Here is a 57,671-nt window from a genome sequence, read left to right as displayed (position 1 = left end):
GGTATTGATACATTCTAAATTCTTCAAAAATTGGATGACTTATTGGGCAACGAGTTTTTGCTTTTTCTAAAGTACACTTTCCAACAGCTCCTTTTTGGGATTTTAAAGGTCTTTGAAAAAAAATAGCATCAAAGAAAACATCTGCTAATTCTTTACTGACATTTTGTGTTTTCATTAAGATATTAAATTCCTCTACATAGCTAATTCGAGAAGAATTTACTTCTTGGTCATCCGCACTAAATTTTGTCTTTCTAACTTTTATATCTTTTTGAAGCAAGTCAAAGTAATATTCTCCTAAAGTTTTAAAACCATTTTGTTTTAAAATTTCTTGCTCTTTTTTGTATTGTTCTAAATCTTTACCTGCATCAGCATCTTTTCGACCACTTTTAAAGCCTCGACGTTGACACATATGATATAAAGCTCTGCCTAACTCTAATTTTGATACCAATTGATTAGCACCTTTTGCTCTGACTTCATAAGGATTAATCATCAACCATTCTGAAAATTCATAATTGGTTGTTGGGTATTTCATATCTCGTCCTTTTTTGTATTCAGACCAGATTATTAATTCATCATTTGTTAAAGGACAAAAACCGTTTTTTATTAATAATTTCAATAAATCAGTTTTTCTCTTTTTCCTTCTTTTATATAATTTTCTTGATGCTCTATGTTTAGTTCTTTCTGACGCCAAAGAAAACTCAACACCTTTTTCCTCACCTACACCCTGTGGAAATACAATCACATTAGTTTCAGTAATTTGATTGCCTTTAATAGAGGTTTCTCTAATTGCCCACCCAATCGAGTTGGTACCCAAGTCTAGTCCTAGTATTTTTGTCATTTTGTTTAGTTTGCAATTTTGAACTAAATGTAAGAAAAAACTTTTTTATCTAAATACGGAAAACCGTAAAGAACTTACAGTTTTTTTATGTATGTTTGTATTAGATAATTTTATTCTAATCTTTAATCTTATCACAATAAGGCTATATGCCGTAGATGAAAGTCTTTAGTCCTGCTTCGGTGGGACTTTTATTTTTTAGACCGTTGCACTTCTAGCAAACTTATTTTATGCGTCAAAACTTCTAGTTCTAATTCCATTTTAGTTAGGCTTTTTAGGTTATAGTTTTTCAGTTGGTTACGCCCACGATGGGTTATACTATCAAGTAAGTAGGCTTGTGCGCTGAACTGATTCGATTGTATGAGGCATTGAACATGGAGTAGTATTTTATTTGCTTGTTCATGTTTGTTACGGAAATGTTTTATTTTTCTTTCTAGCTTTAGTTTTTCCAGTTGGGTTTTTTCTAATTCCTCCTGCCATAGTTTTTCTGTCTCTTGAGGTTGGCTTTCAATGCTTAGTGTCTGTTCAGGCTGGGACAGTATAGTCATCAACTGCGTAAGTCTAAGCAGTTCGTCTGTTTTTAAGCTTCGTCTTTGGATTTCATACATAGACCAAGTGGTGCGATTAATTCGTAGCAGTAGTGCTATTTCTTCTTGTGTAAATCCTATTTGTTGGGTCAGCGATGTTTTGTTTGTTTTCATTATGTTCTGGCTTTTTAGTTGTAGCAAAATTTTTAAAATCAAATTGCTTGCCACAAAGTAGTGGCAATATCATTTTTGGAATTTATGTTGCCACAAAGTGGTGGCAATTTTTATAGAAACAACCATTTTGCCACTACTAGCCATTTGATGGTACAAAAACTTAAAACATATTCGAGTTGACGGGGCTTGGTGCTATCGGGTTACTCGTCAGTTAGAGTGCTAAGCGTATCGAGAGCTGTTAAAGAGATAAGTTCTCGATATGTTTTTCTCCATTTCATTACAAAAAACTACTCGAACGGACGGGGCTTGGTACTATCGGAGTACTCGTCAGCTCGAGTGCAAAGCGTATCGAGAGCTAAAAAATATTCGATTTAATAGAGGAAATCTTTTAAAAGAAAATTCAATCATTAAATAGGGTCTGCTGAGTTTTTCAGCAGACCCTAAAATAGGAAATGTTTTCAAGATTCAGTCGATGTTTTTAAATTTTAGTGTAAAAAACAAAAACCACAACAGGAAAAATCCCATTGTGGCTTTCAACCAAACTAATTAAAATTTAAAGACTAATAGCAATAGCCGTTTTCTGCAATCATTTTAGCAGTGATAGTCTCGCGTAGCGCTACTACATTTGGCATATTGGTATATTTTGTAAAACGACGTAATCCCATTAACATCATGCGTTGCTCATCGCCATCAGCAAAAGAAACAATACCTTCTTTTCCTTTTTGAGAAACGATGTCTACCGCTTGGTATAAGTACAATTGCGCCATAGCAATTTGTTCTTTTACATTTTCAGATCCTTTAGCTTTCGCTAATTTTTCTGTACGTAAAATTCCTGATTCTGCCATGTAAATCTCGATTAACATATCAGAAGCACACATTAATAATTGTTGGTGTTGCTCTAAATCTGGACCAAATTTTTGAACTGCTGCACCCGCAACCATTAAGAACGCTTTTTTCAATTTGCCGATTAATTCTTTTTCTTCAGCAAATAATTCAGTATAATCAGGAATGTTGAAATCAGGAATACCCATCAATTCTTCAGCAACTGCCATCGCAGGACCTAATAAATCTACTTGACCTTTCATGGCTTTTTTCACTAACATACCTACTGATAACATACGGTTAATTTCGTTAGTTCCTTCATAGATACGAGCAATACGAGCATCTCTCCAAGCTGATTCCATTGGTGTTTCTTCTGAGAATCCCATACCTCCAAAAATTTGGATACCTTCGTCAGTACAGCTTTGAACGTCTTCTGAAACCGCTACTTTAAGGATAGAACATTCGATAGCAAATTCTTCCACTCCTTTTAATTCCGCTTCTTGGTGGGTGTTACCCGCTGCTTCACGTAATTCAATTCTTGTTTCGATATCTTTAGCGGCACGGTACGAAGCTGCTTCATCCACATAAGCGTTAGTAGCCATGTTAGCTAATTTAGCTTGAATAGCGCCAAAGTTTGCAATTGGGGTTTTAAATTGGATACGCTCGCTAGCATATTTTACAGCTTCTGTAATGGTACGACGTTGTGCATCTAAACAAGCAGCTGCCAATTTGATACGACCTACGTTCAACGCATTCATTGCAATTTTAAAACCTTCACCGCGTCCTGCTAACATGTTTTCTACAGGAACAATTGTATCGTTGAAGAATACTTGACGTGTAGAAGACGAACGAATACCTAATTTGTGTTCTTCTTCACCTAACGTAATTCCGTTTGAATTTGCAGGGTCATACTCTACGATGAAACCCGTGATGTTTTTGTCATCTTCAATACGAGCAAAAACAATCATTACGTTACAGAAACCAGCGTTAGAAATCCACATTTTCTGACCGTTGATTTTGTATGATTTACCATCTGCTGATAATTCTGCTTTTGTTTTACCAGAATTAGCGTCTGAACCTGCTCCAGGTTCTGTTAAACAGTAAGCACCAAACCATTCACCTGAAGCTAATTTTGGAACATATTTTAATCTTTGTTCTTCTGTACCGTATAAAGTGATTGGCATAGTACCAATACCTGTGTGCGCTCCGAAAGCTGTAGAGAATGAACCTGTAGCACCAGAAATATAGTCACAAGTTAACATCGTTGATACGAAGCCCATACCTAAACCACCGTAAGCTTCAGGAACCGCTACGCCTAAGAAACCAAGTTCACCTGCTTTACGCATACATTCTTCAGTGTAAGCGTAGTCTTTTTTCTCAAAACGAGGTTTTTCTGACCATAATTCTTTGTCTACGAATTCTTTGATAGAATCACGCATCATGATTTGTTCTTCTGAGAAATCCTCAGGAGTAAATATATTTTCGCATTTCGTTTCTTTAACTAAGAACTGTCCGCCTCTTGTAATATCTTCCATAGTTAGCCCCCTAACCCCCAAAGGGGGAATTCCTACTAGGGGTAAGTAGGGTTTTAAAAATGCTTTTAGATTATCAAATCGAAATTAAAAAGCTTATGTTATACAAATTTTAATGAACGTTTTTTTTTTGCTCCCAGTTGTTCCCCCTTTGGGGGTTAGGGGGCTACAATAGCTCAAATATCCCCGCTGTACCTTGTCCAGTACCCACACACATGGTTACCATACCGTATTTGTTACCGCGGCGTTTCATTTCGTCAAATAATTGAACTGATAATTTAGCTCCTGTACAACCTAGTGGGTGACCTAAAGCGATGGCACCCCCATTTACGTTGATGATTTCAGGGTTTAAGTCTAACTCACGGATTACCGCTAAGGATTGTGCTGCAAAAGCTTCGTTTAACTCGAATAATTCGATATCAGAGATTTTTAAACCTGCTTGTTGTACCGCTTTTGGAATGGCTTTTACAGGACCGATACCCATGATTCTTGGTTCAACACCCGAAGATGCAAAGTTTACCAAACGTGCAATAGGTTCTAAATTTAATTCTTTTACCATTTCTTCGCTCATAATCAGTACGAAAGCGGCACCGTCACTCATTTGTGATGAGTTACCTGCAGTTACTGAACCATCTGCAGCAAATACAGGCTTTAATCCTGAAAGCGCTTCAACAGAAGTACCCGCACGTGGTCCTTCGTCTTTAGTAACTACATACGATTTTGTTTCTTTTTTACCAGCTTCGTTGATAAACGTTTGTTCTACGGTGATAGGCGCGATTTGAGCATCAAATTTACCTTCTGCTTGTGCTTTCAACGCTTTCATGTGCGACTGATAAGCAAATTCATCTTGGTCTGCACGTGAAATATTAAATTGTTTTGCTACGGCTTCAGCAGTTAATCCCATACCCCAGTAGTAATCTTCGTTACCGGCAGCGGCAACTTTATAATCTGGGGTTGGTTTATAACCTCCCATTGGAATATAACTCATGCTCTCTGCACCACCGGCAATGATACAATGTGCCATTCCTGCTTGGATTTTGGCTGTAGCCATACCAATGGTTTCTAAACCAGAAGCACAGTAACGGTTCACTGTTACTCCAGGAACATCAGTCACTTTTAATCCCATTAAAGAGATTAAACGTCCCATATTTAATCCTTGTTCCGCCTCAGGCATCGCATTACCCACCATTACATCATCAATTCTTGACTTGTCGAAGTTGGGTAATTCAGCCATCATGTGCTCGATGGTTTCAGCGGCCAATTCATCTGGACGTTTAAAACGGAACAGTCCTTTCGGTGCTTTACCTACTGCTGTTCTATATCCTTTTACTATATATGCTGTTTTCATTTAAATCATTTTTTGGAGTATAGAAAATAGATAATAGAAAATAGACTTTATAATGGTCATTTATCTATGGTCTTTTCTCTATATTCTATTTTCTAATTACGCAACGGTTTTCCTTTAGTTAACATAAACTGGATACGCTCCAATGTTTTTCTTTCGGTACAAAGTGATAAGAAAGCTTCTCTTTCTAAATCTAACAAATATTGCTCCGTTACTAAAGTTGGTTCTGATAAATCCCCCCCCGCCATTACGTAAGCTAATTTGTTTGCGATTTTTTGGTCGTGTTCCGAAATGTATTGTCCCGCAACCATTTGGTCTGTACCCACAAGGAACATACCTAAAGCTTGTTTTCCTAATACTTTAATGTCTTTACGACGTACTGGTTGTGTGTATCCTGCTTCAGCCATTAACAAGGCATGTTTTTTAGCTTCGGCAATTTGACGGTCTTTGTTTACCACCACCACATCTTTACCTTTTTGTAAAATACCTAAGTCGTAAGCTTCATAAGCAGAAGTTGCCACTTTTGCCATACCTACAGTTAAGAAATATTCTTGTAAAACGTTTAATTCCACGTCGTTTTTACGGAAAGTATCCGCTGCGCGTAGTGCCATTTCTTTAGAACCACCACCACCTGGAATTACACCTACACCAAATTCAACTAAACCGATGTATGTTTCAGCCGCAGCAACAATTTTATCCGCGTGCATAGAAAGTTCACAACCACCACCTAAAGTCATTCCGTGTGGTGCAGCAATCACTGGAATAGAAGAGTAACGCGCGCGCATCATCGTGTCTTGGAACATTTTGATAGCCATATTTAACTCATCATATTCTTGCTCTACCGCCATCATGAAAATCATACCGATATTGGCTCCAACTGAGAAATTAGCGCCTTGATTTCCAATTACTAATCCGTTGTATTCTTTTTCAGCTAAATCAATAGCTTTGTTGATTCCTTGTAAAACACCACCACCAATAGAGTTCATTTTAGAGTGGAATTCTAAGTTTAGGATACCATCACCAATATTATGAACAGTACAATCAGCATTACCCCAAACTTTTTTAGATTGCTTCGCCAGTTCGCCATTTTGGCTCGTGTCTCTAATGTTGTTTAAGATGATAAAGGCGTCTTGACCAGGAACTTTAACTTGCGATTTTGATGCGGTATTGTAGTATTGCGTAGCTCCTTCTTTTACAGTATAGAAAGAAGTGTTTCCAGACGCAACCATGTCAGTTACCCAAGAAGCAGGCGTATAGCCTTCTGCTTGCATCATTTCGATACCTTTTTGAACGCCTATTGCGTCCCAAATTTCGAATGGTCCATTTTCCCAACCGAAACCTGCTTTCATAGCATCGTCAATTTTGTAGAAGTCGTCTGTAATTTCAGGAACACGGTTAGAAACATAAGCAAACATCGCTGAGAAGTTTTTACGGTAAAAATCACCTGCTTTGTCTTTTCCTTTAACTAATACTTTGAATCTATCGATAGGTTTTTCGATAGTTTTGGTCATTTCTAAAGTAGCAAATGACGCTTTTTTGTTGGCACGGTATTCTAATGTATCTAAATCTAAAGAAAGGATATCTTTACCTTCTTTTTTGTAGAATCCTTGTTTTGTTTTGCTACCTAACCATTTGTTTTCCATCATTTTGTTGATGAATTCAGGTAGTTTGAACAATTCGTGAGCTTCGTCGTTAGGACAGTTTTCGTAAATACCATTAGCTACGTGTACTAATGTATCTAAACCTACTACGTCTACCGTGCGGAAAGTAGCCGATTTTGGACGACCAATTACAGGGCCTGTTAATTTATCTACTTCTTCAATAGTAAGCCCTAATTCTTTCACTTGGTGGAATAAACTCATGATTCCGAAAATACCAATACGGTTTCCAATGAAAGCAGGGGTGTCTTTAGCAACTACCGAAGTTTTTCCTAAGAATTGTTCGCCATAATTATTCAAGAAATCCAAAACATCCGAAGAAGTTTGTGGACCTGGAATAATTTCAAATAATTTCAAATAACGAGCTGGATTAAAGAAGTGTGTACCGCAGAAATGTTTTTGGAAATCTTCGCTACGACCTTCGCTCATAAACTGAATAGGAATACCTGAAGTGTTAGAAGTTACTAACGTTCCAGGTTTTCTGTGTGTGTCAATTTGTTCAAAAACCGACTTTTTGATGTCTAATCTTTCAACAACAACCTCAATTACCCAATCACAATCTTTAATTTTTGCGATATCATCGGTTAAATTTCCTGTAGTAATTCTATCAGCAAATTTTTGATGATAAATAGGAGAGGGCTTCGATTTTAAAGCGGCAGTTAAACTGTCGTTTACGATTCGGTTTCTAACCGCTTTGTTTTCAAGGGTTAGTCCTTTTTTCTGTTCAGCGTCATTTAGTTCGCGGGGTACTATATCAAGGAGTAAAACTTCTACTCCGATATTAGCAAAATGGCAGGCAATCCCTGAACCCATAATCCCTGAACCAACTACAGCAACTTTTTTAATTGTTCTCTTCATTTTGTAATTACTCTGGTTGATTGAATATGTTTTTATCTTGAATTAATTCGTTAATGGTTTCTGTGACTTCTAAAAAATGTTGTAATTTTTCTTCCGAAACATATTGTTTAACGGTGTCATTAAACTTTAAAACGGTTTGTTTTGAAAGTTCTCTTTTAATTTTGCCTTCTTCCGTGAGATAAATAAGCACCCCTCTGCCATCATTTGGATTTGGTTTTCTAATAATCAAACCTTTTTCTTCTAATGATTTTAAAGTTCGGGTTAAACTGGTAGCTTCCATACCCATTCTTGCACTTATGCTGGTGGAAGGAGTACCATCTTCTTTATCAATACTTAAAAGAGCAAAACCGATAGCCATCGAACCTCCATATTTAGCTGCTTCCTCATTGTACATTCTGGAAACAGCTTGCCATGTAGTTCGTAGTAAATAATCTATTGTTTTATCTTTCATTGCTATACAACAGCTTTTATTATAGTGTCAGAACTAATGTTTTTAATTTCTGAAATTCAAATATAACAAAAAAATAGTATGCACGCATATAAAAATGAAATATTTTTATGCATGCATATAAAATTAAGAAAAAAGCCTTGCTTTTACAATGAATAAAAGGTTAAAATTTGTTCAAATTTACATCTTTCAGAAATTTGATTACTCCTGGGATATACGTGTTTTGGTCGTCGTATTGTGAGAGGTGACTGCCGTAAGGGCAGTATAAAAATCTTCCGTTTTGTACTTGTTTAGACATCCATTCCATGTGTTTGGGGTCCATGGTGTCGTGTTTAGCACCTATGACTAGTGTTGGTACTTTTATGTTTTTGAGTTGTTGACGGACATCCCAGTTTTTCAAAGTAGCATTACCTGTAATTCCGAACTCGCTCGGACCTTGCATATAAATATACACATTTGGGTTTAAATGCTTGAAACAACGATTTACGGCTTCTGGCCAATCTTTGATTGGTTTTCTTAAAATGTGCTCTGTGTAATAATAGTTGAATAGAAGTTCTTGGTATTTCGGGTTTTGGTAATCTTTGTTTTTCTCAAAGTTTTTGATTTGATTAAAAACGGTTGTAGGTAATTGTGGACCTAATACTTCTTCGGCATATTGGTTGTAAAGTTGTGCACTGGACATCATGTTAGAAATAATCAGTCCTTTTAAATTGTTTTGATGTTTAAAAGCGTATTCCATGGCTAGTATGCCTCCCCAAGATTGCCCTAATAAATAGAAATTGTCTTTGTTAAGTCCTAAGGCTTTACGTACTTGTTCAACTTCATCAACAAAACGGTCGTTAGTCCATAAGCGATTATCGTTAGGCTGGTCGCTATAATAAGAACCTAATTGGTCGTAATAAATGTACTCAATACCTTCTTGTGGGAAAAAACCATCGAAGCATTCGTAGAGTTCATGTGTTACGCCAGGACCTCCGTGTAAGAGTAGAACTTTTATTTTTGGATTATTGCCCACTCTTTTTGTCCAAACTTTAAAAGTGCCTGCGGGTGTTTTTATAGGTATCATGCGGATACCACCTGTAGATTGGTCTACAGGATTTTGGTAGGAGTGGTAGTTTGAAAACGAAACTTCTTCTTTGTTTTTACAACTCAAGAAAAGGATTGCTATAAGTGAAAAACAGAGAAGAAGTTTGCGTATCATATCATTTGGCTTTTAGTTATAGATTTTATCGTATAAAGCTTTGTATTTTTCTAAAACCACTTTACGTTTTAATTTCAATGTTGGGGTTAATTGACCGCCGTCTATTGACCAAACGTCTGGAGTTAATTCAAATTTTTTCACTTGTTCCCAGTTTCCAAATTTGGTGTTTAATTCATCAATTTCTTGACGGATTCTTTTGATAACCTCAGGATTTTGGATAAGTGATTCGTTGGTATCGCCAATGTTTACATTATGGATGTGTGCCCACTCTTTGATAAAATCAAATGCGGGTTGAATAATAGCTCCAGGCATTTTTTGACCTTCACCAATTACCATGATTTGTTCTATAAAGCGCGATTGTTTGAAAGTGTTTTCTAAAAGTTGTGGTGCAACGTATTTACCTCCAGAAGTTTTAAACATTTCCTTTTTACGGTCGGTAATGCGTAAGAAGCCATCTTTGTCAAATTCGCCAATGTCACCAGTATGGAAATAACCGTTTTTAATAACTTCGTCCGTTTGAACTTGGTCTTTATAGTAGCCCATCATTAAGTTTGGTCCTTTGAAAAGGATTTCACCGTCTTCTGCAATTTTTACTTCTACATTTTTGATAGGTTTACCTACACTTCCAATTCTGAAAAGTCCATTGCGCATGTCATTAACGGTAATCACAGGTGAGGTTTCTGTTAATCCATAACCTTCCATGACTGGCATTCCTGCTGCGGTGAAAACCCGTGTCAGGCGCGTTTGTAAGGCTGCACTTCCTGATACCATTAGTTTTACATTTCCGCCAAGGGCTTCTTGCCATTTGCTAAAAATTAATTTACGAGCAATTTTTAATTGGAATTCATACCACCAGCCATTTTTGCCGTAAGGTTCGTATTTTAAACCTAATTCGATAGCCCAAAAGAATAATTTCTTTTTGATGCCTGTAAGTTCGGTTCCTTTAGCATAAATTTTATCGTACACTTTTTCTAACAAACGAGGTACTACAGTAAATACATCCGGTTGTACTTCTTTGAAGTTATCAGAAATTTTATCAATAGATTCTGCGAAATAAATCGAGATGGAATAATATTGATAAATATAAAGGATTACACGCTCAAAAATATGGCAAATTGGTAAGAAACTCATTGCTTTTGCGGTACCTGCAACTAGAGGAATACGATCAGAGCTGTTTAATACGTTGGATACGATATTGTTATGCGATAACATAACTCCTTTTGGTCTCCCAGTTGTACCAGAAGTGTAAATGATAGTAGCTAAATCAGAAGCTTTTACATTGTTTTTGCGTTCTTCTACAAAGTTTTGGTTTGAAGTATCTTTGCCAATTGCTAATAAGTCAGTCCAATTTTTTTCTCCAGCTACTTCATCAAAAGTAAAAACCCCCACTAAACTAGGTACATTGTTCTTGATACTGTTTAATTTTTTTAAGACTTCTTTGTCAGAAACGAAACAGTATTTAGATTCAGAGTGGTTTAAAATATACTCGTAATCTTGTTCTGAAATTGTAGGATAAATAGGGACAGTTTGTGCACCAATTTGTAAAACACCAATATCCATGATATTCCATTCGGTTCTGTTGTTGCTAGAAATGATAGCGATTTTGTCATCTTTTTGAACTCCCATCGTAATTAGAGCTCTTGAAATGGCATTTGCTTTATCTATATATTCTTGCGTAGAAGTTTTAACCCATTGACCGTTGTATTTAGTTACTAAGGCGTCTGGTAAATTGTTTTTTTCTAGCTGATAATATGGAAAATCAAATAATCGAGTAATGTTAGTCATTATGATATTAGGGTAATGTTAATAGTGCAAATTAAAGAAATTTAACTTAAAAACCAATTATTATTTACATTTTAAAGTCAATTGATAGCGAATTTACGCAAAAACGCTGTTTTGTTTGTGTAGGGCCATCGTCAAATACATGTCCCAAATGCCCTCCACAAGAAGCGCATAAAATTTCGGTACGGAGCATTCCATGGGAAGTATCTTTTTGATATTCAACTGTTCCTGAAATGGCGTCGTCAAATGAAGGCCAACCACAATGAGATTCAAATTTAGCATCAGAATCGAAAAGAGGGGTTCCACATCCGCCGCAAATATAAGTTCCTTTTTCGAAATGTAAATTATATTTTCCTGTAAAGGCATACTCAGTTCCTTTTTCTCTAAGGATATGAAAGCGTTCAGCACCGAGTTGTGCTTTCCATTCTTCTTCCGATTTTTGAATTTTATAATCCATGTTTGGTCTATTTTTAGGTTGAATGCAGTTGTATTCTTGTTTTTTGCATGAAAACATAAACAAGAATAAAAACAAGCAGGCTACGATTGAAATACTAAGCTTGAATATAGGAAATAATCTTTTCGATAACTTTATCATCACCTAAAATTTTACGATGTCCTAATCTTTTAGTTTGAAAAAAATCCCCTTGTTTCAGATTCTTATGAATGGCTAATCCGCATTGAATCGGAACTTCAAAATCATCAATATCGTGGATAACCAGTGTAGGAATGTTGACTTCAAGGGCAGCTCTTGCAGCGTCGTAATTATGCAGTGGTTCGCCAAAGTTTTTTTCAAAACGGTCTTTCATTTTTTCTGCTATGATAGGTTTTAGTCGGAGTACGTTGACAAAATTGTGTAAAATGTCAATAATTCTATCGGCACTACCTATTACAATTAATTTTTTTACAGGAAAACCTCTTTTTACCGAGTTCAACAATGACATGCCCCCTAAAGAGTGTCCTATGGCAAATTCAAAAGGACCGTATTTTTGTTCTAATTCAAAATTAGTAGCAATGAATTCAGGCATTAAAGTGGTTTTAGTGTCTGATTGCCCATGCGCTGGTGCATCATAACTAATAGTTGAATACCCTTGTTGTAATAAAGCATCGGCTATTTTGTAGAGCTGAGTTCCTCTGCCTGACCAACCGTGCACTAATAATACTTTTTTAGAACTCTGCCCATACTGATACACGCGTACTGTTTTGTTGATACTTGGTACAGTGAGCCATTCCTGTTGGGCAAGCTTTAACATGTTTAGTTCTCTCTTGGGGGTTTTATGTTTGATAGGAGTAGTAAAAAGACGTGCACTCAAACTGGTAGCCCAATCTTTTGAGATAAACGCAATGGTTTTTGCTAAATAAATGATAGGTTTAGGGACTTGTATGCCTTGGTTTTTCTTTTTCTTCAAAATCTTTTTTTAGCTAATTTAATTCATTTTTGCATTTGGTACAGGGTTTGTTGTGTAAAATATTGATAAATTTCTACAGTCTTATGTAAGAAAAGCTTATCAAAAAGTTGTATTTTTACGTTTTGTTTCAATTAAATTATCATGAAAAGAAGTATCATAATTTCAGGTTTAAGTGCAGTTGCTTTAGTAGTAGCTTGTGCTACAAATCCATTTACCGGTAAAAGTACTATGGCGTTAGTACCCGATAGTCAGATATTTCCTTCAGCATTTCAGCAATACAGCCAATTTTTATCAGAAAATAAGGTATTGAAAGGAACTGCCGAGGCTAAGAAAGTGGAAACAATTGGTATAAAAATAAAAAATGCAGCAGAGCGTTGGTTGGCTGCTAATGGAAATCCAACCTATTTGAAAGATTATGCATGGGAGTATAATTTAGTAGATAGTAAAGAGGTAAATGCATGGTGTATGCCTGGTGGAAAAATAGTTGTGTATACAGGTATTTTGCCTATTACTAAAGATGAAGCAGGGATGGCAGCTGTAATGGGACATGAAGTGGCGCATGCGTTAGCAAATCATGGGCAACAGCGTATGAGTGCAGGCTTGTTGCAACAGGCAGGTGCTGTGGGTGTGGCTTTGGCAACAGGTAATAAATCGCAAGAAGAACAAGCTGCTTTTATGCAGTACTATGGATTGGCATCACAAGTAGGAGGTATGTTGCCTTTTAGTAGAGCGCATGAGTCAGAGGCAGACCATATTGGTTTATTATTGATGGCAATTGCTGGATATAATCCAGAAAACGCGGTATATGTTTGGGAACGTATGTCGGCTAAAGCTGGAGGGCAAGCGCCTCCGGAATTTTTAAGTACGCATCCCAGTAATGAAACTCGTATCAAAGAAATTAGAGATCATATACCTAAAGTAAAAGCTGAGGCAGCCAAATTTGGTGTGACGTTTAAATAAAAAAGAGTACTTTAGTAGCCCCGATATTCGGGGCTTTATTTTTTTAATATAATTAGATTTCATTGTATGCAACCACTTCAAAAAGGGGATAAAAAATTGCTTAATGCTTGGGCGTTTTATGACTGGGCAAATTCTGTATATACCTTAGTAATTACTTCTGCTATTTTTCCAATTTATTATAGTGCCTTATTTAAGACGCGAGGAAATAATTTTGTGGATATTTTAGGGTATCATTTTAAGGATACAGCTGTTATATCGTTTGTTACCGCTATTGCTTTTATGCTGGTTGCGGTACTATCGCCTATTTTGTCAGGTATTGCAGATTATGTGGGGAATAAACTGGCTTTTCTTCGTTTTTTCTGTTATTTAGGAGGGATTGCAACTGTTGGATTGTATTGGTTTACGGATGCTAATTTTATATTGAGTTATACCATTTATCTTTTTGGATTGTTAGGATATTGGTCGAGTTTGGTTTTTTATAATTCTTACTTGCCTGATATTGCTTATCCCGAACAGCAAGATGCGGTAAGTGCCAAAGGTTTTTCCATGGGGTATTTAGGAAGTACGATTTTGTTGGTAATAAATTTGGTTATGGTTATGACGGCATCATCTAATGAACAAGCTATTGAAATGATGCGCTATTCCTTTATAATGACTGGAATTTGGTGGGTAGCTTTTAGTCATGTTACGTATTATTACTTGCCTAAAGGAGCATCAACTGGACATAAGGTGACTAAAGCGGTTGTTTTGGATGGTTTTCATGAATTACAATTGGTTTGGAAGCAATTACAGCAAAATCTGCCGTTAAAGCGATATTTAGCAGGTTATTTTGTGTTTATTATGGCGGTGCAAACGGTTATGCTGGTTGCGGCTTATTTCGGGGCTGAAGAAATTGCTTGGGAAACTGATAGTCAGAAAACAACAGGCTTGATTATAAGTATTTTGTTGATTCAGTTGGTAGCTATTATAGGGGCTTATTTTACTTCAAAAGCTTCGAGTAAATTTGGGAATATTAAGGTGTTGATTTTTTTAAATGCGTTTTGGGCGGTGTTGTGTCTAGTCGCTTATTGTGTAAAAACACCTACAGAATTTTATAGTGTAGCGGGATTCTTCGGTCTAGTGATGGGCGGGATTCAATCGCTAGCACGTTCTACATATTCTAAATTTTTACCAGAAACGACCGATACAGCTTCTTATTTTAGTTTTTATGATGTTACCGAAAAAATAGGAATCGTAATTGGGATGTCTATCTATGGAGTGATTGACCAAATTACAGGTAGCATGCGAAATTCGGTACTTTTCTTGTGTGTATTCTTTATAATTGGTGCTTTACTTTTGTTACGTGTGCCTAAGACTAAAAATAATTAGTTGTGGCATAAAAATTGACTAAGTAATGTGCTCTATTGAATTTACACTGTCTTAAAACCTTGTTTTTCTTAGGGATATGTGTTGCGTTTAGAACCGATGTAAAGTTTCTAGACGGATTTTATAATGACAAAATGACTTAAAAAATAATATGTCTCAACAAAAAATACTTACACTTGACAGTTTGTCACTACAAGAAATGGATCAGGATGCTGAATTAATTCCTTTATTGACTCCAGAGGATGAAGAGGAAATGAATCAGGAAAGTTTGCCTGCTGATTTACCCATTTTACCATTGCGTAACACGGTATTGTTTCCAGGAGTTGTTATTCCTATTACTGCTGGTCGTGACAAGTCAATCAAATTATTGAATGATGCTAATAATGCTGATAAAATTATCGGTGTAGTTTCGCAAAAAGATGAAGAGGATGAAGATCCTACAGAGGATCAGATTAATAAAGTAGGGACGGTGGCTCGTATTCTTCGAGTTTTGAAAATGCCTGATGGTAACGTAACGGTTATCCTGCAAGGGAAAAAGCGTTTCGAAATAGATCAAGTAACCACTACTGAGCCTTATATTCGTGCTACTATCAAGGAAGTTGCAGAAGAACGTCCTGCTGATGATGATAATGAATTTTTAGCAATTATTGATTCAATACGTGAATTAGCGATTCAAATCATTAAGGAAAGTCCAAATATTCCTTCGGAAGCGACTTTTGCAATAAAAAATATAGAAAGTAATCCGTTCCTGATCAATTTTGTGTCTTCTAATATGAATTTGACTGCTCAAGAAAAGCAGTCGTTATTGGAAGTTCATGATTTGAAAGAGCGTGCTTACGAAACTTTAAAGCACATGAATATTGAACTTCAAAAGTTAGAATTGAAGAACGATATTCAATCGAAAGTGCGTTTTGATTTAGATCAGCAACAGCGTGAATATTTCTTGCAACAACAAATGAAAACTATCCAAGAAGAATTGGGAGGGAATTCAACCGAGCAGGAAATTGAGGAAATGCGCAAAAAAGCGAAAGCTAAACAGTGGGATGCTAAAGTAGGGGAGCATTTTGAAAAAGAAATCCAAAAACTACAGCGTACTAACCCGAATTCACCTGATTTTGGTATTCAACGCAATTATTTAGAATTGTTTTTGGAATTGCCTTGGAATGAATATACAGAAGATAATTTCGATTTAAAACGTGCTCAAACTATACTGGATCGTGATCATTACGGTATGGAAGAGATTAAAAAACGTATCATTGAACATTTAGCTGTTTTAAAGCTGCGCAACGATATGAAATCGCCTATTTTATGTTTTACAGGACCTCCAGGTGTGGGTAAGACGTCTATTGGTCGTTCCATAGCCGAAGCTTTAGGGCGCGAATATGTGCGTATGTCATTGGGAGGTTTGCGTGATGAAGCAGAGATTCGTGGACACAGAAAAACGTATATTGGCGCTATGCCAGGGCGTATTTTGCAAAATTTGAAAAAAGTAAAATCGTCTAATCCTGTGTTTATCTTAGATGAAATTGATAAATTATCAAGTAGTCATAACGGTGATCCTTCATCGGCATTGTTAGAAGCATTAGATCCTGAACAAAACAAGGAATTTTATGATAACTTCCTTGAAATGGGATTCGATTTGTCTAAGATTATGTTTATCGCTACTTCTAATAATATAGCTGCTGTGCAACCTGCTTTACGCGATCGTATGGAAATTATTACCATGACAGGGTATACTGTAGAAGAGAAAATTGAAATTGCGAAACAGCATTTGGTACCAAAGCAAATTAAAGATCATGGATTGACTACAAAACAATTTTCAATTGGAAAAAAACAAGTTGAAAAAATTGTAGAAGGCTATACTCGTGAATCAGGGGTGCGTGGTTTAGAAAAGAAGATTGCGCAAATGGTGCGTCATGCCGCTAAATCGGTTGCCATGGAAGAAGAGTATAATGTAAAAGCTACTGATGAAGATGTTGTTAAAGTTTTAGGAGCGCCTCGTATGGAGCGTGATAAATACGAAAACAATGAAACGGCAGGGGTAGTTACTGGTTTGGCTTGGACAAGTGTAGGTGGTGATATTTTGTTTGTCGAATCGATTATTTCGGCAGGTAAAGGTGGGATTACTTTTACAGGAAATATGGGAACGGTAATGAAAGAATCGATTACCATTGCTATGGAATATGTTAAAGCCAATGCAGAAATCTTAGGGGTAAATCCTGAAATCTTTACTAAATATAATATTCATGTGCATATTCCTGAAGGGGCTACTCCAAAAGATGGACCTAGTGCGGGTATTGCAATGTTAACTTCTTTGGTTTCTTTATTGACTCAGAAAAAAGTTAAGAAACATTTAGCAATGACAGGAGAGATTACTTTACGTGGTAAAGTTTTGCCTGTTGGAGGTATCAAAGAAAAGATTTTAGCGGCTAAAAGAGCTAAGATTAAAGAAATTATTTTGTGTGTAGAGAATAAACGCGATATTGATGAAATAAATGCAGATTATTTGCAAGGTTTAACTTTTCATTATGTAAGCGAAATGAGTGAAGTTTTAGAAATCGCAATCACAAAAGATAAGGTTAAAAATCCAAAAACATTATAAAGATAAAAACGGCTATTCTAAATAGTCGTTTTTTTATTAAAAAATAATATATTCGCCCTTGCGTTTCTATTTTAATAAAACGCACCAATTAATGTTAAAAATTGTCCGATTTTTATTAGTATCGCTAGTTACTTTTTCTCTAAACGCTCAAGTTGGGGGAGAGGGGATTTATCGTTTTCTAAATTTAGTAAGTTCACCAAGACAAGCAGCTTTAGGGGGTAAGATTATTACGCTATATGATTATGATGTTAATCAGCCTTTAACGAATCCATCGGTAATCAATGATGAAATGAACGGGAAGTTAGCATTAAATTATGGGAGTTATCTCGCAGGAATTAACTATGGATCTGCTTCCTATGCTTATACGCATGATAGGCATTTGCAAACATTTCACGGTGGAATTAGTTATGCAAACTATGGACAATTTGATGGGAGGGATGAGCAAGGGACTTCAACAGGTAATTTTACGGTTAATGAATTGGCACTTTCGTTAGGATATGCTTATAATATACCTTGGACTGAATTGTATTTAGGGGCAAATGCCCGAATCATTTCGTCTACTCTTGAAAAATATCAATCTTTTGGGGTGTCTACGGATTTAGCAGTAACTTATTTGGACAGAAATAATGATGTTAATTACTCCGTAGTCTTGCGCAATTTTGGTACACAGTTGACAAAGTATAATGAGTTGTCTGAAAAATTACCTTTTGAAGTAATAGCTGGTGTTTCTCAAAAATTAGAACATATTCCTTTGCGTTGGCATCTTACACTTGAAAATTTACAAAAATGGAATGTCTCTTTTTCAAATCCAGCTCGTTCGGAGAAAAATATTGATGGAGGAGAGAAAGAAGAAAACGTGAGTTTTGTAGGGAATATTTCACGACATATGATTGTTGGTGCAGAGTTTTTTCCTGATCGTGCGATAAATATCAGATTAGGTTATAACTTTAGAAGAGCTGCCGAATTAAGTTTGTTGGAACAACGTACATTCGCAGGTTTTTCTGTAGGTTTTGGTATTCGATTTGAAAAGTTTCGTTTTGATTATTCTTATGCTAGGTACAATTTAGCTTCCAATGCATCCATGTTCGGATTAATGATAAATCTTTAAGTTTTGAAAAAAATTACTATTGCAATTGATGGATTCTCTTCTACAGGGAAGAGTACTTTGGCGAAACAAGTCGCTAAAAAGTTGGGTTATATATATGTAGATACAGGTGCTATGTACCGTGCGATTACTTTTTTTGCAATGCAAAATAATTGGATTGATGCTTTTGGATTTAACAAAGCGGAATTGATTTCAAAATTGCCTACAATCGATTTAAAATTTGTTTTTAATCCTGATTTAGGATTTGGAGAAATGTTTTTGAATGGTGTAAATGTAGAAAAACAAATACGTTCGTTAGAAGTCTCTAGTTTTGTGAGTCAGGTGGCTGAAGTTTCTGAAGTTCGTGCTTTGTTGGTAGCCCAGCAAAAACAAATGGGAAAAGACAAAGGCGTAGTGATGGATGGTCGCGATATAGGTACGGTGGTTTTTCCAGATGCAGAAGTGAAATTGTTTATGACATCACGTGCTGATGTACGCGCGCAACGTCGTTTTGATGAGCTTACTGAAAAAGGACAATTAGTTTCTTATGATCGAGTGTTAGAAAATGTTTTGCAACGTGATCATATCGATACCACTCGTAAAGATTCACCTTTAGTAAAAGCAGAGGATGCTATAGAGGTTGATAACTCAGAATTGACCAGAGAAGAGCAATTTGATAAAGTTTTAGAAATTATTATGGAAAAAATGTAGATTAAGGACTATTTTTCTATGGAAATAGTTATTGTATATATATTTTTTTATAGTTTTACCGTCCTTTTAAAAAATAAACCAAATCAAAATTTATGAATATAAAATTTAGACTGACCTTGATGAGTTTTCTCCAATTCTTTGTGTGGGGAGCTTGGTTGATTACAGTAGGAAACTATTGGTTCGGAACAAAGCAATGGAGTGGAGCTGAGTTCGGTGCGATATTTTCTACTTTAGGAATTTCTTCAATCATAATGCCTGCAATCACAGGGATTGTAGCTGACAAATGGATAAATGCCGAGCGATTGTATGGAATACTTCATATTTTAGGTGGTTTGTGTGTAGCGTATTTGCCACAGGTAAATGATCCAGCAACGTTTTATTGGGTGATATTTGCCGCTATGATGTGTTATATGCCTACGATTTCTTTGTCAAATTCAGTAGCCTATACCATTTTGAAAGATAATAAATTTGATGTGGTTAAGGTTTTTCCACCTATTCGTGTTTGGGGTACTGTCGGTTTTATCTTGGCGATGTGGACTACCAATCTAACAGGAAATAAAGCCTCTGCCAACATGTTTTATATTTCTGCTGTTACAGCTGTTATATTAGGGATTTATTCATTTACATTACCAGCTTGTAAACCGCAAAATTTAATTGATGAAAAAGCTTCTTTTTCAAAGAAATTTGGTTTAGATGCTTTCAAATTGTTTGGAACTTATAAAATGGCTTTGTTTTTTATATTCTCCATGTTTTTAGGTGGTGCTTTACAACTGACAAATATGTATGGCGATGTGTACTTATCTGAATTTGGAAATATGCCAGAGTATAAGGATAGTTTGATAGTGAAGAATTCCACTTTAATTATGTCTATCTCTCAAATTTCTGAAACCTTATTTATATTAGCAATTCCTTTCTTCTTGAAGCGTTTTGGAATCAAACAGGTAATGCTAATTTCTATGTTGGCGTGGGTATTGCGCTTTGGGTTATTTGCTTACGGAGATCCAGCGGGTGGCTTATGGATGATTATAGTTTCGTGTATTGTGTATGGGATGGCATTTGACTTCTTTAATATTTCAGGATCACTATTTGTTGAAACTACGACGGATTCTTCCATTCGTTCCTCTGCCCAAGGTTTGTTTATGATGATGACAAATGGGTTTGGAGCTTTCTTTGGAGGTTTGATTAGTGGAAAAGTAATCGATATGTATTATACCGTAAATAATCAACGCAATTGGCACGGAATCTGGTTTGCTTTTGCTGTCTATGCTTTGATAATCGCTATTGCTTTTGCCGTTTTGTTCAAGCATAAGCACAATCCTAAAGATGTTGAAACTATAGCACATTAAGATTTTTGTTTTCTATATAATAAAAGAGGTGGTTTTGTTAGCTGCCTCTTTTTTTTGGGTTTAAGAGTTTATAAGTTTAAGCGTTTATAAGTTTATAAGTTTATGGATGCCTTATAAAACCTCAAGTTTAAATTTTTTAATTTTTGATTTTTAATTTTGAATTTTAAAAAGTATTTGTTATTTAATAAATTATATGTAATTTTGCACACCTTTTGGCGTGTAAGGATTTCCATTAAGGGTCAAGTATTTATATGTAAAACAACTTCTGTTTTTTTACGCTTTCAGAAATCCGATAAGAATAGAATACAAATTAAATTAGAGCATGTCTCAAATTACAAAAGATCAAGAACAATTTTTAGCAGATTTTAACTGGGTTAACTACGCAGAAGGTATTGATGCAGTTGATGCTAAAAATTTACAAGAGTTTGAAGATTTAGTAGCTAAAACTTTCATTTCTACAGATGCTGAAGAAGTGGTAGAAGGTTTAGTAGTTAGAATCACTGAAAGAGATGCAATTGTTGATATCAACGCAAAATCTGAAGGTGTTATTTCTTTAAACGAGTTCCGTTACAACCCGAACTTAAAAGTGGGTGACAAAGTTGAAGTATTAATCGACATCCGTGAAGATAAATCAGGACAGTTAGTATTATCTCACAAAAAAGCTAGAACTATCAAAGCTTGGGATAGAGTTATTGCTGCTAACGAGTCTGGAGAAATCGTTAATGGTTTCGTAAAATGCAGAACTAAAGGAGGTATGATCGTTGACGTATTTGGTATTGAAGCTTTCTTACCAGGTTCTCAAATCGATGTGAAGCCTATCCGTGACTACGATCAGTATGTAAACAAAATGATGGAATTCAAAGTGGTTAAAATTAACCATGAATTCAAAAACGTTGTTGTTTCTCACAAAGCGCTTATCGAAGCTGATATCGAAGTTCAGAAAAAAGAAATCATTGGTCAATTAGAAAAAGGTCAAGTATTAGAAGGTGTGGTTAAAAACATCACTTCTTACGGTGTATTCATTGACTTAGGAGGTGTAGATGGATTAATCCACATTACTGACTTATCTTGGTCAAGAATCAACCACCCATCTGAAGTATTAGAATTAGACCAAAAATTAAACGTAGTTATCTTAGACTTTGATGATGAGAAAACTCGTATCCAATTAGGTTTAAAACAATTAAACGCTCACCCTTGGGATGCTTTAGATGCTAACTTAGCGGTTGGTGATAAAGTAAAAGGTAAAGTAGTTGTTTTAGCTGATTACGGTGCTTTCATCGAAGTTGCTGAAGGTGTTGAAGGTTTAATCCACGTTTCTGAAATGTCTTGGTCTACACACTTACGTTCAGCTCAAGATTTCGTGAAAATTGGTGACGAAGTTGAAGCAGTTATCTTAACTTTAGATAGAGATGAAAGAAAAATGTCTTTAGGTATCAAACAATTATCTAACGACCCATGGACTGACATCACTGCTAAATACCCTGTAGGTTCTAAGCACACTGGTACAGTAAGAAACTTTACTAACTTTGGTATTTTCGTAGAATTAGAAGAAGGTATCGATGGTTTAGTATATATTTCTGACTTATCTTGGACTAAGAAAATCAAACACCCATCTGAATTTGTTAACGTAGGTGACAAGTTAGACGTGGTAGTATTAGAATTAGACGTTGATGCACGTAAATTATCTTTAGGTCACAAGCAAACTACTGCTAATCCATGGGATAAGCATGAAGCTGCTTTTGCTGTAGGTACAGTTCACAACGGAACTATCTCTGAAATGGTTGACAAAGGTGCAACTGTAGATTTCGGTGATGATGTTGTTGCTTTCATTCCAACACGTCATTTAGAAAAAGAAGATGGTAAAAAATTGAAAAAAGGTGATACAGCTGACTTCAAAGTAATTGAATTCAACAAAGAATTCAAAAGAGTAGTAGCGTCTCACACAGCTATCTTCCGTGAAGAAGAAGAGAAAGTAGTTAAAGAAGCTGAAACTAAAACTACTTCTACTCAAGCTGAGAAATCAACTTTAGGTGATATCGACGCTTTAGCTGAATTAAAAGCTAAAATGGAAAGAGGAGAGAAATAATATTTCTTGACTCTAAGTAGTAAAAGCCTCACATTTCTGTGAGGCTTTTTTTGTTATTTTTGCACCACTAAATTTTTATAAATGAAGAAATTCTATTTTTTATTGATAGCTTTAGGTCTTTATACTAGTGCTAATACGCAGAATATTAATTTTTCCAACGTTAAGTTCAAGGCGATTTTGTTGGAGGCAGATTCTAATAATCAAATTGCTAAAAACTTGGCAGGAGATTATTTTAAAATTGATGCAAATAATGATGGAGAAATTCAATTGACAGAAGCTAGTAATGTAACAAGTTTAAAGTTATTTGATGAATTAGCTGGGTCACCAAATTATGTAGGTATTGATAATATTATTGGAATTAATGCTTTCGAAAATTTAAAATTCTTATATACAGAATACAACTTTTTTAAAGGAACACTTGATTTAACTGAAAATCATAATCTCGAAGAAATTATTATAGGAAGCTCTATTTGTGAGGGTTTTGATTTAATTAATTTATCAGGTTTGACAAATTTGGTTAAACTGAGTCTAGTTGGTATTAGACAAGTAAATCATCCATTTACTAGCGCTCGAGTAAATGTAGCTTTAGCAGGGTGCGCAAATTTGGTTGATTTAAATATTAGTAACAGCTTTGTAAATATAAATTATTGTGAAATACCAAATCTTAAGTATTTGAATTCGTTTTATTTAGAAGGAGGTGAGCCAGAAATCTTCGATTTTAGTTGTTTAAATAAGCTTGAAACCTTAAATATTTCTGAGAATGTAATCAATGTTTTAATATTAAAAAATGGCTCTTTATTAAACTCATTATTTTATGACCGCGGATATAGTTCTGGTTATCCAAGACCTAAGTTTATTTGTATTGATGACAATTCACAGGAATTGCAACAAATTTTAAATTCAGGATTAATTGAACCTAATACAGTTGTAAATAGCTATTGTAGTTTTGAGCCAGGTGGTCAATATTTTACAATAAAAGGGAAAAATAAATTTGATACTAATAATAATGGTTGTGATGAATTTGATAGAATATATCCAAATCTGAAGTTAATTACTAATGAAACTAAACCAGAAACAATAATTTCTAATTCATCAGGTGAATATAAAACATTCGTTCAAGCCGGTAATATTTTTTTAACTCCAATTATCGAAAATCCAACTTATTTTACTATTTCGCCAACTAATGTAACTGTAACTTTTCCAACACAAGCCAGTCCTTTTATACAAGATTTTTGCGTAACTCCTAATGGAACACATCATGATGTAGAAGTTTCAGTTATACCAACTGAAGCCGCTCGACCTGGTTTTGATGCTAAATACAAAATCATATACAAAAACAAAGGAAATCAAGTTGAAAACGGAAGCATAAGTTTAAATTTTGATGACTCAAAAATGGATTTTGTTTCGTCTAGTGCAACTCCTATACAATCGACTGGATTATTAACTTGGGATTATACTAATTTACAACCATTTGAAACCAAAACTATTGATGTAGTATTCAATATCAATTCTCCTATGGAATCTCCAGCGGTTAATGGGGGTGACGTTTTAAGTTATACGACGACTGTTTCTTCAGGTAATTCAGATGAAATGCCAAATGATAATACCTTTACCTTAAATCAAACCGTTGTAAATTCATTTGATCCAAATGATATCACTTGCTTAGAAGGGACAAAAGTATCAACATCTAAAATTGGTGATTATGTGCATTACATGATTCGTTTTGAAAATACAGGTAGTGCTAATGCTACTAATATTGTGGTAAAAGACGTGGTGGATAATGCTAAATATGATGTGAATTCAATCATTCCAATCAAAGGAAGTCATGATTTTTATACGAGAATCAATGGAAATAATGTAGAATTTATTTTTGAAGATATCAATCTTCCGTTTGATGATGCAACCAATGATGGTTATGTGTCTTTTAAATTAAAAACTAAGGCATCCTTAGTTGTAGGTGATACTTTTTCTAAAAACGCCAATATTTATTTTGATTATAATTTCCCAATTACCACAAATACGGCTACGACAATTATTGCTGCTTTAGCTAATCAGGATTTTGAGTTTGAAACTTATTTTAATTTGTTTCCAAATCCTGCTTCTTCGAATGTAACTCTAGAAACAAAATCTGATATTGAACTGTATTCGGTTCAAGTTTATAATACTCTTGGACAATTAGTGTTGGTTGTGCCTCATATGCAAACGAGTAAAACTATGGATGTATCTAGTTTAAGTACAGGAAATTATTTCATAAAAATTAAGACCAATAAAGGAACAAGTCATACGAAGTTTGTAAAGCAATAACAAGCTAAAAAAGATTTTAAGCCACGAATTCACTAAGTGTACGCTTGTTGTGAATTCGTGGCTTTACTTTTTGAAAGCTTTCTTTTACTTTTTATGTGTTTCAATTTCTTAAGGGACTTATATGGTTTAATAAAATAAAAAGCATAAATTTACACTCCAAACGAAATAACACAATATGAGTCATAAAACGCTCCTTACTTCTAAAGAAGTAAATATTATACTGCATCGTTTGGCCTGTCAACTTATCGAGAATCATCTCGATTTTTCTCAAACCGTTTTAATCGGTATTCAGCCCAGAGGAACTTATTTAGCGAAACGTTTGGTTCAAATACTTGAACAAGAATATCAAGTGAAAAATATTCCCTTAGGATTCTTAGATATTACTTTTTTCCGTGACGATTTTCGTCGTGGAGAAACTTTAGAAGCCAACAAAACACAAATCGACTTCTTGGTTGAAGGGAAAAAAGTCATTTTTATCGACGATGTTTTGTATACCGGTAGAAGTATCAATGCCGCTCTACAAGCGATGCAATCTTTTGGTCGCCCTATAGAAGTAGAATTGTTAGTGTTAGTAGACCGTCGCTTTAGTCGTCATTTGCCCATACAGCCTGATTATAGAGGTCGTCAGGTAGATGCGATTAATAATGAAAAAGTAGTAGTAAAGTGGCAAGAAATCCACGGAGAAGATTCAGTTGAAATAATTACCAAATAAAATGAAGGAGTTAAGTGTAAATCACCTTTTAGGAATAAAATATATTACAGAAGAAGATATTCAGTTGATTTTTGAAACAGCTGACCATTTTAAAGAAGTGATTAATCGTCCGATAAAAAAAGTGCCTTCGTTACGTGATATTACGATAGCCAATATCTTTTTTGAAAATAGTACACGCACCAAGCTTTCTTTTGAATTAGCTCAAAAAAGATTATCGGCTGATGTGGTAAATTTTGCAGCTTCGAGTTCATCGGTAACTAAAGGGGAAACGCTGATTGATACGGTGAATAATATTTTGGCGATGAAAGTAGATATGGTCGTGATGCGTCATTCTTCGCCGGGAGCAGCTGTTTTTTTATCTAAAAATGTAAAAGCAAGTATTGTAAATGCCGGTGATGGGGCGCATGAGCATCCTACACAAGCCTTGTTAGATGCTTACACAATTCGTGAGCGTTTAGGTGATGTAGCTGGTAAAAAAGTGGTGATTGTAGGGGATATTCTGCATTCGCGTGTGGCATTATCTAATATCTATTCTTTGCAAAAATTGGGGGCACAAGTGAAGGTTTGTGGACCTAACACTTTAATCCCACGATACATTCGTGAATTAGGAGTAGAGGTGGAGCCAAATTTACGCAAGGCCTTAGAATGGTGTGATGTGGCTAATATGTTGCGTGTACAAAACGAGCGTTTAGATATTAGTTATTTTCCTTCTACCCGCGAATACAGTATGCAATATGGTTTAGATAAAGAATTTTTAGATTCGTTAAATAAAGAAATTGTAGTCATGCATCCAGGCCCTATTAACAGAGGGGTTGAAATTACGAGTGATGTAGCCGATTCTAAGCAGTCGGTTATTTTAGATCAAGTGGAAAATGGCGTAGCAGTTCGCATGGCAGTGATTTATTTACTGGCATCAAAAATTAAATAACAAAAATCATTTTTATTTAGTCAAACATTCTTTAAATTAGATGAAATTAATTGAACAAATGAAAGTTGAACAAAAAGGACATACCACTATTATAAAAGATACTGAAGGAAATTTGAGTGCTTTCTTGGAAAAAATTCAAGCGCAGTATCATTCTTTTAAAGAAACAAATTTGATTTTAGATATTTCTCACGATAAGACCGTAACTCTTGAGCGCATTGCTGAGTTTGTAAGTATTTCTGAGCAGCATAAAGCAAATGGTAAATCATTTGTACTGGTTGCTGAAGGTATTGATTTTAATGAAGTACCTGAAGATGTTTTGGTGGTGCCTACGCTTTTAGAGGCGCATGATATGATTGAAATGGAGGAAATTGAAAGGGATTTAGGGTTTTAGGGGAGATTTTTTTTGGATAGTATAAACCGGTTTTTTGTAAAAAAATCGGTTTTTTTTTGCTTTTAAGGTAAAACTAAAAAACCTGCTTGAAAGCAGGTTTTGTTTTTGTGACCTCGACAGGATTCAAACCTGTAACCTTCTGAGCCGTAATCAGATGCGCTATTCAGTTGCGCCACGAGGCCAGTAATTGTAATTTTTGAACTTAAATGTTTTGTGACCTCGACAGGATTCAAACCTGTAACCTTCTGAGCCGTAATCAGATGCGCTATTCAGTTGCGCCACGAGGCCGGTAATTTTATTTTGAACTTGTGTTTTGTGACCTCGACAGGATTCAAACCTGTAACCTTCTGAGCCGTAATCAGATGCGCTATTCAGTTGCGCCACGAGGCCTTTTTTTTGTATCAGGAATTAACTTCCTGATTGCGGGTGCAAATATAGTTATATTTCTCTATCTTGCAAAATAAAAAATGCATAAAATGAAAATTGAAAACTATTTACGTGATATTCAGGATTTTCCAAAAGAAGGAATTTTGTTTAAAGATATTACACCGCTATTATTAGAGCCTAAAGCGAGAGATTTGATGTTGAAGCAGCTTTTATCAGCTACTGAATCTATAGTTGTTGATAAAGTGGTGGCGATTGAGTCGAGAGGGTTTTTCTTCGGGATGCTTTTAGCGCAACAAATGAATGTAGGATTTGTACCCGTGCGTAAAAAGGGGAAGTTGCCTTATGAGACGATTTCAGCCACTTATGAGCTTGAATACGGTCAGGACGTGTTAGAGATGCATATAGATGCTATAAAGCCTGGAGAGAGGGTTTTAATTCATGATGATGTTTTAGCTACAGGAGGGACAGCTAAAGCGGTTTGTGAGCTAGTGCAACGACTGGGAGGTGAAATTGTACAGTGTAATTTCCTTATCGAGTTGACTTTTTTGAATGGACGAGCCAAAATAGGAAATCATCCTGTGTTTGCCGCAATTACTTATTAGATAGTGCTCGGCAAGTAATGTAATATCGGTAGGCTAAAATAGCTAGTTGCCATTTCTTTGCGCTTGCAGGATCTAATTGTTGCTTGGTGAAGCTAGGAAGTATAATTTTGTTGATTTTAGCTAATACGGTGTACATTATTTGAAGTGTTTTTTTGTTTATGAAAACAATTCCGAAATGTATTCAGTTTTGAATGTTGTCCATTTCGGAATTGTATTTATGTAATTATTTTGGGTTAAATTCCTAAATAGTTGCTAGGTGTGATTGTTTTTAACTCATTTTTAATGCTGTCTGAAACGTTTAGGGTGTCAATGAAAGCATGAATGGAATCTTTGTTTATGATTGTATTAGTTCTTGTTAAATCTTTTAAAGCTTCGTATGGATTAGGATAAGCTTCGCGTCGTAAAATCGTTTGAATTGCTTCTGCTACTACTGCCCAGTTTTTTTCAAGATCTTCGGCAAATTTGGTTTCATTTAACAGTAATTTGTTTAATCCTTTTAAGGTGGCTTCAAAGGCAATAATAGTGTGTCCTATAGGGACTCCTGTGTTGCGTAGTACTGTACTGTCTGTTAAATCGCGTTGTAATCTAGAAATAGGTAGTTTAGCTGATAAATGTTCGAAAATCGCGTTGGCTATCCCTAAGTTTCCTTCTGAGTTTTCAAAATCGATAGGGTTTACTTTGTGTGGCATAGCGCTTGATCCTACTTCCCCTGCTTTGATTTTTTGTTTGAAGTAGTCCATAGAAACATACGTCCAAATATCGCGGTCTAAATCAATTAGGATGGTATTGATTCTTTTTAAGGCATCAAAAAATGCAGCAAAATGGTCGTAATGCTCAATTTGTGTGGTAGGAAATGAATGTTTTAAGCCTAAAGTTTCTTCTACGAATTTTGTGCCAAAAGCTTTCCAGTCGTTATTAGGGTAAGCGATTTTGTGTGCATTGTAGTTACCAGTAGCTCCGCCAAATTTAGCTGCAAACGGGATGTTGTATAACAAACGGAGTTGCTCCTCTAAACGTTCTACAAAAACTAAAATTTCTTTTCCTAAGCGTGTAGGGGAAGCGGGTTGTCCGTGTGTGCGAGCTAGCATGGGTACATTTGCCCATTCTGAGCTTAACTCTTTCAGCTTTTGAATAACTTGCATTAAAGTCGGTAAATATACCTTTTCGTAGGCTTCTTTGGTTGAAAGTGGTATAGCCGTGTTGTTAATATCTTGGGAAGTTAATCCGAAATGGATAAATTCTTTGTAGTCTTGTAATTCTAAAGTATCAAACTTTGATTTGATGAAATATTCAACAGCCTTTACATCGTGATTGGTGGTTTTTTCAGTTTCTTTTATCCACAAAGCATCTTCCGAAGAAAAGTTTTCATACATTTTGCGTAACTCAGGATAAACTGATTTTTCGATACCAGCTAATTGTGGGATACCAGCCTCGCAAAGATCAATAAAGTATTCTACTTCTACTAAAACTCGGTATCTGATTAAGGCTTCTTCAGAGAAAAAAGGTGCTAAGGAAACCGTTTTATTTCTATAACGACCATCAATAGGTGAAATAGCATTCAATTCAGTCAATTGCATATTTTGTTGTGTTGTTTTTAAGAAAGCGCAAAGATAAAAGAAAGTTGGGAGTTAAAAGTTTAAAAGTTTAAAAGTTTAAAAATAACTTTAAACAGCTTTAATTCGGTACTAATTACTGATTACTGACCACTGACCACTGACCGCTGACCACTGACCACTGATTACCGCTCACTAACTAATGCCTCTTTCAGTTTTGTTAAACCGTCACTTGCGTTCATAGCAATGACTTCTAAGGGATTAGCTAAATCTCGAATTACTGCTGGTTTTGGGTCAATGTAATATACGGGGACGTTGGTTTTTGCGTAATGCATCAGTCCTGCGGCGGGATAGACTTGTAGAGAGGTACCGATAATGATGAGTATGTCGGCTTCCTGCATGATAGGGATGGCTAAGTCAATAGCCGGAACTGCTTCGCCAAACCAAACTATATGAGGGCGTAATTGGTTGCCTTGTGAATCTGTGTTTCCAAGATGCAAATCTTCAGTCCAGTCTATCGTGTGTCTCGGGTTGGTTTCGCTTCTTACTTTTGTTAATTCACCGTGTAAATGTATGATTTTGGTGCTTCCAGCTCTTTCGTGTAAATTATCTACATTTTGAGTGATTATATGTAGGTCGAAATCATTTTCTAATTCAGCTAAAATTTCATGCCCTCTATTGGGAGAAACTTCTTTTAGTTGTGCGCGTCGTTTATTGTAAAAATCAAGAACTAAGGCGGGATTTTTGTTCCATCCATCAGGTGAAGCAACTTCCATTATGTTGTGGTTTTCCCATAATCCATTGGAATCTCTAAAGGTGCTGATTCCGCTTTCGGCGCTCATACCTGCACCTGTTAAGACTGCTATTTTCTTTTTCATTTGATTTTAAATGTGTTAAATAAGGGTAGGTGAAGTTAAGAAAAAAGATTGAAAAGCTTTTCTTGATTTTGTAAAAAAAAAAAGACATCCAATAATGGATGTCTTGTGGGGAGAGCAGGATTCGAACCTGCGAAGGTTTCCCAACGGATTTACAGTCCGTCCTCGTTGGCCGCTTGAGTATCTCCCCATCGCGTCAGCAATTCTGCTTGATTGCGGTGCAAATATACGTTAGTTTTTTAGTTTTGCAAGAGTTTTGTTAAAAGTTTTCTTTTGTCTAATTTCAGTCTTATATGAATGAAGTCGGGTTTTTAATTGTATTATTTTGATAGTAAGGTTTTTAAACTGTATTTTTTTTGGAGATAAATCTATTTGAAAAAAAAAGATTTTTTTGGTGTTCCAATTGAAAAAGGCAATGAATTAGGTACGGATAGGTCTAAAATTAGGGTGATTTTTTTAAATATTCTTGAAAAGGTAAAAATTCGGTGTAAAAGTTAAAGAATAGTTATTTTTGCCAAAAAAAAGATATGATGCAAGAGCTTTTTCAAGACGAAGCATATTTGGCTTATTTAGAAGAATTTATTACAGATAGTAGAAAAGAAGGTTTTAAAAGAGTTTTAGCAAATCGGACTAAGCATTTTACAGTTGTTTGTGAAGATGTTTATCAGTTGCACAATACAAGTGCTGTAATGCGTAGTTGTGAAGTGTTTGGTGTTCAGGAATTGCATGTTATAGAGCAGCGTTTTGGGAAAAAGATTGATAAAGAAATTGCTCTAGGTGCTGAAAAATGGGTGGATATTAATAGGTATTCGAATCATCAAGATTGTATAGAGGTTCTAAAACAAAAAGGATATCAGATTATTGCTACTACACCTCATGAAAATGATTGTATGTTGGAAGATTTTGATATTTCGAAACCGTCGGCTATTTTTTTTGGAACCGAAAGACATGGTTTGTCAGAGGAGGTTATTCGTCAAGCTGATGGGTTTATGAAAATACCTATGGTTGGTTTTACTGAAAGCTTGAATATATCGGTATCGGCAGCTATTATTTTGCAAAATATCTCCACTCGATTACGCCATTCAGCTATTGATTGGAAACTTTCTGAAGCAGAATTATTAGAAAAACGTATTGATTGGTCGCGTAAATCGATAAAAGATATTGATTTTATCACGCAAAGATATTTAGAGAATAGTTAGTAATTTAACTATAGCAAAATGCCACGAATTCACCTTTAATTTTGATGATTTCGTGGTATTTTTATTTGGAAAAGAATGAGTTAACTCTTTTTCAATACCTTATATTCTTCATAACATCCGTTGATGGCATCTAAGATTTGTAAATCATTAGCTGTTTTCATAAATGATTCAGAATAGTTACAACGCGAAAGAATTTCGTTTAATTCTTTTTCATTGATACCAAACATTAAATAGATAGTTTGACGATCGTAACGATTTTGCAAAATACCACGTAGTTTTTCATCATTGCGTAATTCCTTTAGTTTTTTTAATTCTTTAGGTTTTTTTCCAAAGAAATTATATAAGGCATCTGCAGGGTTAAATAGTGAGCCTATTACACGATTAAATGCATTAGGGGAATTTTCACCACCTTCATAACGTTTAGTAAGCCCAGCTATGGAATACCAGTAATTTTCTCTTTCGGGGATTAATTTTGAATCGACTTCTAAATAGCCTGTCAATTCGTAGGGAGGAATCACAATTTCTTCTAAAGCGTAGGCTTTTTCAGTCAATTTGATGCGGGTGTTTTGATTTTTTAACCAGTCATTGGTCACTTTAATCTCTATTGATTGAAAACCTAAACAAGAAACAAGTAACACATCGTTTAGGTCTGCATTAATTTCAAAGTTTCCTTTAGCGTCTGAGATGGCGCCTTTAACTTTGTTCGTATTGACAATGTTTACATTCCAAATAGGAGTCAGTGTATTACTATTTACGATGGTTCCTTTTACGGAAGTTTCTTGTGCCAACAAGATTGTTGTAAATAAACTTAAAAATAAAACTGTAAAATATCTCATGACCAAATTTCTCTGGGCTAAAGTAACTAAACGTTACGAGATATTTTACAGTTTATAAGAAAATTAACAAAAAGTTTTAGCTTCTTCTTCTACGAGTGCTACTTGATGCGCTAGAGCTGTCAGAACGGCGAGGTCCTCTTTCGTTTCTAGGTGCTCTATCGTCAGAACTTCTTCTTTCAGATGATCTACCGCCTTCGCGTCTTTCGCCTCTTGGAGCGCGATCGTCACGTCTTTCTCTGCGTTCACCACCTTCGCGTCTTCCACCGTCACGACGTTCTGAACGTTCACCACGACCATTATGATCTCTACGCTTATTGTTAGAACCACCGTCATTTTTAGAGATTTCTACATTGATACGACGACCTTCTAAAGTAGAACCGTTTAAAGTATTCATTACTAAGTCAATGTGCTCTGCATCTGTATTAAAGAAAGAGAAACCTTCTTTTACATCTACTTTGAAAACATCGTCACGACCTAATTCTAATTTTTCTTTTAAATAATCTTTTAATTCCATCCATTCGAAACCATCACGAGCCCCGATATTGATAAAGAAACGTACAGCTCCTTCTGTAGGGATAACTGCTTTGCCTGCTGCGGCTGCTTCTTGGTGGATATCACGAGATTTTTTATAGTAAGTAATGAAACGGCTAAATTCTACCGAAACCATTTTCTTAATCAATTCCTCTTTTGACAAATCTGCTAATACATCATTAATAGCTGGTAAATACGCGTCAATTTCATGATCCACTTCTACATCCTTGATTTTGTTCGCTAAGTGGTATAGCTGGATTTCACAAATATCGGTTCCGCTAGGAATAGGTTTTTCTTCAAATTTCGTTTTGATGATACGTTCAATTTGAGAAATTTTACGCAATTCACTTTTAGTAATAATCACCATAGAAGTACCTGATTTTCCGGCACGACCTGTACGTCCTGAGCGGTGCGTATAAGTTTCAATTTCATCAGGTAATTGGTAATTGATTACGTGAGTCACGTCATCTACGTCAATACCACGAGCAGCAACATCAGTTGCAACTAACATTTGTATTTGACGACCACGGAACGATTTCATTACACCATCACGTTGCGCTTGTGATAAATCGCCATGTAAAGCAGCGGCATTATATCCGTCTTCGATTAATTTTTCAGCAATGGCTTGCGTGTCTCTTTTGGTTCTACAAAAGATCACCGAGAAAATATCTGGGTTAGCATCTGCTAAACGTTTTAAAGCAGCATAACGGTCACGGGCATTAACTAAGAAAAATTCGTGTGACACGTTTGTGTTTCCTTGGTTTTTGTGACCAACTGTAATTTCTTGAGGGTCGTGCATGAATTTTTTAGCAATTCTTGCAACTTCTGCAGGCATAGTTGCAGAAAACAACCAAGTGTTTTTATCTTCAGGGGTATCTGATAAAATAGAGCAGATGTCATCATAGAATCCCATGTTTAACATTTCATCTGCTTCATCTAGAACACAGATAGAAATGTTTTTAATATTAACCATACCACGGTTAATCATATCCTGCATACGACCTGGGGTAGCCACTATAATCTGTGCTCCTCTTTTTACGTCTCTTGCTTGATCATTAATACTTGCGCCTCCATAGACAGCTACCGTATGTAAACCTTTGATATATTTAGAGTAAAGTTTTATTTCGTTAGCAATTTGCAAACAAAGTTCACGTGTAGGTGATAAAACTAAGGCTTGTGTTGTTCTGTCTTCAGCGTCAATTTTTTGAATCATTGGAAAACCAAAAGCTGCGGTTTTTCCTGTTCCAGTTTGCGCTAATGCAACAATGTCGGTGTTTTGCTCTAATAATAGAGGAATCGCTTTTTCTTGTACATCAGATGGATTTTCAAATCCTAGATCTTTAATCGCCAGCACTAGCGATTCATTAAGACCTAATTGTTCAAATTTATTCATTCTATATTTTTAAATTGGGCGCAAAGGTACGTAAAAAGTTTTGAGTTAGCAGTTAGAAATGGGAAGTATTTTTGAAAAATGTTTAAAAATCAGCTTTTTAGCTATTTTGAAATTGCATTTTTGTTAAAAAATCAATCAATTGTTTAACAGCTTTTCCGCGGTGACTTATTATTGCTTTTTCTTCCATAGTCATTTCAGCAAAGGTGTTTTCAAACCCTTCTGGGACAAAAACAGGGTCATAACCAAAACCTTGCGTGCCTCTTGGTTGTTTTATAATTTCACCATTAACAATACCAGTAAACAAATGTTGCTGTCCATTCAAATTTAAACAGATTACAGTTTTAAAATTAGCTTTTGCATTGCTAAAAGGCTTTAAATCAGTTAATAATTTTTCAATATTTTTAACATCATCTTTTTCTTCTCCCGCATAACGTGCTGAATGAACACCTGGAGCTCCATCTAAAGGATTAACTTCTAGTCCGCTATCATCGGCAAAACAGGTGTATCCGAAGTTTTCAGTAATATAATTGGCTTTTAATTGTGCATTGCCCTCAATTGTAGTAGCGGTTTCTGGTATATCTACAAAACATTTTATATCTTCCAAACTTAGGATTTCAATTTCTTTTGGGAGCATTTGCTGAATTTCATTGATTTTGTTCTTATTGTTAGAGGCAAAAACTATTTTCATGATGTAATTTTTTGTACGGAACTTTTTTAGTACAAAGATCTATATTTAAATTTTATGTTTAATGTGTAAGGTGAAAAAAGCAATACTTAGGTTTAACAAAAAGTGCGGAAAAACCGTAATAAAAAATGGAATGGAGTTTATATCTTTGAAATACGTTCTTACTCAAGTAAACAAGCTACTTTGTTTTAAACTTTCAAATAATACTAAAGTTAAATGCTGTCAAGAATTTTGATTTTAATTGGGTGATTTTCTTTTTTGAAAATTTTTATTGATAGCAAATGCCACTTAACTTTTTTATTGCTTTTTTGTTTTTGGGAGATACAATATAAGTTTAAGACAAATAGAATAAAACCGCATTTTTTGCGGTTTTTTTTGTTTAGTGAAAAAAGGTTTAACAAAAAGTACGGAAAAACCGTAATAAATAATGAAATGGAGTTTGTAATTTTGAATTACGTTCTTAATCAATTAAACAAGCTACTTTGTTTTAAACTTTTAAATAATACTGAAGTTAAACGCTGTCAAGAATTTTGATTTTAATTGGGTGATTTTCTTTTTTGAAAATTTTTATTGATAGCAAATACCACTTAATTTTTTTATTGCTTTTTTGTTTTTGGGAGATACAATATAAGTTTAAGATAAATAGAATAAAACCGCAATTTTTGCGGTTTTTTTTTGTTCAGTGAAAAAAGGTTTAACAAAAAGTACGGAAAAACCGTAATAAAAAAAGAAGTAGAGTTTGTATCTTTGAAATACGTTCTTAATCAAGTAAACAAGCTGTTTTGTTTTAAACTTTCAAATAATATTGAAGTTAAAGCTATCAAGAATTTTGATTTTAATTGGGTAATTTTCTTTTTTGAAAAATTTTATTGATAGCAAATACCACTTAACTTTTTTATTGCTTTTTTGTTTTTGGGAGATACAATTTAAGTTTAAAGCAAAGTGAAAAGAAGCCGTCTGTAAATGATGGCTTTTTTTATATAAAAATGATGGTTTTTAGGCTTGATGTTACATTTAACAAAATATGAGGAAAAACCGTAATTGAATTAAAATTGGGAGTTGTAGTTTTGCACCACGTTCTTAATCAAGTAAACAATTAGGTTTATAAATAACGCTAAGGAATGCTATTACTTTCTATTTTTTAATTGGGTAATTTTCTTCTAGACTTCATTGTTGTAGTAATGCATTCCTGTAAATATGTTTTTTTGTTTTTTTGGGAAAAAAAAGAAGTGTTGTATAAGCTTAAACTAAGAAAGTCATGCTATTATAGCATGACTTTTTTGTTTTTATTAAAAATAATCTTATATTTGATACATAGTTCTTAATCAAGAAACTAAGAAGTTTAAGGATTAGGTAAAAGTAAATCAGCATTGACTTGATTTGAATACATTTGGTTTAGTCGAGTGAAATACCATTGATGCTGTAAGTCTAGTATTAGATTGGAATTTATTTTTGTCTAAAATTTAAAGAGTAAAGCCGAGCGTTTAAGCTTGGCTTTTTCTTTTTTTAACGAGGATATTTTTCTAATTCATGCTGTTAAGTAAGCATTAATTTATATTTTTGTGGCGATTTTTAAATCAGATAAAAATGGTAAAAGATTTATTCGAAAGAATTCAAAACAATAAAGGGCCATTAGGGAAATGGGCTTCACAGGCTGAGGGATATTATGTTTTTCCAAAGTTAGAAGGAGAATTAGGACCACGTATGAAGTTTCACGGAAAAGAGATTTTAAACTGGTCAATTAATGATTATTTAGGATTGGCAAATCATCCTGAAGTTAGAAAAGTGGATGCTGAAGTAGCTGCGCAATATGGAGCTGCTTATCCGATGGGAGCTCGCATGATGAGTGGGCATACTGATTTGCATGAGCAGTTACAAAACGAGTTAGCTTCATTTGTAGGAAAAGAAGCGGCTTATTTATTAAATTTTGGGTATCAAGGTATGGTTTCAACCATTGATGCTTTGGTGACTAAAAATGATGTTATTGTATATGATGTTGATGGACATGGCTGTATTATAGATGGTGTTCGTTTGCATATGGGTAAGCGTTTTACGTATAAACATAATGATGTAGAAAGTTTAGAGAAAAACTTGCAACGCGCTACTAAAATGGCTGAAGAGCTAGGTGGTGGTATTTTAGTGATTACTGAAGGTGTGTTCGGAATGCGCGGACAACAAGGAAAATTAAAAGAAATTGTTGCACTTAAAGAAAAATACAATTTCCGATTGTTAGTTGATGATGCTCATGGTTTTGGTACTTTAGGGAAAACTGGTGCTGGTGCAGGAGAGGAGCAAGGTTGTCAAGACGGGATAGATGTTTATTTTTCAACTTTTGCAAAATCAATGGCTAGTATTGGGGCTTTTGTGGCTGGTGATAAAGATATAATTGATTATTTAAAATATAATTTGCGTTCGCAAATGTTTGCTAAGTCATTACCAATGATTTTCACAGTTGGAGCTTTAAAGCGCTTAGAAATGTTGCGTACCATGCCTGAATTGAAAGATAAATTATGGGAAAATGTAAATTATCTTCAAAATGGGTTAAAAGATAGAGGGTTTAATATTGGTGATACAAATACATGTGTGACTCCTGTTTATCTTGAAGGTTCTATTCCTGAGGCGATGGTAATGGTAAATGATTTAAGAGAAAATTATAATATTTTCTTGTCTATAGTTGTTTATCCTGTAATTCCAAAAGGGATTATTTTATTACGTATGATTCCTACTGCTTCGCATACTTTAGCTGATATTGATGAGACTTTAGCTGCATTTGAAGCTATTAGGGAAAAATTATCGAATGGTACTTATAAAACTTTAGCAGAAGCTAATGTTGAAAATGTGTCCTAAGAAAAGGATTATTTAAAATATATTTTTAATAAATTTTGAGCCGCTGCAAAAGGTGATATTTCATTATTTTGCACGGCTTTTTTGTTTTTTTCTAATTCGGATTGAATTAATACATTGTTGTAAAAATTGTTCTTTAGTTGTTCATTGATCGTTTCAAGTAGCCAAAATTGATTTTGGTTTTTTCTTCTAGTTTCAAAATAGCCGTTTTTTTGAGTGATGCTAAAGTAGTTTTCAATTTGTTTCCATATTTGATCAATCCCTTTTTTTTCTAAAGCACTACATGTGGCTACTTTAGGAATCCAACCAGAGTTTTTCTCAGGAAATAAATGAAGTGCTCTGTTGTATTCGGTTTTGGCAAGTTTTGCTTTGGTGATATTGTCTCCATCAGCTTTGTTGATAACTAATAAGTCCGCCATTTCCATGATACCTCTTTTTATACCTTGAAGCTCATCACCTGCGCCAGCTAAATTTAGTAGCAAGAAAAAATCAGTCATGCTATGCACGGCTGTTTCACTTTGGCCTACTCCTACGGTTTCAATTAATATGGTATCAAAACCGCAAGCTTCGCATAAAATTATAGTTTCTCTCGTTTTTCTCGCTACGCCTCCTAGGTTGTCTCCTGAGGCGCTAGGTCTAATGAATGCATTTTCATCTTTAACTAACTCCTCCATTCTTGTTTTATCTCCTAAAATGCTTCCGTGGCTGATGGATGAACTCGGATCAACCGCTAATACAGCCACTTTTTTGCCTATAGAAGTTAAGAATTTTCCGAATGCTTCAATGAAAGTACTTTTTCCTACTCCTGGAACCCCAGTAATGCCTATACGTACCGATTTGTTTGAAAAAGGAAGGCATTTCTGAATAATTTCATCTCCTTTTTCTTGATGATTTAGATTAGTGCTTTCAATGAGTGTGATTGCACGGCTTAGGAAAATCTTATTGCCTTTTAAAATTTCTGAGATTAATTCCTCTGCGGAAGGTTGTTGTTTTCTGAATTTTTGTATTTTAGAAATTGACTTAATATCAGTATTTTTGGGTTGTTCAATTCCCTCATTTTCTTTAAGAGCTGATTTATTATTGATGGTATCCAAGTGTAAGCATTTTTGTAAAAATACAAATTTTATCAGTTTTAAGAGTGGTGGGATCGTATTTTGTAAAATTTAAAATATTAGCCATTTTATGAATGCATGTAAATCAATATTGGAAATACCGAGTTTTGAAGTTATAGGAAAGCGTTGTTTGGTTAAAAAGTTTAAGCCTGGCGAGTATTTGGTTTGCCAAGGTGATACTTCGAGTTATTTGCCATTGATTACTAAGGGAGTGGTGCGGTTAGATTGTGCTAAAAATGAAAAAGACGTGTTAATTGATTATGTGGTATCTGGTGAAGCCTGTGTGGTCAGCTTTTCACATATTCAAGTTAAAAGTAAAGTTATTTTCACGGCTTTGGCTTTAACAGAAGTGGAGGCTTTTTTGCTACCAGTTTCTGATCTAATTGAGATTATCAAATTGTATCCTGACTTTTCTGCTTTTGTTTTAGAGCAAGTTTCTGTTAATTTTTATGATGCATTGAATCGATATGTAGATTTGCAAACTAATGATTTGGAAAAACGCTTACAGGCTTATATGGAAAAATATAAGAATAAACTAGAAATTAATGGTTTGCGACTAACCCATCAACAAATTGCTTCCGACTTAGGGGTGAGCCGAGAAGCTGTCACTCGAGCTTTTGCAAAAATAAGCACGTTGTGATGTACATCACAGTCTGTTATTTAAAAGGTGTCTAATTTTGAAAAAAATATTGATTATGGACGCTTTAATACCTCACAATTCTTTAATTACTAATACTCCAGAAGAAGGAAGACAGTTAGCTGTTAAAATGGCTCGACTAATTATTAAATATACCCAACCCGATGTTGAGGTGAGAGAAAAACTTAGACCCGTTTATGCGGAAGATCCGGCTATGTTAATAGCTATTGGTCAAACTGTTGCTATGGAATTTGCAACCATTGCTGCGGCAAATAATTATTGGAAATAAACTAGGTTTGTTTTAGGTGTTTTGTTGTGGATTGAGAAGCTCATTTTTATGGGCTTTTTTTAAGTGAAACCAAACAAAAAACTCAGATTTAATTTGAATTTAAGTCTGATTTTTTTGTTTGGAAAAAGATGAAAAAACTAAATCATCCTAATAAATAACAACTTTAACAACTAAGTTTTATTAGGTATTTGATTTAGTCTTTTTTGTTTTGTTAAAATCTCATAAGTAAATTTCTGTCATAGGCATTTTTGTTGTTATAGTTTCTTAATTGCGGTTTGTCTTTAGTAAATGTTACAAACCATTTTGCTAATTCATCAATTTCTGATGCAATTAAAAGTTTGATTGATTGATTTAACTCTTTGTTAAATGTTTCAGGGTTTAAACTAGCACGCTCTAGTTTTCTTTGGATGTAGGTTGACATTGTTCTCATAGGGCAATATATTTGTTTGGGTTATCTAAAAGTAGTAATAATTATTTTATTAACAAAATTTATGTTAATAAAAAATCATTTTTTTTGTTTTTTAACAATAATTAATTACGTATGCGTTTCAATAAATATTTTTGTTAGTGTTTTTTTAAAGTTTGCTATTTCTGAAATATGTTTAAATTTACCCAAAACCTTTACCTATGTCTATATCTATTGAACTCATACAAAAATTAGCGTCAATTGTAGGAGATAAATATGTTTTTACTGATTTAGAAACCCGAATTCAGTATGGTCATGATGAAACCGAAGATTTAAGTTTTCCTCCGGGGGTTGTAGTTAAACCTGCAAATGCGAGGGAAATTGCAGCTATTATGAAATTAGCCAACCAATTTTATACCTCAGTGGTGCCTATTGGAGGACAAACTGGTTTAAGTGGAGGTGCTTTATGTGTTTTAGAAGGTATTGGTTTATCAACAGAACGTTTGAATAGCATACTTGAAATTGATGAAAAAAATTTGCAAGTAATTACCGAACCAGGTGTGATTACACAGGTTTTACGTGAAGCTGTAGCTCAAAAAGGGTTGTTTTACCCTGTTGATCCCAGTAGTATGGGAAGTTGTTTTATAGGTGGAAATTTAGCCGAGAATTCGGGTGGGGCTCGTGCCGTAAAGTATGGGGTTACTAAAGATTACGTTTTAAATTTAGAAGTAGTTTTGCCTAATGGTGAAATCATTTGGACTGGGGCTAACACGTTGAAGAATGCAACAGGATACAATTTGACTCAATTGTTTGTGGGAAGTGAAGGAACTTTAGGGATTATCACTAAAGCGGTTCTTAAATTACTTCCTAAAGTGGAACATAATATATTAATGTTAGTTCCTTTTTATGAGGCTGGTCAAGCCTGTGAAGCGGTATCTGCAATTTTCAAATCAGGGGTAACCCCGAGTGCACTTGAATTTATGGAAAGAGATGCTATAGACTGGAGTTTGAAATATGTAGAAGGGATAAATATAGTAGTGAAGCCTGAACATCAAGCTCATCTATTGATAGAAGTTGATGGCAATTATCCTGAAATTTTAATGTTGGAGGCCGAGAAAATTATGCACACTCTAGAAAATTTTTCAATTGATGAAATTCTTTTCGCTGACACAGAGGAACAGAAAAATACACTTTGGAAAATGAGACGTAGTGTGGCCGAAGCGGTGAAAGCGCATTCTATATATAAAGAGGAAGATACCGTTGTACCTCGTTATGAACTTCCTGTTTTGTTAGCAGGGATTAAAGAGATTGGAAAGCAATATGGTTTTAAAACGGTATGTTATGGGCATGCTGGTGATGGAAATTTGCATGTAAATATTATTAAAGGAGAAATGTCTGTCTCAGATTGGAATTTGAAAATACCTCAAGGAATACGTGCTATTTTTAATTTGACTGTAGGTTTAAAAGGGACTTTGTCAGGAGAGCACGGTATTGGACTTGTTCAAAAGGATTATATGGATATAGCTTTTAATAAAATGCAATTGGAAATTATGGAACAAATTAAGTATATTTTTGATCCGAATAATATTATGAATCCGCGAAAAATTTTGCCAGATATTTATTAGAGTTAAATCTTTTTTTTTTTAAGGCGAATAAAAAGCATAACTTTTTTGAAAGAAGGAGTTGTGCTTTTTTTGTAACCATTTGTCTTTTAGTTATTTATGTATTTATTGTATTAAATATCTCACAGAGTTAAAAAAATTAAGCATTTCATCGATTTTTTTATGTATTTCATCGTTTTTATTATTAATGTTGTACTGTCAAAATGAGTTAAGTATTTGATATTTAAAAAATTACAACAAAATAAAACTATGAAACTATGATGAAAAATTTTTTGCCCCAAATCGCTTTATTGTTTGTAATGTCAGTTTCTTTTGTATCATGTTCAAAAGAAGATGTAGCTCAGGATCCAACTACTGTAACAGCACAACCTACTGCTAAATACAATTATACCTCTGAAGAAGAAGAAGTTTTACGATTAGTGAATGAATATAGAAAATCAAAAGGGTTGACGGTTTTAGAAAAAATAGATTATATGTCTTCAGTTGCTGAAGGTCATGATAATTATATGATCTCTGTGGGGAAAGTTTCTCACGATTATTTTCAAGATCGTTATCAAGCTTTAGTAACTAATTTAGGTGCTAAAAATGCTAGTGAAAATGTGGCTTACAATTACGCAACACCTCAGAGTGTGTTTAATGCTTGGTTAGCTAGTGATGGACATAGAGCAAATATTGAAGGAAAGTTTACCCATTTTGGGATTGCAATACGAGTAAATAGTGAAGGGAAAAAGTACTATACCAATTTGTTTATGTTGAAATAATTAGTTTGTTAGTTTAGTTTGTTTTATTTGATTTTAAAAACGTCTTAGGGCTCACCTAAGACGTTTTTTTGTAATGATAACTGGTTTGTACCTTTTTAATTTTGAAATTAGGAACATTCAAATGTCTTATGAAAAACTTAATTAATAGTCTAATGGCATAATTTTGAGGATTGTCCCCTTGGGTAACTATAGGAGAGTCAATAAATTTTCCTTTGATAAACTTTTATATGAAAATAAACAAAATTTAGTCTTAGCTCCCGCCACGCTTCTCCCTATCATAGATTTTTATAGTTAATATCAGGGCTATATGTCGCTTTATTTTTTTTTTTTAACCCTAGAGCTGACGATATAAGCTATTTTGTGGTTTACAGTCGGTTTGAGGAGATTTTGGGATATAATAGAGAAAACGTATTGAGAATTTTAAACTTTCTAAATTTTATTTTTAATACAGTATTTTGTTTTTTAATTCTTTTTCTAAAAAAGGTAAAAATTGATTTGTAAAAGGATATGTGTTTTTTTAATGTGTTGAAGTATAGTGGTTTAAATTTTAAAATGTACGTTTATTCTTTATAAAGATTGTTTTTTGAGCATTTCATCGATTTTTTTATGTATTTCATCGTTTTTATTATTAATGTTGTACTGTCAAAATGAGTTAAGTGTTTGATATTTAAAAATTTACAACAAAATAAAACTATAAAACTATGATGAGAAATTTTTTACCCCAAATCGCTTTATTGTTTGTAATGTCAGTTTCTTTTGTATCATGTTCAAAAGAAGATGTAGCTCAAGATCCAACTACTGTAACAGCACAACCTACTGCTAAATACAATTATACCTCTGAAGAAGAAGAAGTTTTAAGATTAGTGAATGAATATAGAAAATCAAAAGGGTTTTCGGTTTTAGAAAAAATAGATTACATATCTTCAGTTGCGGAAGGTCATGATAATTATATGATCTCTGTGGGGAAAGTTTCTCACGATTATTTTCAAGATCGTTATCAAGCTTTAGTTACTAATTTAGGTGCTAAAAATGCGAGTGAAAATGTGGCTTTCAATTATGCAACACCTCAGAGTGTGTTTAATGCTTGGTTAGCAAGTGATGGACATAGAGCGAATATTGAAGGAAAGTTTACCCATTTTGGGATTGCAATACGAACTAATAAAGAAGGGAAAAAATACTTTACAAATCTTTTTATGTTGAAGTAAGAGATTTAAAGTTTGGTTTGGTTAGTTTTTTAAAACGTCTCATCGCCTCAAATGAGACGTTTTTCTATTTTTTAATATTGTGGTTTTGCGGTGAAAAAAAAAGACGATTTGCATCGCCTTTTTTAGTTTTAATACAGTAATGTATTAGATTTTTATAGTCCAACCGAATTTATCTTCAGTTAATTTATGTTGCAATTGAGTCAATGCATCTTTCAATAATTTGGCATAACTATTTTCTGGTTTCACAATCTCATAGTAAGTGTCTTTGTATTGAAAACCACAAATAGGACTTACAACAGCAGCTGTACCAGCACCGAAAATCTCTTTTAAACTTCCATTTTCTGCGGCTGTTATTATTTCCTCGACCAATACAGGACGTACATTTACTTCAATTCCTTTGTCTTGTGCTAAAGTAATTAATGTTTTACGAGTAATACCATCAAGAATTCTGTCGCTTGTAGGTGCAGTATATAAGGTATCGTTAATTCTGAAAAAAACATTCATAGTGCCACACTCTTCAAGTTGAGTATGGGTAGCGTCGTCAGTCCAAATAATTTGTTGGAAACCTGCTTCTTGTGCTAATTGAGTAGGGTAGAATTGCCCTGAATAATTACCAGCAGCTTTTGCTGCTCCAATACCACCATTTGCGGCACGACTAAAATAATCGGCAATAAGTACTTTTACATCACCTGAATAATAGGATTTAGCAGGAGATAAAATAATACAAAAACGATATTCAGAGGAAGGTTGAGCTATAACTCCACTACCAGTAGCAATCATGAACGGGCGAATGTATAAAGTATTGCCTATTCCTTTTGGAATCCAAGCTTGATCTATTTTTAATAATTCTTTTAAGCCTTCTATAAAAACAGATTCAGGTACTTCAGGCATACACATACGTACCGCTGATTTATTCATTCGTATATGGTTTTCTTCTGGACGAAATAACCATACTGAATTGTCTTCTGCTTTGTAGGCTTTCATGCCTTCAAATATGGCTTGTCCATAATGAAATACTTTTGCGGAAGGATCCATAGTAAAAGGTTCGTATGGCTTAATTGTAGGTCTTTCCCATGCGCCATTGCGATAATCGCAAACTAGCATATGATCTGTAAAAATAGTTCCAAAAGTTAAATTTTCGAAATCTACTTGATTTATTTTTGAAGTAGCTACTTTGATAATTTCAACTTCATTAGTTGTTTCTAAGTTCATTACTTAATTTTTTTTGCTAATTTAATGAAAAACTTGTTCTGAATTAAAGATGTGTAATTTTTTTGTAAGTTGTTGTTTTGTTTTTTAGTTATTTATTGTTTTGTTTCTTTTTTATTGCGAATTATGTTTTTTATTAAGATTTTTTTTGTTTACTAATAAAGTGTTTCGGTGTTGTTAGTTTTGATTAATGATGTTGCTGAGCGGCTTTCCTATTCTTAAATCTAAACTGTGAGTTCGTTTATTTTGATTAGTTTTGCATAGTAAATTGAATAGAAACGCTTTAGTAATATACTTTGGAACGGAAATTAATAACCACTTTAGATGGATCTACAACGATTCAATTAGTAGAATGGGATGAATGTTATCATTCAAAAATGGGTGCTATTCAGGAGGCTTATCATGTTTTTATTAAAAACGGGTTAGAACAGTTTGATGTTGATTCTCTATCTATACTTGAAATTGGTTTTGGGACAGGATTGAATGCTTTTATAACCTATTTAGAAGCTTTGAATAAGAAACAAACAATTCAGTATACTGGATTGGAAGCTTACCCAGTTCATGAAGATGAGGTGAAACTGCTCAATTATTGTAGTCAGTTAGAGGCGTTTGACCAAGAAGCTGTTTTTCAGGAATTTCATAAATCGGAATGGGAGCAATGGTCTGATTTTGGGGATTACTTTAAATTGCTTAAACGCAAAGCTTTTTTTCAAGAATTGAATGATGAAAGTCTGTATGATTTGATTTATTTTGATGCTTTTGGTTTTCAAGTGCAACCTGAACTTTGGTCTGAGGATATTTTTGCACGAATGTACCGTTCTTTAAAATCAAAAGGTGTTTTAGTTACTTATGCCGCTAGAGGAGTGGTAAAAAGAAATATGAAAGCCGTAGGGTTTGAGGTTAAAAAAGTTCCAGGACCTCCAGGAAAAAGGGAGATGATGATAGGGTTTAAAAATTTTGAATCAACAATCTGATTCTAATTTCACAAATTTGTTATATTTGACGTAAAATATCACAAACTAAAATTATTATGCCTAAAGGAAATGTTGACTTTGTAAAGTCAATTTTAGAAAATGTAAGTTTTGATGCAAAATTGTTTGCTAAAGAGTTACAAAAAGCTGTAAAATCGTTATTACCTTACGAGATTGAAGAATTATCAAATTGGTTTTATAGTTATACTATTGAAAAACCTGAGTTACGAGAATATGCTGTTTATTTAACTGAGTAAAGATTATAAGAAGCTGTTTTAAACAGCTTTTTTTTATGGTATATTTTTATTTTGTAAGATAAATATTATTTTTTATTGATACAAATGCGTTTTGTCGATTAAATTTGCTTTTTGTCGAATTTTGAAGTAAGTTTATAATGAGTTCTTAATCAAGTGTTTCATTCTAAATAAAAACGTTATGCCACGATTAATTTTCGATCATACCAAAAAAGTACTTGAAAAGGTAAGCTTTGATGTTAAGCTTTTTGTAAAAGAATTGTACAAAGCATTAAAAAGTTTGTTGCCTTATGAAATAGAGCATTTAAGAAAATGGTTAGACTATTTTACCATTGATAGACCTGATTTAAAACAATATGTTAGTATTGTTCAAGAATAAGCCCAATCTCAAAAACAATTATACCCAAATCTACCCAAATTAGGAAGGGACCGTAAGGTCCCTTTCTTTTTTATTCTTCTTTTTGTCCCATCATCATTAGGTATGCTTTTAAAAATGGATCAAGATTCCCATTCATTACACCTTCAACATCGCTGGTTTCATGTTGGGTTCTAACATCTTTAATCAATTTGTAAGGATGCATTACATAATTTCTAATTTGCGATCCCCATTCAATTTTCATTTTGCCAGCTTCTATGTCGGCACGCTGTTCTAATCGTTTCTTTAATTCAATTTCGTACAACTGCGAACGTAGCATTTGCATAGCGCGTTCACGGTTATCGTGTTGTGAGCGTGTTTCAGAACATTGAATCTGGATACCTGTTGGCTTGTGGAGTAATTGGACTTTAGTTTCAACTTTATTTACATTCTGGCCACCAGCACCGCTTGAACGTGCCGTGGTGATTTCAATGTCAGCTGGACTGATAGCAATTTCTATGGTATCATCAACAAGTGGGTATACATAGACAGAGGCAAACGAAGTATGGCGCTTTGCATTACTATCAAACGGGGAAATACGTACTAAACGATGTACCCCATTTTCACCTTTTAAATATCCAAATGCAAAATCTCCTTCAAATTCTAAGGTTACAGTTTTAATACCTGCTACATCGCCTTCTTGAAAGTTAAGTTCTTTTACTTTGTAGCCGTTTTTTTCACCCCACATGAGGTACATACGCATTAGCATGCTTGCCCAATCGCAACTTTCTGTACCTCCAGCACCGGCTGTAATTTGTAATACAGCACTCATAATGTCACCTTCATCTGATAACATATTTTTGAATTCAATATTTTCAATCAAATCCGTTGTTTGAGTGTGTAAAGCATCTACTTCTTCTTCGCTAATATCACCTTCTTTATAAAAATCAAAAGCAATTTGCAATTCTTCAGAAAGGTTAACGGCCTTTTCATAGTCTTCAACCCATTTCTTTTTTGAACGTAAATTGCGAACAATTACTTCAGCTTCTTTGGCATTGTTCCAAAAATCAGGCGCAAAGGTTTTTTCTTCTTCGTTGGTAATCTCGATTAGTTTGGCATCTATGTCAAAGATACCTCCTCAACGCACCAAGGCGTTCTACAATACCTTTTATTTGATCGGCATTTGTCATAATAAATTTCTATTTTTGGAGTTTGTTAAAAAGTTAAAATACTATTTTTGTATTTTTTGGAACTTATCGCGAATAGTTAAAATCTAATTTTGTATTCGTGGCTAATTCCTTAGCAAAAGTACCAATCCTTTTATAATTATGGAAATAAATTTGGTAAGTGATACTGTAACGAAACCTACTCAGGAAATGCTGCATGCAATGTTTAGCGCCAAAGTAGGGGACGATGTATATAAACAAGACCCCACAGTCAATGCTTTAGAGCAAAAAGTAGCTTCATTATTTGGAATGGAGGCTGCTTTGTTTTTTCCTTCAGGAACCATGGCAAATCAAACGGCTATAAAATTAAATACCCAGCCTGGAGACGAAATAATTTGCGATAAATTTTCGCATATTTATTTATATGAAGCTGGAGGTACGGCTTTTAATAGTGGTTGTTCTTTGAATTTAGTTGATGGGAACCGAGGAATGATTACAGCGGAGCAGGTAAAGAAAGCGATTAATGATCCTGAATTTTATCATGCACCCTTGACAAGTATGGTGAGTATTGAAAATACTACTAATAAAGGAGGAGGCGCTTGTTATGAGATTCAGACTTTAAAAGAAATTAAGCAGGTTTGTGTACAAAATAATTTAAAATACCATTTAGATGGTGCTCGATTGTGGAATGCTATGGTGGCAAAAGGGCAATCACCTAGACAATTTGGTGAGTTGTTTGATACCATTTCAGTGTGTTTGTCTAAAGGATTAGGAGCGCCTGTGGGATCTTTGTTGGTTTCTGATGCGAAAACCATAAAAAGAGCTTTGCGTGTTCGAAAAATTTTTGGAGGAGGAATGCGTCAAGCAGGGTATTTAGCGGCTGCGGGAATGTATGCCTTGGATAATCATGTGGATCGATTAAAATATGATCATCAACGCGCTAAAGAATTAGCGTTTATGTTGCAACAACTGCCATGGGTAGCTTGGGTGGAGCCTGTAGAAACAAATATTGTTATTTTTTCAATTCAATCGTATTTAGATGAACGAATGATTATTGAGAAGCTAAAAAGTAGAGCTATACATATTAGTTCTATGGGGCATGGGAAATTGCGCATGGTAACCCATTTAGATTATAGACAGGTGATGCATGAATATGTAATGGATATCTTGCCTAAAATTCCAATGTAAAACAAGTTTTTGAAGTATAATGTAAAAGATGAAATAGTGTATGCTGTTTCGTCTTTTTTGTTTTAAAAAATAACGATAAAACGTTTGTTTGTCTTTGCTGTAAAATATTTTTTGTATATTCGGTAAAAGCATCTGAAAAGGATAGCTATTCAAAATTAGTAGAATAACCAAATAACAAAATAAAATATGAAAGTAAGTATAGTAGGTGCCGGAAATGTAGGTGCTACTTGTGCCGATGTATTGGCGTATAGAGGAATTGCTAGTGAAATTGTATTGTTAGATATTCGTGAGGGATTTGCTGAAGGTAAAGCTTTAGATATCTCGCAGTGTGCTACTAATACAGGTTTTAATACAAAATTAGTTGGAGTAACAAATGATTATTCAAAAACGGCACAAAGTGATGTAGTAGTAATTACGTCAGGGATACCGCGGAAGCCCGGAATGACTCGCGAAGAATTGATAGGAATTAACGCTGGAATTGTGAAATCTGTAGCTGAAAACCTTTTGGCACATTCGCCTAATGCGGTTTTTGTGATTGTTTCTAATCCTATGGACACCATGACGTATTTAGCTTTTAAAACCTTAGGAATTCCAAAAAACAGGATTATAGGGATGGGTGGCGCTTTAGATAGCGCGCGATTTAAAACCTATTTGGCCTTGGCTTTAGATAAACCAACAAATGATATTGCTGCAATGGTAATAGGTGGACATGGCGATACAACAATGATTCCACTAACGCGTTTAGCTTCTTATAATGGAATTCCTGTATCGCAGTTTTTATCCCAAGAGCAATTAGATAAAATAAGTTCCGATACGATGGTAGGTGGTGCAACATTAACAAGCTTGTTAGGGACTTCAGCATGGTATGCACCAGGAGCCTCTGTGGCTTATTTAGTAGATTCTATTTTAAATAATCAAAAAAAGATGATTGCTTGTTCAGTATATTTGGATGGTGAGTATGGTCAGAAAGATATTTGTATAGGAGTTCCGTGTATTATTGGACGAAATGGAGTTGAGGAAATTATCGATATCCAATTGAATGCGAATGAGCAAGAGTTGTTTGTGAAGTCGTCAGCAGCGGTAAGGAGTATGAATGATGCTCTTACAGAAATATTATCGTAAAAATGTTAAATTGTTTGAAAAGACTGCAATTTTGCAGTCTTTTTTTTTGATATAATTTTTGAAAATTAATTGGTTTATCGTATTCAGAATTATATATTTGCACGTTTTAGAAAATACACTTATTAATTTAGGCGTATTATTATTAACCAGAACTAACTTAGAACAGATTAATTAATTTTTTTACAGAGAATGCAGAATAGAGGACTAATTAAGTTTTTTGCAATCATTTTTGCTTTAGTAAGTATTTACCAGCTTACTTTCACTTTTGTAGCTAGTAAAGTTAAAAGTGATGCCAAAGCATTTGCAAACGGGAATCAAGAAAAGGAAATCAAGTACCTTGATTCAATTGGTAAGCAAAAAGTATTTTTAGATTACTTTACTTACAACGAAGTTGCTGACAAGCAAATCAACAAAGGGTTGGACTTAGAAGGTGGTATCAATGTTACCCTTCAAATCTCTGTTAAAGATGTATTAAAAGGATTGGCTAACAATTCTACTAATGCAGTATTTAACAAAGCTTTAGCTGATGCTAAGAAAAATCAACAAGGAAACCAATCGTTTTTAGATGCTTTCTTTGAAGCATTTGAAACGGCTTCAGCAGGTTCAGGTACTAAATTAGCTTCTCCAGATGTTTTTGGAAATAGAAATTTAGCTGAAGAAATCAAGTTTGATATGTCTGATTCACAAGTAAAAGCGGTAATTGCTAAGAAAGTGGATGAGTCTGTACAAAGTGCTTTTGGTGTATTACGTGAGCGTATCGACAAATTTGGTGTTACGCAACCTAATATCGTGAAGTTAGGAAGTACAGGACGTATCTTAGTGGAATTGCCTGGAGCTAAAGATGTAGATCGTGCTAAAAAATTATTGTCATCTACTGCGCAATTAGAATTTTGGGAAACTTATAAAGTAGAAGAAGTTGCTAGTTACTTAATGACAGTTAACGAAGCTTTGAAGAAAACTGAAAAAGCACCTGTGGCTAAAGAAGCTAAAGCATCATCTAAAGTAAATGATTTATTAGTTGATAATGCTAAAGACTCAACAGCAAAAGCAAAAGGAAACAATCCGTTGTTTGATAAGTTAATGCCGTTACAACAAGGTGGATCAGTAGTAGGTATTGTTGCGGTTAAAGATACTGCAGCGGTTAATGCTTATTTCAAAAGAGCTGATATCAAATCATTGTTACCTGCAAATTTAGCTGATGTACGTTTCTTATATGGAAAAGCTAAAGATGATGCTGCAGAGGCAGTTGAAATATATGCGATTAAAGGTAATAGAACTAATGTGCCTCCTATGAGTGGAAGTGTGTTAGTGGATGCTGCTGATACGTTTGACCAAATGGGTAAACCTGCGGTTTCTATGCAAATGAATGGTAAAGGTGCTAAAATTTGGGAAGAATTAACTGGAAGAGTATTCTCTCAAAAAAATGCAATTGCTATCGTTTTAGATAATGTGGTGTACTCGGCTCCTGGTGTAACTTCTGGACCTATTGCAGGTGGACGTTCTGAAATTTCAGGTACTTTTACAATTGATGAAACAAAAGACTTAGCTAATGTATTACGTGCAGGTAAGTTACCAGCTGCTGCCGAAATTGTACAGTCAGAAGTGGTAGGGCCATCTCTAGGTCAAAAAGCTATTGATAACGGTACTATTTCTGCTATCGTAGGTTTATTAGCAGTTATGTTATGGATGTGGGTTTACTATGGTAAAGCCGGTACTTATGCTAACATTGCATTAGTAGTGAACTTATTATTCTTGTTTGGTGTGTTAGCTAACTTAGGTGCTGTGTTAACATTGCCAGGTATTGCAGGTATCGTTTTAACATTAGGTACTGCGGTAGATGCGAATATTATTATTTACGAAAGAGCAAAAGAAGAATTACGTCATGGTTTAAGTTTAGTAGAAGCGGTTAAAAAATCTTTCTCTTGGACAGGAGCTATGCGTTCAATTATTGATGCTAACGTAACACACGTGTTAACAGGTGCTATCTTATATGTGTTTGGTTCAGGACCTATCAAAGGTTTCGCTACTACTTTATTAATAGGTATTGCAACGTCTTTATTTACTTCTATTTTTATCACAAGAATGTTCTTAGATAATGATGCGGCTAAAGGTAAAGGGTTGTCGTTTACTACAAACTGGTCTAAAAACTGGTTTACAGGTTATAACTTCGATTTCTTGAAAATTAAGAAATTTACATATGCTTTCTCATTAACAGTTACTGTGGTGAGTTTAATATCTATTTTCTTTGTGAATGGTTTAGATCAAGGTGTTGATTTCGTGGGTGGACGTACTTTTCAAGTGAAATTTGAAAAACCTGTTGATGCTGCTGTAGTTTCTCAAGAATTAGGTGAAATCTTTAAAGTGCCAGCTGAAGCTAAAGTGTTTGGTGGTTCTGACCAATTAAGAATTACTACTAAATACAAGATTGAAGCTGAAGGTGTTGAAGTGGATGAAGAAGTAAACAAATTGTTATTTGATGGTTTGTCTAAATATTTCCCTGGAATGGATTATAAAACCTTCATTACTTTAACAGAAGGTAAAAAAGTTGGTTTATTGTCAGGTTCAAAAGTAGGTGCTGCTATTTCTAATGATATCAAAACAAACTCTTTCTGGGCAGTTATTGGTGCTATGTTAGTAGTAGGTTTATATTTAGTGGTTTCTTTCCGTAAGTTAGGTTACTCTTTAGGTGCTGTTGCAGCTGTAGCTCACGACGTTATTTTTGTATTAGGATTATATTCGTTATTATATAAAATTATGCCTTTCCATATGGAAATGGATCAGCACTTTATTGCGGCTATCTTAACGGTTATCGGTTACTCAATGAACGATACAGTTATTGTATTCGACCGTATTCGTGAGTTCTTAGCAGGTAATTTAAAAGGAAATTTTAATCATATCGTAAACGAATCAATTAATACAACTTTGTCGAGAACTATCAATACGTCATTGACTATGATTATTGTGTTATCTATTATGTTCGTATTTGGTGGAGAGTCTATCCGTGGATTTATCTTCGCTATGTTAATCGGTATTGTGGTGGGTACTTATTCTTCATTATTCATTGCTACGCCAGTATTAGTGGATACATTATCTAAAAAAGATAAAGAAGAAATTGAAAAAAGACATGCTGAATTAAATGCTTAAAATGTATTTTTTATCATATTTAAAAAGTCCCGAATTTTCGGGACTTTTTTTATTAATATGTTGATAACTTGGTTTTAAATCAATTGCTTTTTTGTCCTACAAGTGGTAGCATTTTTATATATTTGCTTGTTTGACAATTAACACTATTTTTTCGAATAAATTTTATGAGCGAAGAAGTTAAAAAGAATAATTATTCTGCCGACAGTATTCAGGCGTTAGAAGGAATGGAGCACGTACGTATGCGTCCATCTATGTATATTGGTGATACTGGCGTAAGAGGTTTACACCACTTAGTATATGAGGTAGTGGATAACTCAATTGACGAGGCTTTAGCAGGACACTGTGATACAATTACTGTAACCATCAATGAAGATAATTCTATAACTGTTGAAGATAACGGTCGTGGTATTCCTGTGGATATGCACAAAAAAGAAGGTGTATCTGCTCTTGAGGTGGTAATGACCAAAATTGGTGCAGGAGGTAAGTTTGATAAAGATTCCTATAAAGTATCTGGTGGTTTACACGGGGTAGGGGTATCGTGTGTGAACGCCTTATCAGACAATTTGAAAGCTACCGTATATCGTGAAGGTAAAATTTACGAACAAGAATATGAAAGAGGTAAGGCTGTATATCCAGTTAAGCAAGTGGGCGAAACGGATAAACGTGGTACTACCGTTTGGTTTAAGCCTGATGGTACTATTTTCCAGCAAACCTTAGAGTATTCTTATGATACCTTAGCAGCGCGTATGCGTGAATTGGCTTTCTTGAACAAAGGAATAACCATTACGCTTACAGATAAAAGAGAGCAGGATAAAGACGGGAAAGATGTTGGTGAAACTTTCCATTCTAAGGAAGGTTTAAAAGAGTTTGTTAAATTCCTTGATGGAAACCGTGTGCCTATTATTGGTCATGTGATTTCAATGGAAAATGACAAAGGAGAAATTCCTGTTGAAGTTGCCTTAATTTATAATGATAGTTATTCTGAAAATATCTTTTCGTATGTAAATAACATCAATACACACGAAGGAGGAACGCATTTGCAAGGTTTCCGTATGGGATTAACGCGTACGTTGAAAAAATATGCCGATGCTTCTGGTTTGTTAGAAAAATTAAAATTTGAAATTTCAGGTGATGATTTCCGTGAAGGACTTACAGCTATTGTTTCTGTAAAAGTTTCAGAGCCACAGTTTGAAGGGCAAACGAAAACCAAACTTGGGAATCGTGAGGTGGTTTCTCCAGTTTCGCAAGCCGTTGCAGAAATGTTAGAAAATTATTTGGAAGAAAATCCAAATGATGCTAAAATCATCGTGCAGAAAGTAATTCTTGCAGCTCAAGCGCGTCATGCGGCTAAAAAAGCTCGTGAAATGGTGCAGCGTAAAACCGTGATGGGCGGTGGTGGTTTACCTGGTAAATTATCTGACTGTTCTGAACAAGACCCTTCAAAATGTGAGATTTTCCTTGTCGAGGGGGACTCGGCGGGTGGAACGGCGAAACAAGGTCGTGACCGTGCTTTCCAAGCAATTTTACCGTTACGTGGTAAAATTTTGAATGTGGAAAAAGCAATGCATCACAAAGTGTTTGAAAACGAAGAGATTCGTAATATTTTCACCGCTTTAGGGGTAACCGTAGGTACTGCGGAAGATAGTAAAGCTTTGAATTTAGAAAAATTACGTTACCATAAAGTAGTAATCATGTGTGATGCCGACATTGATGGTAGTCACATTTCTACACTTATCTTGACATTCTTCTTCCGTTTTATGAAGGAGTTAATTGAAGAAGGACACGTATATATTGCAACACCTCCTTTATATTTAGTGAAAAAAGGAACTAAAAAAGAGTACGCTTGGGACGAAAAAATGCGTGATGCCATCAACGAGAAAATGGGCGGTGGAGCAAATATCCAGCGTTATAAAGGTCTTGGAGAGATGAACGCGGAGCAGTTGTGGGAAACAACGCTAAACCCTGAACATCGTACATTACGTCAAGTGACTATTGATAGTTTAGCGGAAGCTGACCGTGTATTCTCTATGTTAATGGGGGATGAAGTGCCACCACGTAGAGAATTTATTGAGAAAAATGCGATTTATGCTAATATTGACGCATAAATTTAGCCCAAAATAAAAATGTAAAGCCGATTCTGAAAAGAGTCGGCTTTTTTTGTATTACAGGGTATTATGGTATAATTCTTGTTAATATAAATGTAACGCTAAATCGACACCTATGGATCAATCTAGACATACCTTCGGAAGAAACCCCCTAACACGTAAATCTAAAAACTTAAAACCGAGAGTAGACTTAACCGCTATGGTTAGCATCTCTTTTTTACTGATTGTTTTCTTTATGTTGACTTCGTTTTTATCCCGTCCAAATGGTTTGGATTTGGGAATGCCTGAGGGAGGAGAAGGATGTGGTGGTGAAATTTGTTGTTTTTATGCTCATGATAGGGATTTCACTGTTTTATTAGATGAGGATAAAATTGTGATGTATCAAGGTCTTTTGGAAGCACCTTATGATACACCAAAGACCTTTTCGTATAAAAATGATGACTTAGCAAAGGTGTTAATTCAGAAAAATAAAGATATTCAAGCATATTATGGCGACCCTAAGAAAGGGATAATTGTGCTGGTCAAAGCTTCAAAAAAATCTACTTATGGAAACTTGGTGCATGTATTAGATGAATTAGTAATTGCTAAAGCGCCTGTTTATGCGGTGGTTGATATCACACCTGAAGAAGAAGCGTTTTTAAAGGATAAATAATTTCTGGGATGTATCTATTGTATTTTTATCAGTAAACCAAAAGTAATAATTGGTCTCAATTTTATCATTCGTTTAGGTAAATCAGCTAGGATGCCATTGGATAATTTATAATTTGCTCTTTGTAGAATAGGAGGATTAAATGGATGAATTTCTTCTAAATATTTTATTTTTGCATTTTTTTTAAATTTTTCTCCAATGAAGTTTTTATTTAACCGAACCATTATCATCAAATCGATAGTTGCAGCTATAGCTATTTTACTGTTAAAAAATTTTGTATTCAAAAAATTATCCTTTCAAGGACAAGACTTCCATGACCTTATTGAATTATCAGATATAACCATTATTTTTACCGGAGCTTTTTTTGTTTTTGGTTTATTATTGGCGGGTACTATGGCCGATTTTAAAGAAAGTGAAAAAATCCCAGGGGAAGTAGCTTCAAACCTAGAAGCCATTAAGGATTGGATGTATTTAGCTTTACGTGCTCCTAGAACTGGTACTACCGATTTATGTAAAGAACCTTTGGATAAAACCTACCTTCGAACAGAATTATTAACCATAACCGATGGAATTATGGCATGGATTTATTCTAGTAGTAAAGATTCAAATGTGATTTTTCCTTTGTTACGCAAATCGAATGAAATTGCGTACTATTTTGCCGAAAGGGGTGTAGACAAGGAAGCTATCAAAGGAGTACAAGAAAATACCAATGCTATGCGCAAGCAATTGACGCGTGCGTATTATATTTCTAGAAATAATTTTATTCAACCAGCTTACACTTTGTTGAGAAGTATTTTGTTTATTGTAGTTGTATTATTGCTAATTACCAAGTTTAAAAGCGATGCAGCTGATTATTTTGTAACTGCTTTCATGACGTTTCTTTTTTGTTATTTGTATTTATTAGTGAGTGGTTTAGATGACCCTTTTGATGTGACTAATGGTGAAATTGATGTCGATTTGAAACCTATTGACCGCTTTAAGCAACGTTTGCAAGCTGATTTTTTAAATTAAAACCTCTTTTTTTTGAAGAATTTATTTTAAAATCAATCAAATTTAAAAAATATCTTACATTTGTACCCATGAATATAGCAAAACAACCTATCAGTTTTAACGGAATGGCACTAGAATTAGTGTCAAGAGACCGTTTTTACCTGATATTTTCAGGATGTTTTGAGTGATATTTTATAAGCAATACGTTTTTTAAGCAAAAATATACCAAGCGTCCTTCAAAAAAGGACGCTTTTTTTGTTTTAAAATTTTAATAAAGCTAATAACAAACCGCTTTAAATGAATTTTTTTAGTAAAAAATGAAAAAAAATGTTTAATGAATAATAACCAAAGCAAATAATCAGTCTTGGAGTTTAATCAAGTGAGAGACAGTCATTTGTAACTTTTAAGTGTATCTACAGACATGTGGACGGGATTTTCTATGTGTTAAGTTTATTATAAGTTATTGATTATCAGTAAATTAATTTTAAAAAATATTTGGAAGTT

At 34.4% G+C, this 57,671-nt stretch carries 48 protein-coding genes and 4 tRNA genes (1 of these 52 only partly in view); 28 read left to right on the top strand and 24 right to left on the bottom strand.

Going from position 1 to position 57,671, the window contains the following annotated elements:
• From cas9 to ACQY29_RS13400, 10 genes are all read right to left on the bottom strand, one after another.
• Positions 1-838, bottom strand: partial view of a type II CRISPR RNA-guided endonuclease Cas9 gene (cas9, locus tag ACQY29_RS13445; RefSeq protein ID WP_428225687.1) — the 5' portion only. Its footprint begins 3,038 nt before the window's first position; only the first 838 of its 3,876 coding nucleotides appear in the window; the start codon lies at positions 836-838; its stop codon lies off the left edge, out of view.
• Between the two features lie 188 nt (positions 839-1,026).
• Entirely contained in the window at positions 1,027-1,536 is a 510-nt protein-coding gene (locus ACQY29_RS13440) for a hypothetical protein (RefSeq protein WP_428225686.1), read from the bottom strand.
• 560 nt (positions 1,537-2,096) lie between these two features.
• Positions 2,097-3,893 carry an acyl-CoA dehydrogenase family protein gene (locus ACQY29_RS13435; RefSeq protein WP_428225685.1) on the bottom strand — a complete coding sequence of 599 codons (1,797 nt, stop codon included), beginning with the start codon at positions 3,891-3,893 and terminating at the stop codon, positions 2,097-2,099.
• 163 nt (positions 3,894-4,056) lie between these two features.
• Entirely contained in the window at positions 4,057-5,238 is a 1,182-nt protein-coding gene (locus tag ACQY29_RS13430) for an acetyl-CoA C-acyltransferase (protein ID WP_354018165.1), read from the bottom strand.
• Between the two features lie 92 nt (positions 5,239-5,330).
• Entirely contained in the window at positions 5,331-7,751 is a 2,421-nt protein-coding gene (locus tag ACQY29_RS13425) for a 3-hydroxyacyl-CoA dehydrogenase NAD-binding domain-containing protein (RefSeq protein ID WP_428225684.1), read from the bottom strand.
• Between the two features lie 7 nt (positions 7,752-7,758).
• Positions 7,759-8,202, bottom strand: a complete 444-nt coding sequence (locus ACQY29_RS13420) for a MarR family winged helix-turn-helix transcriptional regulator (protein ID WP_088466784.1) — start codon at positions 8,200-8,202, stop codon at positions 7,759-7,761.
• A 160-nt stretch (positions 8,203-8,362) separates the two neighbouring features.
• A complete protein-coding gene (locus ACQY29_RS13415) occupies positions 8,363-9,400 on the bottom strand; it encodes a proline iminopeptidase-family hydrolase (RefSeq protein WP_428225683.1) in 1,038 nt (345 codons plus the stop codon).
• A 12-nt stretch (positions 9,401-9,412) separates the two neighbouring features.
• Positions 9,413-11,185 carry an AMP-dependent synthetase/ligase gene (locus tag ACQY29_RS13410; RefSeq protein ID WP_428225682.1) on the bottom strand — a complete coding sequence of 591 codons (1,773 nt, stop codon included), beginning with the start codon at positions 11,183-11,185 and terminating at the stop codon, positions 9,413-9,415.
• A gap of 64 nt (positions 11,186-11,249) precedes the next feature.
• Entirely contained in the window at positions 11,250-11,639 is a 390-nt protein-coding gene (gene msrB / locus ACQY29_RS13405) for a peptide-methionine (R)-S-oxide reductase MsrB (protein ID WP_428225681.1), read from the bottom strand.
• A gap of 94 nt (positions 11,640-11,733) precedes the next feature.
• Positions 11,734-12,588, bottom strand: coding sequence for an alpha/beta fold hydrolase (locus ACQY29_RS13400; protein ID WP_428225680.1), 855 nt, complete (start codon positions 12,586-12,588; stop codon positions 11,734-11,736).
• A gap of 141 nt (positions 12,589-12,729) precedes the next feature.
• On the opposite strand from ACQY29_RS13400, the gene ACQY29_RS13395 reads away from it, so the two are divergent.
• The 11 genes from ACQY29_RS13395 to ACQY29_RS13345 all read left to right on the top strand — a co-directional run bounded on the left by ACQY29_RS13395 (position 12,730) and on the right by ACQY29_RS13345 (position 27,077).
• Positions 12,730-13,548, top strand: coding sequence for a M48 family metallopeptidase (locus tag ACQY29_RS13395; RefSeq protein ID WP_428225679.1), 819 nt, complete (start codon positions 12,730-12,732; stop codon positions 13,546-13,548).
• A 66-nt stretch (positions 13,549-13,614) separates the two neighbouring features.
• Positions 13,615-14,916 (top strand): MFS transporter, encoded by a 1,302-nt coding sequence (locus ACQY29_RS13390; RefSeq protein WP_428225678.1) that lies wholly within the window; start codon positions 13,615-13,617, stop codon positions 14,914-14,916.
• A gap of 148 nt (positions 14,917-15,064) precedes the next feature.
• Positions 15,065-17,515: an endopeptidase La gene (gene lon / locus ACQY29_RS13385; RefSeq protein ID WP_428225677.1), complete on the top strand. Its 2,451-nt coding sequence runs from the start codon at positions 15,065-15,067 to the stop codon at positions 17,513-17,515.
• A gap of 91 nt (positions 17,516-17,606) precedes the next feature.
• Entirely contained in the window at positions 17,607-18,623 is a 1,017-nt protein-coding gene (gene porQ, locus ACQY29_RS13380) for a type IX secretion system protein PorQ (RefSeq protein ID WP_428225676.1), read from the top strand.
• 3 nt (positions 18,624-18,626) lie between these two features.
• Positions 18,627-19,310, top strand: a complete 684-nt coding sequence (gene cmk, locus ACQY29_RS13375; protein WP_428225675.1) for a (d)CMP kinase — start codon at positions 18,627-18,629, stop codon at positions 19,308-19,310.
• A 92-nt stretch (positions 19,311-19,402) separates the two neighbouring features.
• A complete protein-coding gene (locus tag ACQY29_RS13370; protein WP_428225674.1) occupies positions 19,403-20,656 on the top strand; it encodes a nucleoside permease in 1,254 nt (417 codons plus the stop codon).
• Between the two features lie 322 nt (positions 20,657-20,978).
• Positions 20,979-22,742 carry a 30S ribosomal protein S1 gene (rpsA, locus tag ACQY29_RS13365; protein WP_428225673.1) on the top strand — a complete coding sequence of 588 codons (1,764 nt, stop codon included), beginning with the start codon at positions 20,979-20,981 and terminating at the stop codon, positions 22,740-22,742.
• A gap of 81 nt (positions 22,743-22,823) precedes the next feature.
• Positions 22,824-25,046, top strand: a complete 2,223-nt coding sequence (locus tag ACQY29_RS13360; protein ID WP_428225672.1) for a DUF7619 domain-containing protein — start codon at positions 22,824-22,826, stop codon at positions 25,044-25,046.
• Positions 25,047-25,221: 175 nt separating this feature from the next.
• Entirely contained in the window at positions 25,222-25,758 is a 537-nt protein-coding gene (gene pyrR / locus ACQY29_RS13355) for a bifunctional pyr operon transcriptional regulator/uracil phosphoribosyltransferase PyrR (RefSeq protein WP_428225671.1), read from the top strand.
• A gap of 1 nt (position 25,759) precedes the next feature.
• On the top strand, positions 25,760-26,686 hold the full coding sequence (locus ACQY29_RS13350) for an aspartate carbamoyltransferase catalytic subunit (protein WP_428225670.1): 927 nt from the start codon (positions 25,760-25,762) through the stop codon (positions 26,684-26,686).
• A gap of 58 nt (positions 26,687-26,744) precedes the next feature.
• The gene (locus tag ACQY29_RS13345) at positions 26,745-27,077 is read left to right on the top strand and encodes a ribonuclease Z (RefSeq protein WP_428225920.1); all 333 of its coding nucleotides are present in this window, start codon (positions 26,745-26,747) and stop codon (positions 27,075-27,077) included.
• A gap of 108 nt (positions 27,078-27,185) precedes the next feature.
• Here ACQY29_RS13345 and ACQY29_RS13340 read toward each other — a convergent pair.
• From ACQY29_RS13340 to ACQY29_RS13330, 3 genes are all read right to left on the bottom strand, one after another.
• A tRNA-Arg gene (locus tag ACQY29_RS13340) sits at positions 27,186-27,259 on the bottom strand.
• Between the two features lie 32 nt (positions 27,260-27,291).
• Positions 27,292-27,365: transfer RNA gene (locus tag ACQY29_RS13335), tRNA-Arg, on the bottom strand.
• 28 nt (positions 27,366-27,393) lie between these two features.
• A tRNA-Arg gene (locus ACQY29_RS13330) sits at positions 27,394-27,467 on the bottom strand.
• A gap of 86 nt (positions 27,468-27,553) precedes the next feature.
• On the opposite strand from ACQY29_RS13330, the gene ACQY29_RS13325 reads away from it, so the two are divergent.
• On the top strand, positions 27,554-28,066 hold the full coding sequence (locus ACQY29_RS13325; RefSeq protein ID WP_428225669.1) for an adenine phosphoribosyltransferase: 513 nt from the start codon (positions 27,554-27,556) through the stop codon (positions 28,064-28,066).
• Here the strand turns inward: ACQY29_RS13325 and ACQY29_RS13320 are convergent.
• The 4 genes from ACQY29_RS13320 to ACQY29_RS13305 form a co-directional block, all read right to left on the bottom strand.
• A complete protein-coding gene (locus ACQY29_RS13320; protein ID WP_428225668.1) occupies positions 28,056-28,202 on the bottom strand; it encodes an SsrA-binding protein in 147 nt (48 codons plus the stop codon). The two genes, ACQY29_RS13325 and ACQY29_RS13320, sit on opposite strands and share 11 nt — an antisense overlap.
• A 97-nt stretch (positions 28,203-28,299) precedes the next feature.
• The gene (gene purB / locus ACQY29_RS13315; RefSeq protein ID WP_428225667.1) at positions 28,300-29,643 is read right to left on the bottom strand and encodes an adenylosuccinate lyase; all 1,344 of its coding nucleotides are present in this window, start codon (positions 29,641-29,643) and stop codon (positions 28,300-28,302) included.
• Between the two features lie 161 nt (positions 29,644-29,804).
• Entirely contained in the window at positions 29,805-30,497 is a 693-nt protein-coding gene (locus tag ACQY29_RS13310) for an SIR2 family NAD-dependent protein deacylase (RefSeq protein ID WP_428225666.1), read from the bottom strand.
• Between the two features lie 106 nt (positions 30,498-30,603).
• Positions 30,604-30,684: transfer RNA gene (locus ACQY29_RS13305), tRNA-Tyr, on the bottom strand.
• A gap of 340 nt (positions 30,685-31,024) precedes the next feature.
• Between ACQY29_RS13305 and ACQY29_RS13300 the strand changes: the two genes are divergently transcribed.
• Complete coding sequence (locus ACQY29_RS13300) at positions 31,025-31,693, top strand: TrmH family RNA methyltransferase (protein ID WP_428225919.1); 669 nt, start codon at positions 31,025-31,027, stop codon at positions 31,691-31,693.
• Positions 31,694-31,773: 80 nt separating this feature from the next.
• On the opposite strand, the gene ACQY29_RS13295 is transcribed toward ACQY29_RS13300, so the two are convergent.
• The 3 genes from ACQY29_RS13295 to ACQY29_RS13285 form a co-directional block, all read right to left on the bottom strand.
• Entirely contained in the window at positions 31,774-32,529 is a 756-nt protein-coding gene (locus ACQY29_RS13295; RefSeq protein ID WP_428225665.1) for a carboxypeptidase-like regulatory domain-containing protein, read from the bottom strand.
• A gap of 76 nt (positions 32,530-32,605) precedes the next feature.
• Positions 32,606-34,453: a DEAD/DEAH box helicase gene (locus ACQY29_RS13290; RefSeq protein ID WP_428225664.1), complete on the bottom strand. Its 1,848-nt coding sequence runs from the start codon at positions 34,451-34,453 to the stop codon at positions 32,606-32,608.
• Positions 34,454-34,550: 97 nt separating this feature from the next.
• A complete protein-coding gene (locus tag ACQY29_RS13285) occupies positions 34,551-35,141 on the bottom strand; it encodes a non-canonical purine NTP diphosphatase (RefSeq protein WP_428225663.1) in 591 nt (196 codons plus the stop codon).
• A gap of 1,584 nt (positions 35,142-36,725) precedes the next feature.
• On the opposite strand from ACQY29_RS13285, the gene ACQY29_RS13280 reads away from it, so the two are divergent.
• On the top strand, positions 36,726-37,985 hold the full coding sequence (locus ACQY29_RS13280) for an aminotransferase class I/II-fold pyridoxal phosphate-dependent enzyme (RefSeq protein ID WP_428225662.1): 1,260 nt from the start codon (positions 36,726-36,728) through the stop codon (positions 37,983-37,985).
• Between the two features lie 8 nt (positions 37,986-37,993).
• Here the strand turns inward: ACQY29_RS13280 and meaB are convergent, their stop codons facing one another.
• Entirely contained in the window at positions 37,994-39,076 is a 1,083-nt protein-coding gene (gene meaB, locus ACQY29_RS13275; RefSeq protein WP_428225661.1) for a methylmalonyl Co-A mutase-associated GTPase MeaB, read from the bottom strand.
• Positions 39,077-39,164: 88 nt separating this feature from the next.
• Between meaB and ACQY29_RS13270 the strand changes: the two genes are divergently transcribed.
• Both ACQY29_RS13270 and ACQY29_RS13265 read left to right on the top strand, forming a co-directional pair.
• Complete coding sequence (locus ACQY29_RS13270) at positions 39,165-39,734, top strand: Crp/Fnr family transcriptional regulator (protein WP_428225660.1); 570 nt, start codon at positions 39,165-39,167, stop codon at positions 39,732-39,734.
• 55 nt (positions 39,735-39,789) lie between these two features.
• Positions 39,790-40,020 (top strand): hexameric tyrosine-coordinated heme protein, encoded by a 231-nt coding sequence (locus ACQY29_RS13265; RefSeq protein WP_428225659.1) that lies wholly within the window; start codon positions 39,790-39,792, stop codon positions 40,018-40,020.
• A gap of 211 nt (positions 40,021-40,231) precedes the next feature.
• On the opposite strand, the gene ACQY29_RS13260 is transcribed toward ACQY29_RS13265, so the two are convergent.
• Positions 40,232-40,450 (bottom strand): hypothetical protein, encoded by a 219-nt coding sequence (locus ACQY29_RS13260; RefSeq protein WP_428225658.1) that lies wholly within the window; start codon positions 40,448-40,450, stop codon positions 40,232-40,234.
• A gap of 197 nt (positions 40,451-40,647) precedes the next feature.
• Here ACQY29_RS13260 and ACQY29_RS13255 point away from each other — a divergent pair, with 197 nt between their 5' ends.
• From ACQY29_RS13255 to ACQY29_RS13245, 3 genes are all read left to right on the top strand, one after another.
• A complete protein-coding gene (locus tag ACQY29_RS13255; protein WP_428225657.1) occupies positions 40,648-42,051 on the top strand; it encodes an FAD-binding oxidoreductase in 1,404 nt (467 codons plus the stop codon).
• Positions 42,052-42,305: 254 nt separating this feature from the next.
• On the top strand, positions 42,306-42,809 hold the full coding sequence (locus ACQY29_RS13250) for a CAP domain-containing protein (RefSeq protein WP_428225656.1): 504 nt from the start codon (positions 42,306-42,308) through the stop codon (positions 42,807-42,809).
• A gap of 701 nt (positions 42,810-43,510) precedes the next feature.
• Positions 43,511-44,014, top strand: coding sequence for a CAP domain-containing protein (locus ACQY29_RS13245; RefSeq protein ID WP_428225655.1), 504 nt, complete (start codon positions 43,511-43,513; stop codon positions 44,012-44,014).
• A 144-nt stretch (positions 44,015-44,158) separates the two neighbouring features.
• Here ACQY29_RS13245 and ACQY29_RS13240 read toward each other — a convergent pair whose 3' ends face one another.
• Positions 44,159-45,226 carry a branched-chain amino acid aminotransferase gene (locus ACQY29_RS13240; RefSeq protein WP_428225654.1) on the bottom strand — a complete coding sequence of 356 codons (1,068 nt, stop codon included), beginning with the start codon at positions 45,224-45,226 and terminating at the stop codon, positions 44,159-44,161.
• Positions 45,227-45,519: 293 nt separating this feature from the next.
• Here ACQY29_RS13240 and mnmD point away from each other — a divergent pair, with 293 nt between their 5' ends.
• From mnmD to ACQY29_RS13225, 3 genes are all read left to right on the top strand, one after another.
• On the top strand, positions 45,520-46,197 hold the full coding sequence (gene mnmD, locus ACQY29_RS13235; protein ID WP_428225653.1) for a tRNA (5-methylaminomethyl-2-thiouridine)(34)-methyltransferase MnmD: 678 nt from the start codon (positions 45,520-45,522) through the stop codon (positions 46,195-46,197).
• Between the two features lie 56 nt (positions 46,198-46,253).
• On the top strand, positions 46,254-46,451 hold the full coding sequence (locus tag ACQY29_RS13230) for a hypothetical protein (RefSeq protein ID WP_428225652.1): 198 nt from the start codon (positions 46,254-46,256) through the stop codon (positions 46,449-46,451).
• 178 nt (positions 46,452-46,629) lie between these two features.
• Positions 46,630-46,827, top strand: a complete 198-nt coding sequence (locus ACQY29_RS13225) for a hypothetical protein (protein WP_428225651.1) — start codon at positions 46,630-46,632, stop codon at positions 46,825-46,827.
• Positions 46,828-46,897: 70 nt separating this feature from the next.
• Here ACQY29_RS13225 and prfB read toward each other — a convergent pair.
• Positions 46,898-47,993 (bottom strand): peptide chain release factor 2 gene (prfB, locus tag ACQY29_RS13220; RefSeq protein ID WP_428225650.1). Its coding sequence is split into 2 segments (ribosomal slippage): positions 46,898-47,929 and positions 47,931-47,993, totalling 1,095 coding nucleotides; the frame shifts between segments, so codons are not numbered across the junction.
• A gap of 138 nt (positions 47,994-48,131) precedes the next feature.
• Here prfB and ACQY29_RS13215 point away from each other — a divergent pair.
• The 6 genes from ACQY29_RS13215 (at position 48,132) to ACQY29_RS13190 (ending at position 57,188) form a co-directional block, all read left to right on the top strand.
• Positions 48,132-49,157, top strand: a complete 1,026-nt coding sequence (locus tag ACQY29_RS13215; protein ID WP_428225649.1) for a threonine aldolase family protein — start codon at positions 48,132-48,134, stop codon at positions 49,155-49,157.
• Between the two features lie 186 nt (positions 49,158-49,343).
• Positions 49,344-50,279 (top strand): malate dehydrogenase, encoded by a 936-nt coding sequence (gene mdh, locus ACQY29_RS13210; protein WP_428225648.1) that lies wholly within the window; start codon positions 49,344-49,346, stop codon positions 50,277-50,279.
• A gap of 189 nt (positions 50,280-50,468) precedes the next feature.
• Positions 50,469-53,423 (top strand): protein translocase subunit SecDF, encoded by a 2,955-nt coding sequence (secDF, locus tag ACQY29_RS13205; protein WP_428225647.1) that lies wholly within the window; start codon positions 50,469-50,471, stop codon positions 53,421-53,423.
• Positions 53,424-53,587: 164 nt separating this feature from the next.
• A complete protein-coding gene (gyrB, locus tag ACQY29_RS13200) occupies positions 53,588-55,528 on the top strand; it encodes a DNA topoisomerase (ATP-hydrolyzing) subunit B (RefSeq protein ID WP_428225646.1) in 1,941 nt (646 codons plus the stop codon).
• Positions 55,529-55,643: 115 nt separating this feature from the next.
• A complete protein-coding gene (locus ACQY29_RS13195; RefSeq protein ID WP_428225645.1) occupies positions 55,644-56,180 on the top strand; it encodes an ExbD/TolR family protein in 537 nt (178 codons plus the stop codon).
• 195 nt (positions 56,181-56,375) lie between these two features.
• Complete coding sequence (locus ACQY29_RS13190; protein WP_428225644.1) at positions 56,376-57,188, top strand: hypothetical protein; 813 nt, start codon at positions 56,376-56,378, stop codon at positions 57,186-57,188.
• Positions 57,189-57,671 lie beyond the last annotated feature (483 nt).

Source organism: Flavobacterium sp., assembly GCF_965262375.1.
GTDB lineage: Bacteria > Bacteroidota > Bacteroidia > Flavobacteriales > Flavobacteriaceae > Flavobacterium.
Note: the sequence above shows the minus strand (reverse complement) of the source record. Positions and strands in the feature narration are given on the sequence as shown.

Coding starts and splice junctions, on each gene's coding strand:
- ACQY29_RS13245 (WP_428225655.1), top strand. CDS start 43,511: ATGATGAGAAATTTTTTACCCCAAATCGCTTTATTGTTTGTAATGTCA.
- ACQY29_RS13255 (WP_428225657.1), top strand. CDS start 40,648: ATGTCTATATCTATTGAACTCATACAAAAATTAGCGTCAATTGTAGGA.
- ACQY29_RS13390 (WP_428225678.1), top strand. CDS start 13,615: ATGCAACCACTTCAAAAAGGGGATAAAAAATTGCTTAATGCTTGGGCG.
- gyrB (WP_428225646.1), top strand. CDS start 53,588: ATGAGCGAAGAAGTTAAAAAGAATAATTATTCTGCCGACAGTATTCAG.
- ACQY29_RS13195 (WP_428225645.1), top strand. CDS start 55,644: ATGGATCAATCTAGACATACCTTCGGAAGAAACCCCCTAACACGTAAA.
- ACQY29_RS13435 (WP_428225685.1), bottom strand. CDS start 3,893: ATGGAAGATATTACAAGAGGCGGACAGTTCTTAGTTAAAGAAACGAAA.
- ACQY29_RS13300 (WP_428225919.1), top strand. CDS start 31,025: ATGCAAGAGCTTTTTCAAGACGAAGCATATTTGGCTTATTTAGAAGAA.
- ACQY29_RS13250 (WP_428225656.1), top strand. CDS start 42,306: ATGATGAAAAATTTTTTGCCCCAAATCGCTTTATTGTTTGTAATGTCA.
- purB (WP_428225667.1), bottom strand. CDS start 29,643: ATGCAATTGACTGAATTGAATGCTATTTCACCTATTGATGGTCGTTAT.
- ACQY29_RS13420 (WP_088466784.1), bottom strand. CDS start 8,202: ATGAAAGATAAAACAATAGATTATTTACTACGAACTACATGGCAAGCT.
- mdh (WP_428225648.1), top strand. CDS start 49,344: ATGAAAGTAAGTATAGTAGGTGCCGGAAATGTAGGTGCTACTTGTGCC.
- ACQY29_RS13345 (WP_428225920.1), top strand. CDS start 26,745: ATGAAAGTTGAACAAAAAGGACATACCACTATTATAAAAGATACTGAA.
- ACQY29_RS13430 (WP_354018165.1), bottom strand. CDS start 5,238: ATGAAAACAGCATATATAGTAAAAGGATATAGAACAGCAGTAGGTAAA.
- ACQY29_RS13415 (WP_428225683.1), bottom strand. CDS start 9,400: ATGATACGCAAACTTCTTCTCTGTTTTTCACTTATAGCAATCCTTTTC.
- lon (WP_428225677.1), top strand. CDS start 15,065: ATGTCTCAACAAAAAATACTTACACTTGACAGTTTGTCACTACAAGAA.
- ACQY29_RS13215 (WP_428225649.1), top strand. CDS start 48,132: ATGGAAATAAATTTGGTAAGTGATACTGTAACGAAACCTACTCAGGAA.
- ACQY29_RS13350 (WP_428225670.1), top strand. CDS start 25,760: ATGAAGGAGTTAAGTGTAAATCACCTTTTAGGAATAAAATATATTACA.
- ACQY29_RS13190 (WP_428225644.1), top strand. CDS start 56,376: ATGAAGTTTTTATTTAACCGAACCATTATCATCAAATCGATAGTTGCA.
- ACQY29_RS13370 (WP_428225674.1), top strand. CDS start 19,403: ATGAATATAAAATTTAGACTGACCTTGATGAGTTTTCTCCAATTCTTT.
- rpsA (WP_428225673.1), top strand. CDS start 20,979: ATGTCTCAAATTACAAAAGATCAAGAACAATTTTTAGCAGATTTTAAC.
- ACQY29_RS13290 (WP_428225664.1), bottom strand. CDS start 34,453: ATGAATAAATTTGAACAATTAGGTCTTAATGAATCGCTAGTGCTGGCG.
- porQ (WP_428225676.1), top strand. CDS start 17,607: ATGTTAAAAATTGTCCGATTTTTATTAGTATCGCTAGTTACTTTTTCT.
- ACQY29_RS13270 (WP_428225660.1), top strand. CDS start 39,165: ATGAATGCATGTAAATCAATATTGGAAATACCGAGTTTTGAAGTTATA.
- ACQY29_RS13285 (WP_428225663.1), bottom strand. CDS start 35,141: ATGAAAATAGTTTTTGCCTCTAACAATAAGAACAAAATCAATGAAATT.
- ACQY29_RS13295 (WP_428225665.1), bottom strand. CDS start 32,529: ATGAGATATTTTACAGTTTTATTTTTAAGTTTATTTACAACAATCTTG.
- ACQY29_RS13395 (WP_428225679.1), top strand. CDS start 12,730: ATGAAAAGAAGTATCATAATTTCAGGTTTAAGTGCAGTTGCTTTAGTA.
- ACQY29_RS13260 (WP_428225658.1), bottom strand. CDS start 40,450: ATGAGAACAATGTCAACCTACATCCAAAGAAAACTAGAGCGTGCTAGT.
- msrB (WP_428225681.1), bottom strand. CDS start 11,639: ATGGATTATAAAATTCAAAAATCGGAAGAAGAATGGAAAGCACAACTC.
- ACQY29_RS13230 (WP_428225652.1), top strand. CDS start 46,254: ATGCCTAAAGGAAATGTTGACTTTGTAAAGTCAATTTTAGAAAATGTA.
- secDF (WP_428225647.1), top strand. CDS start 50,469: ATGCAGAATAGAGGACTAATTAAGTTTTTTGCAATCATTTTTGCTTTA.
- ACQY29_RS13225 (WP_428225651.1), top strand. CDS start 46,630: ATGCCACGATTAATTTTCGATCATACCAAAAAAGTACTTGAAAAGGTA.
- ACQY29_RS13325 (WP_428225669.1), top strand. CDS start 27,554: ATGAAAATTGAAAACTATTTACGTGATATTCAGGATTTTCCAAAAGAA.
- ACQY29_RS13410 (WP_428225682.1), bottom strand. CDS start 11,185: ATGACTAACATTACTCGATTATTTGATTTTCCATATTATCAGCTAGAA.
- ACQY29_RS13360 (WP_428225672.1), top strand. CDS start 22,824: ATGAAGAAATTCTATTTTTTATTGATAGCTTTAGGTCTTTATACTAGT.
- ACQY29_RS13310 (WP_428225666.1), bottom strand. CDS start 30,497: ATGAAAAAGAAAATAGCAGTCTTAACAGGTGCAGGTATGAGCGCCGAA.
- ACQY29_RS13240 (WP_428225654.1), bottom strand. CDS start 45,226: ATGAACTTAGAAACAACTAATGAAGTTGAAATTATCAAAGTAGCTACT.
- pyrR (WP_428225671.1), top strand. CDS start 25,222: ATGAGTCATAAAACGCTCCTTACTTCTAAAGAAGTAAATATTATACTG.
- ACQY29_RS13425 (WP_428225684.1), bottom strand. CDS start 7,751: ATGAAGAGAACAATTAAAAAAGTTGCTGTAGTTGGTTCAGGGATTATG.
- ACQY29_RS13320 (WP_428225668.1), bottom strand. CDS start 28,202: ATGTACACCGTATTAGCTAAAATCAACAAAATTATACTTCCTAGCTTC.
- ACQY29_RS13265 (WP_428225659.1), top strand. CDS start 39,790: ATGGACGCTTTAATACCTCACAATTCTTTAATTACTAATACTCCAGAA.
- ACQY29_RS13440 (WP_428225686.1), bottom strand. CDS start 1,536: ATGAAAACAAACAAAACATCGCTGACCCAACAAATAGGATTTACACAA.
- ACQY29_RS13280 (WP_428225662.1), top strand. CDS start 36,726: ATGGTAAAAGATTTATTCGAAAGAATTCAAAACAATAAAGGGCCATTA.